At 65.3% G+C, this 57,671-nt stretch carries 43 protein-coding genes, 1 tRNA gene and 1 pseudogene (2 of these 45 running past the window's edge); 15 read left to right on the top strand and 30 right to left on the bottom strand.

The window, feature by feature from the left end:
• The 3 genes from J1N60_RS04050 to J1N60_RS04040 all read right to left on the bottom strand — a co-directional run.
• Positions 1 to 30, bottom strand: the beginning of a protein-coding gene (locus tag J1N60_RS04050) for a MarR family transcriptional regulator (RefSeq protein WP_312910895.1). Its footprint begins 321 nt before the window's first position; the window shows 30 of its 351 coding nt (coding positions 1-30); it begins with the start codon at positions 28 to 30; its stop codon lies off the left edge, out of view.
• 287 nt (positions 31 to 317) lie between these two features.
• Complete coding sequence (locus tag J1N60_RS04045) at positions 318 to 3,584, bottom strand: FAD-binding and (Fe-S)-binding domain-containing protein (RefSeq protein ID WP_312910894.1); 3,267 nt, start codon at positions 3,582 to 3,584, stop codon at positions 318 to 320.
• Positions 3,585 to 3,591: 7 nt separating this feature from the next.
• A complete protein-coding gene (locus tag J1N60_RS04040) occupies positions 3,592 to 4,563 on the bottom strand; it encodes a D-2-hydroxyacid dehydrogenase (protein ID WP_312910893.1) in 972 nt (323 codons plus the stop codon).
• A 146-nt stretch (positions 4,564 to 4,709) separates the two neighbouring features.
• On the opposite strand from J1N60_RS04040, the gene J1N60_RS04035 reads away from it, so the two are divergent.
• Both J1N60_RS04035 and ilvA read left to right on the top strand, forming a co-directional pair.
• On the top strand, positions 4,710 to 6,017 hold the full coding sequence (locus tag J1N60_RS04035) for an amidohydrolase (RefSeq protein WP_312910891.1): 1,308 nt from the start codon (positions 4,710 to 4,712) through the stop codon (positions 6,015 to 6,017).
• Positions 6,014 to 7,240 carry a threonine ammonia-lyase gene (ilvA, locus tag J1N60_RS04030; protein WP_312910889.1) on the top strand — a complete coding sequence of 409 codons (1,227 nt, stop codon included), beginning with the start codon at positions 6,014 to 6,016 and terminating at the stop codon, positions 7,238 to 7,240. Before J1N60_RS04035 ends, ilvA begins: the two co-directional genes overlap by 4 nt.
• Before the next feature lie 390 nt (positions 7,241 to 7,630).
• Here ilvA and J1N60_RS04025 read toward each other — a convergent pair whose 3' ends face one another.
• The 6 genes from J1N60_RS04025 to J1N60_RS04000 form a co-directional block, all read right to left on the bottom strand.
• Positions 7,631 to 8,992 carry an aminotransferase class III-fold pyridoxal phosphate-dependent enzyme gene (locus J1N60_RS04025; RefSeq protein WP_312910887.1) on the bottom strand — a complete coding sequence of 454 codons (1,362 nt, stop codon included), beginning with the start codon at positions 8,990 to 8,992 and terminating at the stop codon, positions 7,631 to 7,633.
• 149 nt (positions 8,993 to 9,141) lie between these two features.
• Positions 9,142 to 10,854, bottom strand: a complete 1,713-nt coding sequence (locus tag J1N60_RS04020; protein WP_312910885.1) for a BCCT family transporter — start codon at positions 10,852 to 10,854, stop codon at positions 9,142 to 9,144.
• A 390-nt stretch (positions 10,855 to 11,244) separates the two neighbouring features.
• The gene (locus J1N60_RS04015) at positions 11,245 to 11,892 is read right to left on the bottom strand and encodes a DUF8102 family protein (RefSeq protein WP_312910884.1); all 648 of its coding nucleotides are present in this window, start codon (positions 11,890 to 11,892) and stop codon (positions 11,245 to 11,247) included.
• An 87-nt stretch (positions 11,893 to 11,979) separates the two neighbouring features.
• On the bottom strand, positions 11,980 to 13,260 hold the full coding sequence (locus tag J1N60_RS04010) for an amidohydrolase (protein ID WP_312910883.1): 1,281 nt from the start codon (positions 13,258 to 13,260) through the stop codon (positions 11,980 to 11,982).
• A 118-nt stretch (positions 13,261 to 13,378) separates the two neighbouring features.
• Positions 13,379 to 13,768 (bottom strand): Rid family detoxifying hydrolase, encoded by a 390-nt coding sequence (locus J1N60_RS04005; protein ID WP_312910882.1) that lies wholly within the window; start codon positions 13,766 to 13,768, stop codon positions 13,379 to 13,381.
• Between the two features lie 15 nt (positions 13,769 to 13,783).
• Positions 13,784 to 15,166 (bottom strand): aspartate aminotransferase family protein, encoded by a 1,383-nt coding sequence (locus J1N60_RS04000; RefSeq protein ID WP_312910880.1) that lies wholly within the window; start codon positions 15,164 to 15,166, stop codon positions 13,784 to 13,786.
• A gap of 311 nt (positions 15,167 to 15,477) precedes the next feature.
• On the opposite strand from J1N60_RS04000, the gene J1N60_RS03995 reads away from it, so the two are divergent.
• Together J1N60_RS03995 and ligA are read left to right on the top strand one after the other, a co-directional pair.
• A complete protein-coding gene (locus J1N60_RS03995; RefSeq protein WP_312910879.1) occupies positions 15,478 to 15,924 on the top strand; it encodes a DUF2391 family protein in 447 nt (148 codons plus the stop codon).
• A gap of 49 nt (positions 15,925 to 15,973) precedes the next feature.
• Positions 15,974 to 18,085: an NAD-dependent DNA ligase LigA gene (gene ligA, locus J1N60_RS03990; protein ID WP_312910877.1), complete on the top strand. Its 2,112-nt coding sequence runs from the start codon at positions 15,974 to 15,976 to the stop codon at positions 18,083 to 18,085.
• 67 nt (positions 18,086 to 18,152) lie between these two features.
• Here the strand turns inward: ligA and J1N60_RS03985 are convergent, their stop codons facing one another.
• Both J1N60_RS03985 and J1N60_RS03980 read right to left on the bottom strand, forming a co-directional pair.
• Complete coding sequence (locus J1N60_RS03985) at positions 18,153 to 19,019, bottom strand: ABC transporter permease subunit (protein ID WP_312910875.1); 867 nt, start codon at positions 19,017 to 19,019, stop codon at positions 18,153 to 18,155.
• Positions 19,020 to 19,065: 46 nt separating this feature from the next.
• Positions 19,066 to 19,989, bottom strand: coding sequence for an ABC transporter ATP-binding protein (locus J1N60_RS03980; protein ID WP_312910873.1), 924 nt, complete (start codon positions 19,987 to 19,989; stop codon positions 19,066 to 19,068).
• A 129-nt stretch (positions 19,990 to 20,118) separates the two neighbouring features.
• Here J1N60_RS03980 and J1N60_RS03975 point away from each other — a divergent pair, with 129 nt between their 5' ends.
• Together J1N60_RS03975 and J1N60_RS03970 are read left to right on the top strand one after the other, a co-directional pair.
• Positions 20,119 to 20,787: an AAA family ATPase gene (locus J1N60_RS03975; protein WP_312910872.1), complete on the top strand. Its 669-nt coding sequence runs from the start codon at positions 20,119 to 20,121 to the stop codon at positions 20,785 to 20,787.
• A 1-nt stretch (position 20,788) separates the two neighbouring features.
• Positions 20,789 to 21,205: an RNA-binding domain-containing protein gene (locus J1N60_RS03970; RefSeq protein ID WP_312910870.1), complete on the top strand. Its 417-nt coding sequence runs from the start codon at positions 20,789 to 20,791 to the stop codon at positions 21,203 to 21,205.
• Between the two features lie 113 nt (positions 21,206 to 21,318).
• Here the strand turns inward: J1N60_RS03970 and J1N60_RS03965 are convergent, their stop codons facing one another.
• The 4 genes and pseudogenes from J1N60_RS03965 to J1N60_RS03950 all read right to left on the bottom strand — a co-directional run bounded on the left by J1N60_RS03965 (position 21,319) and on the right by J1N60_RS03950 (position 24,757).
• The gene (locus tag J1N60_RS03965) at positions 21,319 to 22,374 is read right to left on the bottom strand and encodes a hypothetical protein (protein WP_312910868.1); all 1,056 of its coding nucleotides are present in this window, start codon (positions 22,372 to 22,374) and stop codon (positions 21,319 to 21,321) included.
• Between the two features lie 93 nt (positions 22,375 to 22,467).
• On the bottom strand, positions 22,468 to 23,115 hold the full coding sequence (locus J1N60_RS03960; RefSeq protein WP_312910867.1) for an HAD family hydrolase: 648 nt from the start codon (positions 23,113 to 23,115) through the stop codon (positions 22,468 to 22,470).
• Between the two features lie 79 nt (positions 23,116 to 23,194).
• Positions 23,195 to 24,589 (bottom strand): annotated as a pseudogene (locus tag J1N60_RS03955) (oxidoreductase).
• A gap of 80 nt (positions 24,590 to 24,669) precedes the next feature.
• A tRNA-OTHER gene (locus tag J1N60_RS03950) sits at positions 24,670 to 24,757 on the bottom strand.
• Positions 24,758 to 24,917: 160 nt separating this feature from the next.
• Between J1N60_RS03950 and J1N60_RS03945 the strand changes: the two genes are divergently transcribed.
• Positions 24,918 to 26,828 (top strand): ATP-dependent DNA helicase, encoded by a 1,911-nt coding sequence (locus J1N60_RS03945; protein ID WP_312910866.1) that lies wholly within the window; start codon positions 24,918 to 24,920, stop codon positions 26,826 to 26,828.
• A 342-nt stretch (positions 26,829 to 27,170) separates the two neighbouring features.
• Here J1N60_RS03945 and J1N60_RS03940 read toward each other — a convergent pair whose 3' ends face one another.
• The 4 genes from J1N60_RS03940 to J1N60_RS03925 form a co-directional block, all read right to left on the bottom strand.
• Positions 27,171 to 28,358: a hypothetical protein gene (locus J1N60_RS03940; protein WP_312910864.1), complete on the bottom strand. Its 1,188-nt coding sequence runs from the start codon at positions 28,356 to 28,358 to the stop codon at positions 27,171 to 27,173.
• The gene (locus J1N60_RS03935) at positions 28,355 to 34,078 is read right to left on the bottom strand and encodes a hypothetical protein (RefSeq protein WP_312910862.1); all 5,724 of its coding nucleotides are present in this window, start codon (positions 34,076 to 34,078) and stop codon (positions 28,355 to 28,357) included. Before J1N60_RS03935 ends, J1N60_RS03940 begins: the two co-directional genes overlap by 4 nt.
• A gap of 120 nt (positions 34,079 to 34,198) precedes the next feature.
• Positions 34,199 to 35,320, bottom strand: coding sequence for a class I SAM-dependent methyltransferase (locus J1N60_RS03930; protein WP_312912531.1), 1,122 nt, complete (start codon positions 35,318 to 35,320; stop codon positions 34,199 to 34,201).
• Positions 35,321 to 35,453: 133 nt separating this feature from the next.
• Complete coding sequence (locus J1N60_RS03925) at positions 35,454 to 36,575, bottom strand: 60S ribosomal export protein NMD3 (protein WP_312910861.1); 1,122 nt, start codon at positions 36,573 to 36,575, stop codon at positions 35,454 to 35,456.
• A gap of 640 nt (positions 36,576 to 37,215) precedes the next feature.
• Between J1N60_RS03925 and htpX the strand changes: the two genes are divergently transcribed.
• From htpX to J1N60_RS03895, 6 genes are all read left to right on the top strand, one after another.
• Positions 37,216 to 38,106: a zinc metalloprotease HtpX gene (gene htpX, locus J1N60_RS03920; protein WP_312910860.1), complete on the top strand. Its 891-nt coding sequence runs from the start codon at positions 37,216 to 37,218 to the stop codon at positions 38,104 to 38,106.
• A 287-nt stretch (positions 38,107 to 38,393) separates the two neighbouring features.
• On the top strand, positions 38,394 to 39,101 hold the full coding sequence (locus J1N60_RS03915) for a class I SAM-dependent methyltransferase (protein ID WP_312910859.1): 708 nt from the start codon (positions 38,394 to 38,396) through the stop codon (positions 39,099 to 39,101).
• A gap of 52 nt (positions 39,102 to 39,153) precedes the next feature.
• The gene (locus tag J1N60_RS03910) at positions 39,154 to 39,606 is read left to right on the top strand and encodes a RidA family protein (RefSeq protein ID WP_312910858.1); all 453 of its coding nucleotides are present in this window, start codon (positions 39,154 to 39,156) and stop codon (positions 39,604 to 39,606) included.
• The gene (locus J1N60_RS03905) at positions 39,603 to 40,178 is read left to right on the top strand and encodes a hypothetical protein (protein ID WP_312910856.1); all 576 of its coding nucleotides are present in this window, start codon (positions 39,603 to 39,605) and stop codon (positions 40,176 to 40,178) included. Before J1N60_RS03910 ends, J1N60_RS03905 begins: the two co-directional genes overlap by 4 nt.
• A 90-nt stretch (positions 40,179 to 40,268) precedes the next feature.
• Positions 40,269 to 40,874, top strand: a complete 606-nt coding sequence (gene pspAB / locus J1N60_RS03900; protein ID WP_312910855.1) for a PspA-associated protein PspAB — start codon at positions 40,269 to 40,271, stop codon at positions 40,872 to 40,874.
• A 90-nt stretch (positions 40,875 to 40,964) separates the two neighbouring features.
• The gene (locus tag J1N60_RS03895) at positions 40,965 to 42,989 is read left to right on the top strand and encodes a MutS-related protein (protein WP_312912530.1); all 2,025 of its coding nucleotides are present in this window, start codon (positions 40,965 to 40,967) and stop codon (positions 42,987 to 42,989) included.
• 66 nt (positions 42,990 to 43,055) lie between these two features.
• Here J1N60_RS03895 and J1N60_RS03890 read toward each other — a convergent pair whose 3' ends face one another.
• A complete protein-coding gene (locus tag J1N60_RS03890) occupies positions 43,056 to 43,502 on the bottom strand; it encodes a hypothetical protein (RefSeq protein WP_312910854.1) in 447 nt (148 codons plus the stop codon).
• Positions 43,503 to 43,661: 159 nt separating this feature from the next.
• On the opposite strand from J1N60_RS03890, the gene J1N60_RS03885 reads away from it, so the two are divergent.
• Positions 43,662 to 44,792, top strand: coding sequence for an ORC1-type DNA replication protein (locus J1N60_RS03885; RefSeq protein WP_312910853.1), 1,131 nt, complete (start codon positions 43,662 to 43,664; stop codon positions 44,790 to 44,792).
• A 125-nt stretch (positions 44,793 to 44,917) separates the two neighbouring features.
• Here J1N60_RS03885 and J1N60_RS03880 read toward each other — a convergent pair whose 3' ends face one another.
• Together J1N60_RS03880 and J1N60_RS03875 are read right to left on the bottom strand one after the other, a co-directional pair.
• On the bottom strand, positions 44,918 to 46,273 hold the full coding sequence (locus tag J1N60_RS03880) for a carboxylate--amine ligase (RefSeq protein ID WP_312910852.1): 1,356 nt from the start codon (positions 46,271 to 46,273) through the stop codon (positions 44,918 to 44,920).
• 105 nt (positions 46,274 to 46,378) lie between these two features.
• Complete coding sequence (locus tag J1N60_RS03875; RefSeq protein WP_312910851.1) at positions 46,379 to 46,660, bottom strand: DUF7553 family protein; 282 nt, start codon at positions 46,658 to 46,660, stop codon at positions 46,379 to 46,381.
• A 130-nt stretch (positions 46,661 to 46,790) separates the two neighbouring features.
• Between J1N60_RS03875 and uvrB the strand changes: the two genes are divergently transcribed.
• On the top strand, positions 46,791 to 48,845 hold the full coding sequence (uvrB, locus tag J1N60_RS03870) for an excinuclease ABC subunit UvrB (protein ID WP_312910850.1): 2,055 nt from the start codon (positions 46,791 to 46,793) through the stop codon (positions 48,843 to 48,845).
• A 21-nt stretch (positions 48,846 to 48,866) separates the two neighbouring features.
• Here uvrB and J1N60_RS03865 read toward each other — a convergent pair whose 3' ends face one another.
• From J1N60_RS03865 to pdhA, 8 genes are all read right to left on the bottom strand, one after another.
• A complete protein-coding gene (locus J1N60_RS03865) occupies positions 48,867 to 49,118 on the bottom strand; it encodes a hypothetical protein (RefSeq protein WP_312910849.1) in 252 nt (83 codons plus the stop codon).
• A gap of 75 nt (positions 49,119 to 49,193) precedes the next feature.
• Positions 49,194 to 49,868: a helix-turn-helix domain-containing protein gene (locus tag J1N60_RS03860; protein ID WP_312910848.1), complete on the bottom strand. Its 675-nt coding sequence runs from the start codon at positions 49,866 to 49,868 to the stop codon at positions 49,194 to 49,196.
• 125 nt (positions 49,869 to 49,993) lie between these two features.
• The gene (locus tag J1N60_RS03855) at positions 49,994 to 51,085 is read right to left on the bottom strand and encodes a molybdopterin-dependent oxidoreductase (protein WP_312910847.1); all 1,092 of its coding nucleotides are present in this window, start codon (positions 51,083 to 51,085) and stop codon (positions 49,994 to 49,996) included.
• Positions 51,086 to 51,218: 133 nt separating this feature from the next.
• Positions 51,219 to 52,892, bottom strand: a complete 1,674-nt coding sequence (locus J1N60_RS03850; RefSeq protein ID WP_312910845.1) for a Na+/H+ antiporter NhaC family protein — start codon at positions 52,890 to 52,892, stop codon at positions 51,219 to 51,221.
• Between the two features lie 106 nt (positions 52,893 to 52,998).
• Complete coding sequence (locus J1N60_RS03845; protein WP_312910843.1) at positions 52,999 to 54,588, bottom strand: dihydrolipoamide acetyltransferase family protein; 1,590 nt, start codon at positions 54,586 to 54,588, stop codon at positions 52,999 to 53,001.
• Positions 54,589 to 54,740: 152 nt separating this feature from the next.
• On the bottom strand, positions 54,741 to 55,508 hold the full coding sequence (locus J1N60_RS03840; RefSeq protein WP_312910841.1) for a hypothetical protein: 768 nt from the start codon (positions 55,506 to 55,508) through the stop codon (positions 54,741 to 54,743).
• A gap of 265 nt (positions 55,509 to 55,773) precedes the next feature.
• A complete protein-coding gene (locus J1N60_RS03835; protein ID WP_312910839.1) occupies positions 55,774 to 56,760 on the bottom strand; it encodes an alpha-ketoacid dehydrogenase subunit beta in 987 nt (328 codons plus the stop codon).
• A gap of 1 nt (position 56,761) precedes the next feature.
• Positions 56,762 to 57,671 carry the 3' portion of a pyruvate dehydrogenase (acetyl-transferring) E1 component subunit alpha gene (gene pdhA / locus J1N60_RS03830; protein ID WP_312910837.1) on the bottom strand. Its footprint extends 200 nt past the window's final position, so 910 of the gene's 1,110 nt are visible here — the last part of the coding sequence; its start codon lies beyond the right edge, outside the window — the gene reads right to left on this strand; its stop codon occupies positions 56,762 to 56,764.

The raw sequence follows: 57,671 nt of genomic DNA, 5'->3' as shown, positions 1-57,671 counted from the left end.
GTCCTCGAACTCGTCGATATCGATCGACATATACGAACAAACGAGCCATATCGGTAAAAGCGTATCTGACGTATTATCAATACGGGGTGTATGCTTGTATGCTTCCTATCCCACGTATTTTTCCGTTCATCGGCGACTGGCTTTTCCTAGAACGACGTGCGGAACTCGGGGTGTAGCCGTCACGGACTCGACCGACGTTCTCGAGAACGGTGGTGCGACCGTCCCGATTGTGGAGTTTGACGATGTCGGCCACCAGTGACCGCTCGAGCGAGGGTCTCATCCGCTCGTGGCCAAAAATCGAAGACCGACGACTGACCTCACGACCGCTCCGCAAGCGCCGCCGCCACCATTTCGATCGGGTGGGGCGGCTCGTCGCAGCCGTCGTGGGCGGAGAGCTGCGTCCGACAGGACGCACCCGGCGCCACGACCCGATCCCCGTCGCTCGAGTCGACCTGGTTGAGCAGAATCTCGCCGATGGCCCGGCTGAGCGAGTAGTGTTCGGCTTCGTAGCCGAAGGAACCGGCCATACCACAACAGCCCGAATCGAGCGCGTCGACCGCGTAGCCGACGGTCTCGAGGACGGCTGCGGCGTGACCGTCCTTCTTCGTCGCCTTCTGGTGACAGTGGCCGTGGTAGGTCAGGCGCTCCTCGAGACGGCCCGAGCCGGTGGTCGGTAGCTCGTCAGCCAGGTCGAACCGATCGAGGTACTCACAGACGCCGTAGGTGTTCCTTGCGAGGCGTTCCACGTCGGGTCCCGACAGCAGGTCCAGGTAATCCGACTGGAGCATGACCGCGTCGGAGGGCTCGACCAGGACGACCTCCCACCCGTCCTCGAGGAACGGCGTCAGCGCGTCGACGTTAGTCCGGGCGCGTTCGCGGGAGAGGTCGAGGAAGCCCTTCGAGTGGGCCGGACGTCCGGTCGAGGTCACGCCATCGGGAAGTCGAACGTGAACGCCGGCCGTCTCGAGGACCTGCACCGCCGCCTTGCCGGCCCTCGGATGGTTGTAGTTCGTGTACGTATCCGGGAAGAGGAGCACCTTCCGGTCCGCCGCCTGGAGCGGGACCCGGGAGCCGCGCGCGTCGAACCAGTCCTCGAAGCTCCGGCTCGCGAACGTCGGAAGGTCGCGCTCGCGGGCGATTCCGACTGTTTTCTCGGCGACCGTCCCCGATCCCGGTAGCGACGCGGCCCAGTTCGACAGCGGCGCGAGCGCGGAGCCGATGGCGTTGAGCCGGTCGACGTTCGCGAAGAGACGATCCCGGAGGGACGCTCCGTTTCGCTGGTGGGCGGCGTGTTCCACCTCGGCTTTGAGCTTCGCCACGTCCACCTCGCTCGGGCAGTCGCGCTTACAGCCCTTGCAGCCGATACAGAGGTCCACGATCTCGGCCAGGAACTCCTCGTCGGTCGCGTCGGTGTCGAGTTCGCCACTCATCGCCCCCCGGAGCGCGTTCGCACGGCCGCGGGTGCTGAGGCTCTCTTCCTCGGCCGCGCGATAGGTCGGACACATCACGCCGCCGGTCGTCTCCTGACCGCTCCGACAGCCGGCACAGCCGTGACAGAGGTCGACCATCCCCTTGAACCCGTTCTCGACGTCCCAGTTCAGAGCCGGCTCGAGCCCCGGGTCGAACGCGTAGTCGGGGTCGAACCGGAGGTGCTCGGTCATGTCGTGGTCGCCACAGACGGTCCCGGGGTTGAGCAGCCAGTTGGGGTCGAAGGCCGTCTTCAGGTCACGAAAGAGGTCCCACACGTCGTCGCCGTAGAGCTTGTGATTCCACTGCGTGCGGGCGCGACCATCGCCGTGCTCGCCCGACACCGAGCCGCCGTACTCGACGACGAGGTCGGTGACGTCGTCGGCGAGTGACTCGAACGCCTCGAGTCCAGCCGGGCTCTTGGTGTCGACGAGCGGGCGCATGTGCATACAGCCCGGCCCCGCATGGGCATAGAAACTGGCGAACGTGTCGTACTCCTCGAGGACGTCCTGGAAGTCCGCGACGTAGTCCGCCAGGTGCTCGGTCGGGACGGCCGTATCCTCGATGAACGAGATGTGCTTCGCGTCGGACGTTCGCGAGAGAAGGATCGGGGCCGCGCTCTTGCGGAGCTTCCAGAGTTCGGCGATACCCTGTGGGTCGTGAGCTTCGATGGCGTCGAAGGCCCGGACGGGATCGCGTTCCGGGTCGGCCGCGGTGTCCTCGTCTTTCGAATCCGCTTCGTCGGCCCCCGGATCCGGGACGTCGGTGTCCGGCAGCCGGTCGGCCAGTAGCTCCGCGACCTGTTCGCGGCCGTGATCGTCGTCTTCGGCGTAGAACTCGACGAGCAAGGCGGTCTCGGTGCCCGCGGGGAGTCGTTCGGCGACGGCCGCGAACTCCTCGGTTCGCTCGGCGAGGTCGATCAGCACGTCGTCGATCGCCTCGATCGCCGCCGGGTCGTGGGTGCGGACGATCGTATCGACGTCGGCCATCGCCTCGAGCAGGTCGTGGTAGGTCAACAGCGCCACGGACGTGGTTTCGGGCACGGGCTCGAGCGAGACCGTCGCTTCCGTCACAACGCCGAGGGTCCCTTCGCTGCCGGCGAGTACCCGGGCGAGGTTGACCGTCGCGTCGGGGTCGGGTTCGCCGTCGAGCGCGAGCGAGCCGTCGCCCCGCTCGTCGAACGCGTCGGGCCGTCCGAATGCCTCCGCGACCAGCCGGTCCAGATTGTACCCCGAGACGTTGCGCTTCAGTTGCGGGAAAGTCTCGCCAATCGCGCCCGCTTCCTCGTCGATCACGCGGCGCAATGCCTCGTAGATGCGCTCGAGCAGGTCGCCGTCCGGGACCGCAGCGTTTCGGAGGTCGGCGACCGTCACCTCGCCGAAGCGCTCGACGGAGCCGTCGGCGAGGACGACCTCCATCTCCTCGACGTAGGCGTCGGTCTTGCCGTACTGCAGCGAGTGGGCGCCCGTCGAGTTGTTCCCGATGGCGCCGCCAACCGTGCTGCGGTTGCCGGCGGCGGGGTCGGGTGCGAACTTTAGGTCGTGGGTCTCGAGAGCCGCGTTCAGGTCGGCGAGAACAGTTCCCGCCTGCACGGTCGCCCGTCGTTCGTCGGGATCGATAGTGCCGACTGCGTCCATGTGCGCCGTGAAGTCGAGAACGACGGCCTCGTTGACCGCCTGGCCGGCGAGGCTCGTGCCGGCGCCGCGGGGCAAGACGGGGATGCCGTTGTCGGCACAGTAGCTCACGACGCTCGAGACGTCCGCCGTCGACCGCGGCAGCACGACGCCGACGGGCGTCCGCTCGTACGCGCTCGCGTCGGTCGCGTACAGCTGGCGGGTGTACTCGTCGAATCGCACCTCGCCGTCGATTCGCGCGTCCAGGTCCGAGACGAGAGCCGGTCGGTCGACGGTCCCGCCGACGTAGTCGTAGTTCGCTCGTGAATCCGCCGCGGGATCGGCCTCCCGGTCCGCTGACGAATCGGCTCCTCGGCCTGCCGCCGAATCGGCATCCCGGTCCGCCGCCGAGTCGGACTGGTTCGAATCCGGTACTCCCATCGAGTCCGGTGCCCCTGTCCGGTCGGCCCGATCGGTCGTGGACGCCGGGTCGTCGGTGGCCATCACTCGGTCACCCCGACGTCGGCTCGAGGACGGCGTTTTCGAGGGCGTCGCCCGACTCGAGGGCACGGACGTTGTGCGCGACGATGTCGGCCAGCCGGTCCCAGTGTTTCGGCGTGTGGCCGCCCGTGTGGGGCGTGATGAGACAGTTCTCGAGGTCCCACAGCGGGTGGTCGCCGGGCAGTGGCTCGGGATCGGTGACGTCGAGAGCGGCCCCGCGAATCCCGTTGAACTGCAGTGCCGAAACGAGCGCCTCGGTGTCGATGAGCCCTCCTCGAGCGGCATTGACGACGACGGCGTTCGGCGGGAGCGTCGCCAGTTCCGCCTCGCCGACGAGGCCGCGGGTTGCGTCGGTGAGCGGGCACGCGAGGACGACGTAGTCGCTGCGCGAGAACGCTTCGTGGACGTCGTCCGCCTCGAAGCCGAGGACCTCGTCGGTCGGGCCGCCCTTCTCCGGCGTGTACCGGATGCCGATCGTCTCGACGTCGAAGCCCTCGAGCCGTGTGACGATCTGCTGGCCGATCGACCCGAGGCCGACGACTGTCACGGTGCTGTCGGTGAACTCGTGGGACTGGAAGTGACGCCACTCGCCGTTTCGCTTGCGGCGCCACCCCTCGTGGAGGTTTCGCGCGAAGACGAGCATGTTGGCGATCGACTGCTCGGCGATGCCGGGCGCGTGGATGCCGCCCGCGTTGGTCACGGCGACGCCGCGGTCGGCCAGCGCCTCCATCGGCACGTGGTCGGTCCCGGCGAACGTACACGCGAACAACTCGAGGCGGTCAGCGTACTCGAGCATGGCCTCCTCGACCGTGATGCCGGTCACCACTCGCGCCTGCGTAACGAGTTCGCGCTCGGCCGCTGGCGTGCGAGCGAGTGCGACGGTGTGTTCGGGGAGACGCTCGCGAAGCGCTTCAGCGTACGATTCCATCGACAGGCCTTCCGTCCCCTCCCGGAGAACGACGACGTCTGGATTCGTGCTCATGTGGATCATCTCCGTCACAGCGACGGCCCACCGTCCCTGAAACGTTCGTACGCTACGGTTGTCACACGTTCCCTTATCCTTTTTGTGTACCCGACGTTAACACTGATTGTGTATAATTAAGTGCGTGGGGCGCGTCATCGTCTCGCATGAGCGAGCCGATACGGGACCGACTCGTCCCCCTCCGCCGCAGTTTTCACCGGCGACCGGAACCGGCCTGGTGTGAGTTTCAGACGACCGCACGTCTCGTCGAGGAACTCGAGCGGCTCGACGTCGACGACCTCGCCGTCGGGGCGGACGCGTACGATCCCGCCGACCGGATGGCCGTGCCCGACGAGGCGGACCTGGAGCCCTGGCTCGAGCGCGCTCGCGAGGCCGGCGTTCGCGAGGACCTCCTCGAACGGATGGCCGAGGGAACCACCGGTGCCGTGGCGGTCCTCGATCGAGGCGACGGACCGGCCATCGGGCTGCGGGTCGATATCGACGGCCTGTTCATCGAGGAATCGACCGACGCGGATCACGAACCGGCCGCCGAGGGTTTTCGATCCGAACTCGACGGCACGATGCACGCCTGCGGCCACGACGCCCACATGACCTGGGGGCTGGCCACGCTCGAGGCGATCGTGGAGAGCGACTTCGCCGGGCGACTGGTCGTCTTCTTCCAACCAGCCGAGGAGACCGGCGGCGGCGGGTGTCCGATGGCGAAGAGCGAGTTCGCGGCAGGGCTCGACTACCTGCTGGCGATCCACGTCGGCCTCGACCACCCGACGGGGGAGGTCGTCGCGGGTATCGAGAAACCCCTGGCCATGTGCCACGTCGACGCGACGATCGAGGGAACCTCCGCCCACGCGGGAAAGGCGCCCAACGAGGGGGACAACGCCTTACACGCCATGGCCACGGCGATCGAGAACGCCTACGGCATCCCCCGCCACAGCGACGGGATGACCCGCGTGAACGTCGGTCGTGCGGAGGCGGGAACCGCGAGCAACGTCATCGCCGAACGGGCCCACCTCGTCGCCGAAGCCCGCGGCGAGACCACGGCGCTGAAGGAGTACGTAAAGGAGCGACTCGAGCGGACGATCAAATCGGCGGCGACGCTCCACGGCTGTCGAGCGGACGTCGACATCGTCAGCGAATCGCCGCGGGCCGACAGCGACCCCGAACTGCAGGGTCTCGTGAGCGAGGTCGCGGTCGACGTGGCGGGCGTCGAGCACGTGCTCCCCGCGGCCGACTTCGGCGCGAGCGAGGACGCGACGTTCCTGATGGAGCGCGTCCAGGAAAACGGCGGGCTGGCGTCGTACCTCATCGTCGGTACCGACCACCCCACCAGTCACCACACGCCGACGTTCGACGTCGACGAGCGAAGCCTCGAACACGGCGTCGACGTACTCGTCGAGACGATTCGTGAACTCGAGCGACGACACCCGGTGGCTCGTCGCGACGAGAGCGAGGCATGAGCGAGAGTCGCGTTACCCTCGAGGACGTCGAAACGGCCCAGGAGCGAATCGACGACGTCGTCCACCGCACCCCGCTCGACACGTCTCGCACCTTCGCCGAGATGAGCGGCGCGGCGTCGGTCGGGCTCAAACTCGAGAACGCCCAGCGAACGGGCTCGTTCAAGATTCGGGGGGCGTACAACCGGATGGCCCAGCTCTCGGATCTGGAGCGTGAAGCGGGAGTCGTCTCCTCGAGTGCGGGGAATCACGCCCAGGGCGTCGCGCTGGCCGGCCAGTTGCTCGACATCGAGACGACCATCGTCGTCCCCGAGGTAACTCCCGCCGCGAAGATCGAGGCCACGCGCGGCTACGGCGCCGAGGTGGTCGTCGAGGGCGACATCTACGAGCGATCCTACCAGCACGCCCTCGAGCGGGCCGACGAGACCGGCGAGACGTTCGTCCACCCCTTCGACGACGAGGAGATCGTCGCCGGCCAGGGAACGATCGGCCTCGAATTGCTCGAGCAGTACCCCGAGATCGACACCGTCCTCGTCGCCATCGGTGGCGGCGGTCTGATTTCAGGTATCGGGACGGTGCTGAGGGCCCACGATCCCGAGATCCGCGTGATCGGAGTCCAGCCGGAGGGGGCCGCTCACGCGAAGCCCTCGCTCGAGGCGGGCGAAATTCGGGAACTTGAGACTGTCGACACTGTCGCGGAGGGCATCGCCGATACCCGGATGCTGGAGACTACCTTCGCCATCGCCCGGGAGGTCGTCGACGACGTGGTCAGCGTCACCGACCGGGAGATCGCCGCCGCGGTGACGTTGCTGGCCGAACGGGCGAAGACCGTTGTCGAGAGCGCGGGTGCGACGCCGCTGGCGGCCGCGCTCTCGGATTCGGTCGAACTGGACCTCGAGGGAGCACACGTCAGCGTGATCATCTCCGGGGGCAACGTCGGCCTCACCGAACACGCCGAACTGACGCGAACCGGCCTCCACGAACTCGGGCGCTACGTCGAGGCGAGGCTGGCCATCGAGGGGTGGCCCTCGGTCGTCGGAGACGTCGCGGAGACCGTCGAAGCCGAGGGCGCCGAACTGGACGTCCTCGAGCGCGCGCGACGAGGCGCCGTCGACGAACCGAATCGGGTTCCGGTGACTGTTGGCCTCGAGGGCAGCGGACGGGAGCACCTCGAAGGCGTGCTCGAGGCGCTAGATTCGCTCGGTGGAGTTTCTGTCGTCGAGTAACTCGCTCGAATAGCACCTTCGAATAGCTCCCTCGATCCCACTGCTGGCGCGCTGAACCGCGACTTTGTCGCGGTTCGAATGCCGCGAGGGATGAGTGAGCGAGCGAAGCGAGTGAGCGAATCGGCTGGGGAGGGCGTGGAAATCCTGGTGTCCACGATCGAGGAGTGGTGACGGCACGGTACAGCCGTCGCAACGAAACAGTGCGTCCTTACACTGGCAACGAGAGATTCCACGTCCTCCCCGGCCAATTCGTGCGCTTCTTACAGTCGCTCACCGCGTCCCATCGCGTGCCATCGCATGCGGACGGCCCGACCAGTACATGCGCGGTCCGAATGCTGAGTCTCGAGTCGTAGCGTTAGAATTAGAATCAGAATCGAAAACGGAAACCGATCACGCCACTTTCGCACTCGGGCCGACCGCCTCGATCGCCTCGAGGAAGATACCGATACCCAGGTCGATCTCGCGCTCGCTCGAGTCGAGCGGCGGGAGCAGCCGGATCGTCTTCTTACCACAGCCGAGGGTCAGGAGGCCGCGCTCGAGGGCGGCCTCGACTACGGCGCTCCGGCGCTCGGGGGTATCGAACTCGACGGCCAGCATCAGCCCCTTGCCGCGGACGTCCTCGACGTACTCCGGGGCGTCGTCGCGCAGAATCTCTTTCGCCTGCTCGCCTCGCTCGGTGGCGTTGTCGAGCAGATCGTATTCCTCGATGGCCTCGAGGGTAAGCGCGCCCATCATCGAACCGAGCAGGTCGCCGCCGCCGAAGGTCGAGCCGAGCCGGTTCTTCTCGTCGGGGAAGACCGCCGAGCGCGAGATCGTCGCGCCGACGCGCAGGGCCTTCGCGCTCGCGATGACGTCAGGTTCGATCGGGTAGTGATCAGAAGCCCAGATCTCGCCGGTGCGACCGACGCCGGCCTGGATCTCGTCGACGACCAGCGGGATGTCGTACTCGTCGGTGACGTCCGCCACCTCCTGCATGAACGCCTCGCTGGGGAAGCGGTAGCCGCCGACGCCCTGAATGGGCTCGAGCGCGAGGAAGGCGATTTCGTCGGGATCAACGTGGCCGCCCTCGGGCGCGAGCATACTGCGGAGCTGGGAGTCGCCGCCGGCGAAGAAGCCGCAGTCACAGCTGTCGGTGTCACAGCCGCGGTCGGCACAGAACGGCACCGTCTCGATCCCGCTGATCTGGGGGTAGTGGCGCGTGTAGACCTCTTTGGACTTCGTGATCGAGAGAGTCCCCAGGGTCCGACCGTGAAAGCTGCCGGCGAATGCGACGCCGTACTTCGCCGGGGCGCGGTGATCGTTCGTGATCTTCATCGCGTTCTCCATCGCCTCCGCGCCGGAGTTCGAGAGGAAGACGGTGTCCATCCCGTACTGGCTCGAGACCTCGACCAGCTTCTCCATGAGGTGACTCGAGCCCGGTACCGCCGACTCCTCGGGAGTCGGTCCGGCGCCGAAGTACAGGTCCTGGCCGGCGATCTTCATCGGCTCGACGAGGTCGAACGCCTCGAGTTTGTCGAGAATCTTCTCGTTATTGTAGCCGAGGGGCGCAGCACCGATGTGGCAGGTGAAATCGAGCAGAACGTTCCCGTCGACGTCCGTGACGAACGGGCCGTCGGCCTCGCGCGTGATGTCCCAGACGAAGTCGTGGGAGTACTCGCTGGGCGCGGAGTGCGCCTGATGGAAGTCGACCCACCGCTGAGCGTTCGGGCCCGGAAGCGCGTCCGCGTCGGGTTCCGCGGTGTCCCTATCCATACACAGATTATGTGTACCTCGTACATTAAAACTTGTTATAGGATAGCAGGGAACGGATCGATGGCTGCGACCGTCGATCTAGTGTGGGAGAACATCGACACGGGAGCCGAACGAGATGGCAGCCAGCGGGGTGAGGAGGGGCTGGTGGCTCAGTCGTCGTCGGATTCGACGGGTCCACCGGGGCCGGTCGGCGGTGAATCGGTTTCCGAAGGCTTGCTCGAGCCGATGAGGACGGTCTCGTCCTGCAGTAACACGCGGCCGTAGTTCGAGCCGAAGTCCTTGATCAGCGAGAGCATCGCGGCGAAACAGACGAACGCGAAGGGAGTGCCGGTGATGATCGCCGCCTGCTGGAGCGTGTTCGCGCTGCCGGAGCCGCCGAGGATCATCAAGATTGCGGCGGTCATTCCGAGGACGACGCCCCAGAAGACCCGGTTGATGGTCGACGGCCTGGCCTTCCCGCCCGTCGTCATCATCGAGACAGCCAGCGTCGAGGAGTCCGCGGACGTGACGAAGAACGTCGTCACGAGGATCAGGAACAGGTAGATCAGAACCCCGCCGACCGGGATCGCGTACCTGCCGAGTCCGACGGCGGTCAGATCGATCGTGAGTTGCAACGCCTCGAAGAGAATGAAGCCGGAAATCTCCGCACCGGCATCGCCGGAGATCACCGCGCCGAAGTCGGCGACGCCGTTGTGCTGTGCCCAGACCGCCGTCCCGCCGACGAACGTGAACCACGGGATGGTCGCCGCCGACGTCGCGACGATGCCGGTGAAGGCGACCTCGCGGACGGTCCGTCCCTTGGAGATGCGGGCGATGAACAGTCCCGCGAACGGGGACCACGACAGCGCCCACGCCCAGTAGAAGACGGTCCAGGTGTTCATCCACTCGGTGGCCGCCGGATCACCGTTGCCCATCGGACCGGCGCCGGTGAAGAGACTCATCGAGACGAAGTCGGTAATCATGCCGCCGAGGGCCTGAGAACCGAGCAATACCAGGAACAGCGTCGGTCCGACGATGAACGTCGCGAGCATGAGCACGACGAACAGGACCATGTTGAAGTTCGAGAGGCGTCGGATCCCCTTGTCGACGCCGAGAACCATCGAGATCGTAAACAACAGCGTCATCATCGTCACGACGGCGAGAATTCCGATGTTCCCCATGCTGATCCCCCACTGGTAGTCGAGGCCAGTGACGAACTGGCTGCCGATGAACCCTAGCGAGGTCGCCACGCCGCCAATCGTCGCGAAGACGGCGAGGATGTCGATGACCTTGGCCGCCGGTCCGTCGAGGTTCTCCTTCCCGAGAATCGGCGTCAGCGCCGAGGACACGCGCAGCGGGACCGAATCGTAGTTGTACGCGAAGTACCCGATCGCGATTCCCATGATCGTAAACACGGCCAGCTGGGGCAACGCCCAGTGGAACAGTGTCTGCTGGATCGCGATGGGAATCGCTTCGGCCGTCCCACCCTCGACGTTGAAAAGCGGCGAGGGACTATCGTAGTAGAACAGTCCCTCGGTTGGCCCCCAGAACACGACACCCGCAGCGAAGCCGGCCGAGTACAACATCGCGAAGAACGACAGGAAGCTGTACTCGGGATCCTCGTCACCGAGTTTGATCCTCCCCCACGGGCCGACGATCAGGAACAGGAGGAAGACGACGATCAGGAACACGATCACCAGCAGTGCCCAGTTGAACGCACCGAGCATCGAATCGTTTAGCGACCCGATCCCTTCCTCGACGGTTTTGGGGCTGATGAAGAACGCCGCGATTACGCCGACGGTTAGCAACGCCCCGAACGCGAAGACGATGGGATCGATCTCCTCCCGGAACTGCGCGATCGCTCCCCGCTCGGCGTCACTCATCCCCACTCACCCCCCAAACCGAGCGACAGCTCACTGGTCGGTTGAGCCTCCACCCACAATTTGCCATGCTTCGTGTTGGCATACCGCTACCATTTACGCCGTATACAATAAGTGTTTCTCACTCTCACAGCCTATCTACAGATTGCGTTTATTTGACGTTGGCTCGAGCGGCCCCTGGTTCGAGACTATTTTCGCCACAGGCGTTCTGAAAACACCGATCGGTCGAGAAATTGCCCACATTCACGGAAAGCGGCGTTCTGGGAACCTGTAATCTGAATACGCGACGGATCGTCGGTCGAGCGTGGGCTGAACAGAATTCGGGCTGGCGGGTGGTCGTCAGCGGCTGTTAGCGGCCGTCAGTTCGTCGGTTCGTCAGCGGTCGCCAGTTCGTCAATTCGTCAGTTCCTCGAGCGTCCGCTCTCGAGCCTCGGCACTCTCGGCCACTCGCTCGGCGAACTCGTCGACGCGATCCTTGATCTCCTCGCGGGCCGTCTCCGGCGAGAATCCCTCGGACATCGTCAACAGCCGGACGAACGCACGAAGTTCCTCGTCGGTGAGCTGAGCGAACTCCTCGTTCTCGAGTTTCTCGATCACCGCGTCGACGTCGATCTGGCCGACCGGTTCGACGTTGAACTCGACGTTGACCATCCGGTAGTTCGACCCGGCCAGTCGCTGTTCGGCCTTGCCGACACCCTCCGAGAGCATGTCCTTGAACGGCGTGTGATAGCCCATCGTTCCCAGGTGCAAAAAGGCGAGCACGTCGGTGATCCCCTGGGTGTAGGCGTCCCGGTCCTCGTCGTCGGGATCGAACACCGTCTCGAGGTCGCGTTCTTCCAGATAGTCGAAGAGGATGCTGAAGTCGAGAATCGCGTTCCGAACCCGACGGCGGATCCGGTTTCGCTTCTGTTTCCTCGAGTGGTCGGTGTAGTCGGTCTTCCGGCCGAGCAGGAAGTCGCGGTCGGAAGGCGTGAGAATCCCGCGTGGGCGATCCGCGTCTGCCGCCGGTCGGAGGGACTCCGGCACGTCGTCCTGGCTCATACGTGACACACAGGCTGGCCGCGAATTAACGTTTCCGTTCCCGAGAACGTGACGGGAGTCGAACAGCTCCGACGACGAGAGCTACCGTCAGACCCGCCGCTTTGACAGTTCGACAGCCGTCTCGGCTAGCACCGAGACGCCGATCTCGAGGGAGGCGTCGTCGACGTCGAACGTCGGCGTGTGGTGACTGGTGGGGTGGTCGGTGCCGACGACGAGGTACGACGCCAGCCCGCCGTTTTCCTGGACGCGCTCCATCAGGTACGTGACGTCCTCGCTGACGCCGAACTCGGTCGTGGGAACGACGCGTTCGACGCCGTCGACCTCGCGAGCAATGCGCCCGACGAGATCCCGCAACGCCGGATGGCTGTCCGCACACGGCGACTCGCTGATGACCCGCAGCGTGACGTCGCAGTCGTGCATCTCCGCAGCGGCGTAGCAGACGCGCTCGAGTTCCGTCCGCATGTACTCCATCAGGCCCGTCGTCTCGCCGCGGACCTCAGCCTCGATCGTGATCTCTTCGGCGATGACGTTGCTCGCGGTGCCGCCCTCGATGCGGCCGACGTTGACGCGGGTCATGCCGTCGCTGTGGCGGGGAATCGCGTACGCGTTCTGAATCGCCGTCGCCGCCGCCTGCATCGCGTTGCCCCCCTCGTTGGGCGCCTTCCCGGCGTGGGCGCTGGCGCCCTCGAACGTCGCGGTCAGGTGGGCCATCGCCAGGGGTTTCTCGATGCCCGCAACGACCTCCCCCGTCGGGTGGTCGAGGCCGACGTGGATCGCCAGTAGATAGTCGACGTCGTCGAGGTAGCCGCCCTCGGCCATCGCCTTGCCGCCGCCCGAGATCTCCTCGGCGGGCTGGAAGAACACCTTCAGCGTCCCCGAGAAGTCGCTGTCTTTCACCGCTTCGACGGTCCCCAGCGCGATTGCGATGTGGGCGTCGTGCCCGCAGGCGTGCATGTACCCCTCGTGTTCCGAGCGGAACCCGTCCGTGGCGGGGCGATGATCCTCGGCCGACGACTCCGCCATCGAGATGGCGTCGAGATCGACGCGCAAACCGACGGTCGGCCCCTCGCCCCGCTCGAGGGTCGCGACGACGCCGGTGTGCCCGCCCGCGGTGCGCTCGAGGAGGTCCTCGCGAACGCCGGCCTCGCGAGCGCGCTCGAGCCAGGGCTCCAGGTCCGCCTCGTCTGGCACGGCCATCCGGTCGGCAGTCGAGAGCGCCTCGCGACCGACGGCGAGGTCGTCGACGTCGAGCCGCTCGAGTTCGTCGACGACGCGCGCGGTCGTTCGGAACTCGCGCCAGCCGGGTTCCGGATGGCGGTGAAACGCCTGCCGAAGGTCGGCCAGCCTGTGTCGCACGTCGTAGGACATTCGTGCCGGATGTAAGCGCGGGAACTACTTAATCGTGATCGATAATCGTATACTAGTTACGCGTCATCGGTGTAGCCGACTGACGCCGGGCCGGGGAAAAGGGGACGGCCCTTCTACCTCAGCCGAGGAACGCGACCGCGTCCATCTCGATTCGAACGTCGTCTGGCAGTCTCGAGACCTCGACACAGACGCGTGCCGGGGGTTCTTCGCCGAACCGTGCGCCGTAGGCCTCGTTGACCCGGTCGTAGTCCTCGAGGTCGGTCAGGTAAACCGTCACCTTCACGACGTCGTCAAGGCCGTCGCCGCCGGCCGCCTCGACCACGGCAGCGACGTTCTCGAGCACGCGCTCTGTCTGCGCTTCGATGTCGCCGTCTACGACCTCGCCGGTATCCGGGTCGACCGGGCTGTAGCCGGAGACGTACAGGGTGTCGCCGGCCAGAACGCCCTGCGAGTAGGGATTGTTGCTGCTCGGTGCGCCATCGGTCTCGAGTGGGGTGGTGTCGGACATGGTTCGAACGTCGGCTCAGGCCGTCCGTTTCGCCTCCTCAGTCACGTGTTCGGTCGCGTCCACGACGACGTCGAGCGCCGTCTCGGCCAGGTCGTGGGTGAGGACGAGCGGCGGGAGGAACCGCAGGACGTTGCCGTGGCGACCGGCCGTCCAGACGAGGACGCCGCGTTCGAAACAGTAGGTCTGGATCGCATCGACGAGATCGCCGTCCGGCGCGCCGTCCGCGTCGACGAATTCGGCACCGATGAACAGTCCCTTCCCGCGGACGTCGGCCAGTCGATCCGTTTCTGCGGCCGCCTCCAGGAGTCGACCCTGGATGTACTCGCCGAGGTCTCGAGCGTGGGTCAGGAGATCGTGTTCCTGGATGTACTCAATGGCGCGGGTTCCGGCGCGCATTCCCACGACGTGGCCGCGGTAGGTGCCAGCGTGGTCGCCCGATCCCCAGGTGTCGAGGTCCTCGTGGTAGATGGTCGCCGACAGCGGGAATCCCGCCCCGCCGAGGGCTTTGGCGGAAGTCATCGCGTCCGGGGTGACGCCCTCCCAGTCGCAGGCCCACCACTGACCTGTGCGGCCGAGCCCGCTCTGGATCTCGTCGAAGACCAGCACGACGTCGTTGTCGTCGGCAATGTCGCGTACCCCCTGCAGGAACCCCGCCGGCGGCGTGACGATGCCGCCCTCGCCCTGGATCGGCTCGACGATGATCCCGGCCGGGTTGGCCAGTCCCCCGTAGGGGTCCTCGACGATCGCCTGGACCTCCTCAAGCGCGTGGTCGACCGCCTCGTCGGGCGTCTTGTCCTGGCGGAAGGGGTGGGGATACGGCGCGTGGACGACGTCCGCGAGCAGGGGCGTGTAGTGGCCCTTGAACTTCTTGTTCGAGGTGACGCTCATCGCGCCAGTCGTCGCGCCGTGGTACGCCCCACGGAAAGCGATGAGGCCGTCGCCGCCGGTGTTGTACTTCGCGAGTTTGATCGACGCCTCGATGGCGTCGCTCCCCGTCGGACCGCCGAAGACGACCTTGTTCTGGCCCTGCAGGCCGTCCGGGGCGATTTCGTCGAGCTTCTCGATCAACTCGAGTCGGGCCTCGGTCGGGAAGTCGACCGTGTGGACGAATTTGTCGGCCTGCTCGTGCACGGCCTCGAGCACGTAGGGATTGGCGTGGCCGACGTTGAGCACGCCGATCCCCGCGAAGAGATCGATGTACGTGTTGCCGTCGGCGTCGCGGACCGTCGCCCCCTTGCCCTCCTCGAACGCGATCGGAATGTCGTTGGGATACGCGACCGCGCTACTGTCTATTTCCCGCTGTTTCTCGAGCAGGGACCGGGTTTTCGGCCCAGGAACGGAATCAACGTCCGGTGCGTCGTCGAAGTGAAGGTCGGCGATCGGCGGTCCTGCCGTCATACGTGACTCGTTGTGAAACAGCTACTAATAATTTGTCCACAATATCTATGCAAGTCGTACACAGATATTGAATAGGCTACGAGCTCCGCGTTCGTCGCGCCGTCGCCGGCGTCCGCCAGCGCGTCGACGATGGCTTCGGCGTCGAGTGCTCGAGTTCGATATCACTCTCCATCCGGCTGGCAGCTATACACTCCCGTCGAGCCGGCCGAAACGCCCAACCGGTGGATGGTCGCGCTGAAAGGGTCGACCCTCGATAGTCATAGCCGTGCCGAGACCGGGCGATACTTGACGAATCGTCTGTTACTTCGAGTATGCAACTTCATCGTCCTCGTCGACCACCCCAGTTCCGGGTGGCCGACTCCGCCCAGCAGCTCGTCGGCGGATTCCTGCTGGCGGGGCCGTTCGTCGTCACCGAGGAGGTGTGGGTCCTCGCGTCGAATATGAACCTCGGGCAGGCGCTCGCGACGGTCGGCGTCGTCTTCGCGATCGGATACGCGGCACTGTACGCCGCGGATTCAAATCGCGATCCCGACGCGGAGAAGGAAGTCGGCGGAATCCCGCTACGATTCATCTCCCTCATGCTCGTCTCGTTCGGGTCGGTCACCATTCTGGCGTTACTCTTCGACGCTCCCGATACGTTTGTGGAGGAGGCCGAAACCACGGTCCAGACTGCGGTGATCACCGCCAAGGCGATCAGCGTCGGCTCGATCTTCAGCGTCGTCGGGGCGGCGACGGCCGACAGCGTGTTCTCGAAGTAACGACTCGCGAAGCCCACGTTTTAATCGGATCGGGACGAACGCTCGGGTAATGTCTATGCCGACGACGGAAAATCCCTATCTCCGGGACCCGCCGACCGAGTTCGATCCGGTCGAGGACCTCGACCTCGAGGTAGCCGAGGAGCAGGTCGAGCGCCTGCGCGAGGCTATCCGCGAACACGACCGACGGTACTACGTCGAGAACGACCCGATCGTTGCCGATCGGACCTACGACGCCCTCTTCTCCCGACTCAGGGAACTCGAGGGCGAATTCGACCTCGCTCACCCCGACAGCCCCACTCGAGCGGTGGGGGGCGAACCGCTCGAGGCCTTCGAGACGGTCGAACACGTCGCACCGATGCTCTCCATCGATGCCAGCGGCGAGGCCGACGACGTACGGGAGTTCGACGAACGCGTGCGCCGGGAGCTTCGCGACGCGGGCTACGACGGAGACGGCGACGACGAGGTCACCTACGTCTGTGAACCCAAATTCGACGGCGTCTCGATGGAGTTCGTCTACGAGAACGGCTCGCTCGAGCGGGCGGTCACCCGCGGCGACGGCCGCGAGGGAGACGACGTGACGCGAAACGCCCGAACGATCGGCTCCGTCCCCCAGCGATTGCACGACGATCCGCCCGAACACTTCGCCGTCCGCGGGGAAGTGTACATGCCCAAAGACGCCTTCCAGGCACACAACCGCGAGCGCATCGAGCGCGGTGAGGAGCCGTTCGCCAACCCCCGGAACGCGACCGCGGGGACGATTCGCCAGCTCGATCCCGCCGTCGTCGCCGAGCGCCCGCTCGAGGTGTTCTACTTCGACGTGCTATCGGCCAGCGACCTCGCGGACAGTCACCGCGAGGAACTCGAGGACTTTCCTCGATACGGTCTCCGGACCAACGACCGCGTCGAAGTCGTCTCGGATATCGAGGCAGCCATCGACTACCGCGACCACCTGCTCGAGGAACGCGACGACCTCCCCTACGAGATCGACGGCGTCGTGATCAAGGTCGACGACCGCAGGGCCCGCGAGGAACTCGGGCAGACGGCTCGCCACGACCGCTGGGCCTACGCCTACAAGTTCCCCGCCCGCGCAGAGGTGACGCCTATCGTCGACGTCGCGGTCCAGGTCGGGCGCACGGGCCGAGTGACGCCGGTCGCGCTACTCGAGCCGGTCGACGTCGGCGGCGTGACCGTCTCGCGGGCGAGCCTCCACAATCCCGAGGAGATCGCCGCGAAGAACGTCAACGTCGGCGACACCGTCCGGGTCCAGCGCGCCGGCGACGTCATCCCCTACGTCGAGGAGGTCGTCGAGAAGGGGAGCGAGGGCCAGGGCCACTACGAACTGCCCGACGCGTGCCCCGTCTGTGGGAGCGCCATCGAACGCGACGGCCCGCTGGCGTTCTGTACGGGCGGCCTGGCCTGCGGCGCCCAGCGCCGACGCTCGATCGAGTACTACGCGGGCGACGACGGCCTCGACCTCGAGGGCCTCGGCGAGAAGACGGTCCGGCAACTGGTCGACGCGGGGTTGCTCGAGAGCGTCGCCGACCTCTACGAGCTACCGGAAGAACGAGACCGTCTCCGCGACCTCGAGGGGTGGGGTGAGACCAGCGTCGAGAACCTCGTGAACGAAATCGAGGCGAGTCGTGAGCCCCCGCTGGCGGATTTCCTCTCGGCACTCGGCATCCCCCACGTGGGGCCGACGACCGCCCATGAGCTGGCTCGCGAGTTCAGCACCTTCGAGGCCTTCCGCGAAATCGCCGAGGACGACCCCGCGAAACTCGAGGGCGTCGACGACGTGGGCGAAACCGTCGCCGAGACGATCCACGAGTTCTTCGCGAGCGAGGCGAACGCGGCCGTCGTCGACGCCGTCCTCGAGCACGTCTCGCCACAGGAAGCGGATCGAGAGGGCGGTGGCGACGAACTCGAGGGTCTGACGTTTGTCTTCACGGGGAGTCTCGAGGGAATGACCCGGGGTGACGCCCAGGAACTCGTCGAAGCCCACGGCGCGAACGCGACGGGGAGCGTCTCCGGCAACACCGACTACCTCGTCACCGGCGAGAATCCGGGAGCGACGAAGCTCACCGACGCCGAGGAAGAGGGCGTGGACGTGCTCGAAGAAGAGGCATTTCGGGCGTTGCTCGAGGAACGGGGGATCGACGCCTGATTCGGCCGGAGACTCGCGACGAGGGTTCGAGAGGGTGAAAGACGGTCGATGGGTGTCAGGAACGGCGCTACAGGTCGATCTTTTCGAACCGGGCGTACCCGATCGCGAGCGGAACCGCGATCCAGAGCGCGAGGATCACGAACGCGAACCAGTGCTGGAGGTAGAACGGCTGGGAGACCGCATCGACCGCTTCCGGATTCTCGACGATGAGCTGACCGCCGACGAACGACGTGTTCGGGATGTCGTGCTGGAGCGAGAGCAGCGCCATCAGCGAATCCAGGAAGACGACGAACAGGTCGAAGCGCTGGATGAAGAGCAACAGGTCGCCCGAGAACAACTCGAGGCGCCCGTTGACGTACCCGAACAGGCCCTGCCAGAAGTACAGCAGGAAGAAGGCGCCGACGCCGCCGATGGTGGCGCGGGTCTCGGTGCTGGTAAACGCCGACACGCTGAGGCCGATGGCAACGAAGACGACGCCGAAGCAGATCGTCACGAACACCAGTGCGACGTACTCGAAGAACGGCAACTCGCCGGTCTGGGCGAACATGATGATCGCCGCTGGGACGAACCCGGCGAGGATCGCAGCGGTCAGCAGGCCAGCGCGACCGATGAACTTGCCGATAATGACTTCCTGACGGGTGTGAGGCAACGAGAGAAGGATGCGGATGCTCCCGAGTTCCCGTTCGCGAACGATGGATTTGATGCTCACCACGAGGCCGGTCAGCGGTACGAGGAAGACGATTGCGAGGACCACGGAGAGCCCGAGCAACCCGAACAGTGCGACGCCCGAGTCACCCGACTGTCCCTGGAACCCGCGGGTGGCGACGTAAGTGAATCCGCCCATCGAGAGCAAGAACAGCGCCATCAGCGCCCACAGCAGGCGCGAGCGGATGCCGTCCCGGAAGTCCTTCCGGACGATGGCCGTAACGCTCATGCCGTCACCTCCGTTCTGACGACCGTTCTGACGACGGCCGTGACGCTCATGCCGTCACCTCCGTGTACCGCTGGAAGACGTCCTCGAGCGACGCCTCCTCCGTCGAGAAGTCCTCGACGACGATCCCAGCGTCCTCGAGTGCGCCGAGCACCGCCGTCTTCGAGCCCGTCGTCTCGACGGCGACGACCGCTCCGTCCGAACCGGATTCGAGAACCTCGGCGCGTTCGACCCCTTCGAGGGCCCGGACGGCCTCGATGGCGGGTTCGGTGATCCGGTCGGCCTCGATACGCAGCTGGCTGGCCGTCGAGACGGAGTCGCGAAGTCCCTCGACGCTGTCGACGGCGACCATCTCGCCGTTCCGGATGATTCCGACGCGGTCACAGACCGCTTCGACCTGCTCTAAGATGTGACTCGAGAAGAAGATGGTCGTCCCGCGGTCGTTCTCCTCGCGGATGAGCTGGCGCATCTCGCGGGCGCCGTTGGGGTCCAGCCCGGTGGAGGGCTCGTCGAGGATCAGCATGTCCGGGTCGCCGACGAGGGCCATCGCGAACAGGAGTCGCTGGGACATCCCCTTCGAGTAACCGCCGGCCTTGCGGTCGCCTTCCTCCGGAGTGAGGCCGACGCGCTCGAACAACAGGTCCGGTTCCTCGGTCGCGTCCTTGGACTCGATGGCGAACTCGAGGTGCTGACGGCCGGTGAGGCGGTCGTAGGTCGTGAACCCCTCGGGGAGGACGCCGAGGCGCTGTCTGATCGCCTTGCTGTCTTTCTGGGCGTCCATGCCGAGCACGGAGACGGTGCCGTCGGTCGGCCGGATGAAGTCGAGGAGGAGGTTGATCGTCGTCGACTTGCCGGCTCCGTTCGGCCCCAGGAAGCCGAAGATTTCGCCGTCTTCGACGGTCAGCGAGAGGTCGTTCAGGGCGGTAACGTCACCGAATCGCTTCGTGACGTTCGTGACCTCGATTGCGTTCATACGGCCCGCTACTAAATGCAGGGATAAATACCCACCGATAGTATAGGAATGTCAACACGATTGGTCGAAGTGTTCGTCGCCGCTCGCGAGACACAGCCCTTATGCACACGTCGCCTGTACTCGCACCCGATGTACGTTATCGGAACCGTCGGACTCCCGGGAAGCGGCAAGGGCGAGGCCGCGACGGTCGCCCGCGAGCGAGGAATCCCGGTCGTCACGATGGGCGACGTGGTTCGACAGGAAACCGCCGACAGGGGACTCGACCCCAGCAAGGGCCACGGGACGGTCGCCCAAGCACTACGAGAGGAGAACGGCCCCGCCGCCATCGCCGAACGCTCCCTCCCGATGCTCGAAGACCGCCTCGAGGACCACGAAGGCGTCCTCGTCGACGGCATTCGATCCGGGACGGAGGTCGACGTCTTCGAGGAGCGCTTCGGCGAGGCCTTCACGCTCGTGAGCATCGAGGCCCCCTTCGAAATCCGTCGCGAACGCGTCGTCGACCGCGGGCGAGACGCCGACGAGGACGACGGCGGCGAGGGGCTCGAGGCCCGGGACGAGCGCGAACGCGGTTTCGGCATGGACGACGCGATGGCGCGTGCGGACGTCGTCGTCGAGAACACGGAGAGCCTCGAGGCGTTTCGGTCGCAGATTAGCGAGGTGCTCGATGCGGCGGCCGAAGGGAGCAGCGACGAGGCCATCGAGGAACTCGAGGTGGGCGACGCTATCGAAGACGTCGAAAACGCCGAGGACGCCGAAAACGTCGAAGATACCGAACCGACCCTCGAGTCCGAATCCTGATATGAGCACGCTCTACCGCGTCGACGTCGAGATCACCGCCCCCGTCAACGACACAGAGGTCACGAGCCGGGTCGAAGACGCCATCAGGAACCTGTTCCCGAACGCCGAACCCGACGAACGGTTCGGCGAGGTGTCAGCGACGGTCCACTCCATGGAGCACTTCTCCGAACAGCTCCACCGCCAGGAGATTCTGGACACGGCCCGTGGCGAGTTCTTCTCGAGCCGCGAGGGCGACACGTTTCACTTTGCGCTGAAGAAGCAGGCGGCGTTCGAGGGCCGCGTGAACTTCTCGGTCGGCGAACCCGACGAACTCGGCGAAATCGCCGTTCGCGTCCGCGTCGAGGAACCGTCGCTCGAGGCCTATGTCGATCACGTTGCCCCGCGGACCGAGGACGGGCGGCCGGTCGACTCGTCGTAGTCGGTTCCGATACTCGAAAATCGGCGTTCGTTCCGGTGTTCCGGTGTTCGCGACTCCTCGTAGTCGATCCCGACGTTCACAACTCGTCGGAGGTCGTTCCGACGTCGCCCTACTTACGCCCCACACGCTTCCGCCAACCCGAGTTGCTCCTCCGCGTCGGCCTCCCGTTCTTCGGCCGTGCTTCGGTCCCCGTCGTCGGCCGCTTTCGCCGCCTCGTTGAACGCGACCGCCGCCTGCTCGAGGTGGTCGACCTGGCACAGCGCCGTCTCGAAGTACGCGACCAGCCCCTCGGGAGCGTCCTCGTGGCCGTCCTCGAGCGACGCTGCGGTATCCGCGTAAATCGTCGCCGCATCGTCGAACGCCGTACACGCTTCGTCGAACGCTTCTTCGTCGGCCAGATTACCCCCTTCCTCGAGCGCTTCGTGGCCAGCGACGAGGGACACGAGCGACGCCGAGAGGACGACCAGGGAATCGACCACGGACGCGAGCGTCCGGATGCCGTCCTCGACGGCCGCGAGGTCCGTAATCGCGAGGTCGGCGAGTCGGTCGGCATCGAGGGATTCGACGCCCTCGAGCGCAGGCTGGAGGGTCTCCTGTGCGGGGGCGAAGGTGTCGACCAGCGACTCGGCGACCGACCGGGCCGTCACGAGGTCCTCGTCGACGATGGCGTCGTTGACCCGGTCGACCTCCTCCTCGAGGCCGTCGTCGGTGACGACGGCCGTCACCTCGATGGCGGGGCCGAGGACGGCCGCGTAGGCGGTCAGTTCCTCGATGTTGGCGCGTTGTTCCTCGGTCGGCTCGGCATCCTCGGCCGCCTCGAGCGACTCGAGGGATTCGTCGAGAAACGTCTGGGGTTCCTCGGGGTCGTAGTCGGCCGATTCGGGGTCCTCGAGGGAGTCACGGGACTCTCGAAGCGAGGCGCCGGCGCGATTCAGTCGTCCGGCGGCCATTCGAATCTCGCGGTCGGCTTCGTCGCGTCCGGCGCTGCCATCGGTCGTGGCGTCGTCGTTGGTGTCGGTGCCATCGGTCGTGGAGTCGTCGCCGTCGCCGTTCCCGGCCGTCCGATCGGCGTCGCTCCTGGAGGTCGCCTGGAGGTCGTCAAGACAGCCAGCCAATCCGCCTACGGCGAGGCCGGCGGCAACCGTCTCGAGATAGCGACGTCTGTTCATATATCCGTTAGTGACGCTCACGACGTTTGAACGTACTGGCCGGAGTGAGTGTCGGTACCAGCGACCACAGCAGGCTAGTTAGCGAGGGGTACTCTAGACTCTCTCGAGGACTGCCTCACGTATCTCTCGCGGCGTTTCGACGACCGCGTCGGCAGGCGAGTAATCGACGTCGTCGTGAGCGTCGATCTCGTAGGCGATGCAGGTCGTCCCCGCACGGGCCGCCGCGCGGATCCCGTGCTCGGAGTCCTCGAGGACGACGCACTCCCCGGGTTCGACGCCGAGTTCGGCCGCGGCGTACTCGAAGACGTCCGGTTCCGGCTTGCCCGGCCCGTCGATCTCCTCGGCGCTGACGACCGCGTCGAACCGATCCTCGAGGTCGAAGCGCTCGAGGACGACGTCGATCCAGTCGTGGGGCGACGAGGAGACGATCGCTCGCGGGACGTTCCGCTCCTCAAGTTCGTCGAACAGGTCGTGAGTGCCCTCGAGGAGGGCGACGCGGTCGCGGTAGAGGGTCTCGGCGGCGTTTTCGAACAGGTCCAGAAACTCCTCGCGGGAGACCGCGGTCTCGTACTCCGCGTCGAGGTAGTCGTAGATCTCGCGGTAGTTCATTCCGGTGATCTCGGCGACGGCGACGTCCTGGTCGGGGACGACCTGCGGGAGGAGTTCCTCACGCTCGAGGGTGACCCAGTAGTCCTCGGAGTCGACGAGGACGCCGTCCATGTCGAAGAGCACTGCGCGCATGTGACCCGACGTTTCGGGCGGTGGAGCATAGGCGTTCGGCTGGCAGCCGGGGGCCGGGGTCGATGCGGAGGGTGGCAGGTCACTTCCGACCGTCGTAGGCACCCTCGCGCTCGAGTTCGCCCCGCTTTTCGAGCACTGACGGCGTGCGACAGATTCCCGGCGCACCCGTCACCTGTGGAACCGTACAGTTGTTGCAGTTCTCACAGAGGACGCGCGTCTCCGGGGCGAGTTCGCGGTCGGTCGCTCCCGAGGGCGAGGATTGAGACTCGAGCAACCGCGCCCCGAGACGCGGTTCGGCGTAGAAGGGACGGGCCATGCCGACCATGTCGCAGGCGGGTTCCGCGTTCCTGGCCGCCCCATCGTCGGACTCGCTAGCCGCGCCCAGCAACCGATCCATCTGTCCGCGCTCTCGAATCCCGCCTTCGGCGAGCACCGGAATCGACACCCACTCGCGGACGCGACGACAGAAGTCCTCGTTCCAGGCCGGTTCGAAGTCGTAGACCAGCGACTCGAGTCGATTGCCCAGCGCGACGAGTCGCCGCCGCTACGACCCGCCGAAGGCCTCGTCGTACCCCTCGCGAAGGGCCTCGTTCTCCCAGGCCCGTTTCGGATACCGTCCGCGGACGATGCTCATGTCCCAGGCAACCGAGGTCTGGACCGGGACCACGCCGTCGTACCCGATCCGCTCGAGCCGTCGGGCGATCTCGACCCCGTCCTCGAGGGAGAGCTTCCGGCGAACGACCGGCCAGGGCGGGGCCGGCGTCTCGGCGGGTGCCTTGGTGATCAGCGGGACGTCTCCCGCCCGGTCGCGAATCTCGTCGTGGACGGCCTCCAGGAAGGCGAATCGGTTCTCGGGCGTGCCCCCAAATTCGTCGTCCCGGCGGTTGTAAAACGGCGAGAGGAACTGCTGGACGATGCCCATGTTCGCCCCCGAAAGGTGGATGCCGTCGTAGCCCGCGTCGACGCAGTACGCCGCCGAGCGGCCGAAATCCGCGGCCAGTTCGTACACCTCCTCGGTCGTCAGGACGTGCGGGTCGTAGGCCAGAAAGCCCGCCCGGTCGAGCGCGCGAAGCGGTGTCGGAAGGGGCGAAACGGCGAGTTGCTCGAGGTCCGGGTGCTCGCGCCGATAGCCGGCGTGCCAGGTCTCCATGCTCCGGAGGCCCCCGTGCTCGAGTTGCACGAAGATCCGGCACCCGTGGTCGTGGATCCGGTCGGTGAGCCGCGAGAGGCGGGACACGAAACTGGGGTCGTGAACGCGAGTCATCCCTGGGGCCGCACAGCCGCCCTCGCCGCGGACGATGGTCGCCCCCTGGCAGAGCAACCCGACACCGGATTCGGCGGCCGGCTCGAGGTCGTTGATCAGCGTCTCGACGGCATCAGGTCCGTTCCCCGCGCACTCGAGGACCGGCGCGCGGTAGAGGCGGTTTGAGATTTCGACGCCGCCGATCTCGATCGGGTCCTCGAGACGTGCCATAGTTTCTATTTAGGTGCGTCGACAATGAGCGTGGCGCCGGGCTCGCGATTTGGCTATAGAAAGTATAGTAAAGGCAGGAGCGGAAGGGGTGGGATTCGAACGCCACGAGGCCGAACGGCCGCCGCGGGTCAGAGACGCCGCGGTGCTCTTCCGCTGAGCGACCCTTCCGTACGCCGTTCGACGACGGCGGTCCGGATTGTAAACTGTCGCCTACCCTCGCGTAAGCCGGGCGTTCTCTCCGGAAGCCTGCCTCGGATTCGACCGGGAGGGATTCGAGACGCGCGAGACTCCGCAGCCTTTAGGACCACGCCCGCCGGTGACTCGAGTGGTGAATCCCGACCGGATCTTCGAGGCGTTCCCCGCGCCGAGCTACCGGGGCAACCAGGAACAGGCCCTCCGCGACATCCGCGACGCCTTCGAGGCGGGCAACGACGTCGTTCTCGTCCGTGCACCGACGGGCAGCGGCAAGTCCCTGCTGGCTCGCGCGGTCGCCGGCTGTGCCCGTACGGTCGACGAGGCTGACCCGGTGGAGGCGACCGGCGCCTACTACACGACTCCGCAGGTCTCCCAGCTCGACGACGTGGCTGGCGACGACCTGCTCCAGGACCTGAACGTCATCCGCGGGAAGTCGAACTACACCTGCATCCTCCCCGGCGAACTCGACACGCCGGTCAACCAGGCCCCCTGCGTCCGCGAGCGGGGGTACGATTGCTCGGTGCAACACCGCTGTCCGTACTTCTCCGACCGGGCCATCGCCTCCAATCGATCCATCGCGGCGATGACGCTCGCGTACTTCATGCAGACCGCGGGCAGCGAGGTGTTCCGCAAACGCGACGTGGTCGTGATCGACGAGGCCCACGGCCTCTCCGAGTGGGCCGAGATGTACGCGACGATCCAGCTTGGCCCCCGGACGGTCCCGTTCTGGGACGACCTTCGGGTCCCCCAGGTCGACTCCGTCGAAGCAGCCGCTCGCTACGCGGAGGCACTCGGTCGGCGGTGTACCAGTCGCAAGGACGAGTTGCTCGGCCAGGAATCGCTGTCCCCTGGCGAGGTGCGTGAGCGGGACCGCCTCCAGGAACTCATCGGCGAACTCGACTTCTTCGTCGAGGACTACCGCGACCCGCAGAGTCCGACGACGTGGCTGGTCGACCAGGCCGAGGCGGCGGACTCGAGTCGCGACGGAGGGTCGGGCTCGAGCGACGAGGACGAAACCGAGAATCCACAGGGCGGGCCCCTCACCATCAAACCGATGGACCCCGAGCGCTACCTCCGGTACACCGTCTGGGACCGGGGCAACAAATTCGCGCTCCTCTCGGCCACGATCCTCAACAAGGACGCCTTCTGTCGCCACGTCGGCCTCGAGCCCTCGCGGGTCGCCCTCGTCGACGTCGGCCACACCTTCCCCGTCGAGAACCGGCCGCTCTACGACGTCACCCAGGGCAAGATGACCTACGAGCATCGCGAGGAGACCCTGCCGAAGATCGCCCGGACTATCGTCCGCATCATGCAGGCCCACCCCGACGAGAAGGGGCTGATCCACGCCCACTCCTACGCGATCCAGGAGCAACTCGAGTCACTCCTCACCGATTTCGGCGTTGGCGACCGCGTTCGAGCGCACAGCCGGGACGACCGGGACGCCGACCTCGAGGCCTGGAAAGCGTCCTCGGACCCGGACGTCTTCCTCTCGGTGAAGATGGAGGAAGCCCTCGACCTCAAAGGCGACCTCTGTCGCTGGCAGGTGCTCTGCAAGGCGCCGTTCCTGAACACGAGCGACTCGCGGGTGGCTCACCGACTCGAGGAGGGGCAGTGGGCGTGGTACTACCGGGCGGCGCTCCGGACCGTGATCCAGGCTTGCGGACGCGTGATCCGCGCCCCCGACGACCACGGGGCGACCTACGTCGCGGACTCGAGCCTGCTCGATTTATTCGAACGCGCCCGGACGGACATGCCCGACTGGTTCGCGGAGCAGGTCGATCGCCTCTCGGAGCCCGCATTGCCCGAGTTCGAGCCGCGGGCAGCGCTCGAGGCGACGGACGGGGACGGGGGCGGCAGCGGCGGGTACTCGAGAACGTCCTCGCACAGTACGTCGAGTTCCGGGCCGAAAGAAGGGACGGGCTCAGGCGGGAGCGCGAACGAGAGCGATGCTCGAGGCCGATCACAGTCGCGGTCGCGATCACGACGCGGCCGACGCTCCTCGAAGCGAAGCCCGCTCGCGGACGTCTGGGATACCGACGGCTAAGTTAGAAGATAAACGTCGCGCCCCAGGCGACCATCGACGAGATCATCAACAGGGCGAACAGCGCCGCGATGATCTGGTTCAGGTTCATATCGGGATGGTTCGAACCCAAGTCGTATCAAGTTCACGACCGAGCACATCGTCTCGCCGGTGGAGCCAGTATTCGCCGAAAAGTCTGTTCGACTCGAGCCGAAGGTGTCGCCTATAGATTAATTTTGCTCTCCGAGCACGTATTCAAAAGCGGCGGCCCGAGGGCTGCCTTCACTAGGTCGCCAAGGATGCACTCATCGCTTTCGTGCTTTATGCGAACAGTACACGTGCCTGCCCCAGGAAAGAAAACGGCGATTAACGGCGCCGTCCGGCGCCTTTCAGCAGCGTAACGTCGTCGACCGGCAGTTCTGCCAGCGACTCGTCGAACGTGTGTTCGTCGGTCCGATCCTGGACCACGACCAGTTTCCGGCCCACCGTTCCGTCCTCGAACGCGGCTGTCGCGTCGGCTACCAGTTCGTCGTCGTAGGCGTCGCGCCAGGTTGCCTCCTCGAGGGCCGCTGCAACCCACTCGTCGGAGAGTACCCGGCCCGCTTCGCGCTCGGGAACGTCGTCGGCACTCACCGGCTCACCGCCGGGGTGATAGATCCGTCCTGCAATTACGGGTCGATCGTCCTCGTCGCGTTCGAGTTCGAAGAACCCGACGTCGCTCGTGACTTGGAACGCGTCCAGGTCCACGTCAACGTCGAGTTCGGTATCGTCCGCTGGCATGTCTTCTCGCAAGAGCGCCTCCGGGAGCCGACCGGACTTCCGGGAGACCCTCAGGCCGCGTCGACGCGCAAGCACGATGTGTGCACACACGTGATGAAGGACGAACCAGCGAGGGTCGTCCGGATCGGGTTCCTCCGCAGCGTAATAATCGTACAGTTCCGAAAGGCTCGTTTGAGCCGCCGATTCCGAGCCATCTACGAGTGCGCGATAATACACCGGGATCGCCTCCCAATACGGGCTCTTCTCCTCGAATCGTTCGAGGCTCTCCTCGAGGTTGGTGAGCAACGCCCGTACCGACTTATCGTCGATTGCGATTGCGGCCTTAACCTTTGCATTGTAGTATCGCGCCGGCGCGCTGAGAGACGATTCGGTGAAGGCATCGAGATAACTTTCGTCCATCGCGAGCGTGGCGGCTGCGACGTTCGCGAGTAATTCCTCGTCGCGACTCAGGACTGCAGCGTTGACCGCCCGCGCGAACATCTGTGGTTCGTGGTTCCACTTCGCCTGCTCGGTCATATCGCGTCGCAAGCGACACGCTTCGATGTGCGCGAGATAGCACTTGGCGACCTCTCCGAAACACGTTCGGGACTGGTGAACCGCTCCGAGTAGCGCCGCGAGTTTTCCGAGGTACTCGAACTGCCTAGCGACGGCGTAGAGATACGTGGTCGTCCCGTCGGTCGGGACCTCGCCGTTTTCCCACCACCGGATTCGTTTTTTAGTCTCGTCAACCTCGTCTTCGAAGCAGGCACGGATTTCGTCGTCGGTGAATGTCATTCCGTCACACCTCCAGTTCGGACGATACGCACGTCGTCCATACCCAATTCCCGAAGATCCTTGTCGATCGTCCTGGACACTGAGGCGTCCTGTACGACGATCGCCTCTTTCTTGTAATCTTCCGTTTCGATCGCCCGTTCCACCGAACTGTACTCTCCGTCGAGATCCATATCGGCTTCGTCGATATCTTTGGCGAACGAATCCGCGATCCACTCGTCCTCCATCTGATCGACTTTCGTTCCGTCGTCTATCGTCCGCTCCGAGTTAAACCGGCTCTTTTTGATCCGTTTTTCCTCGCCGGTGAATTTGACCTCGGTAATCACGTAGTTGCCATCGGCGTCTTTCGCGATGAGGTCTATGCCCTTATCAGTTCCACCCTTCTGCTTTCCGTACACGACTTCCCACCCCTCTCGTCGTTCGACGAGTTTCGGTGCGATCTCCTCTTCGACGACGTCGGCGCCGATTTGCGAATTCCTCATATCTCGGATTTTGTCGAGCGAATAGTCGCTGTTGCTCGTGTAGAAGGCACCCCCGTCGTCAGGGTACGTCAGTTCGACGTCGATGTCGTGTTTTGCTCCCTCGATCACGAGTTCGCCGTCGACGCGCTTCACCGTCGAAATGGAATCCAGATCGTCAGTGGCCCTCAGCGCCTTCGAATCGACGGCACTGCTTACGAGTCGGGCGAACTCCTCCGAAGATAACCGATCCGCCAGAGAATCACGGATCGACGATTCAACTCGCCACATCGGCGAATCGAAATCTGTCTGAATCGTACAGCTCCGAGCGCGAACCGTGCCCCCCGCATAGAATCGATCGTTACCAGACGGCGCTGCGCCATGGACTCGTAGAGCGAAGCTACTCCTGCAGTAGAACTCCAGTGCGTCGCGGACGCCGTCGGTTTCGAGTCGCGCGGCGCGCTCGGCAGCCGCCGAATTGCCCGAGATCGATTCCGTCAGTTGCGCGCGCCGCGTCGCATCGAGTTCGGCGTATTTGGGTGCGAGTCCGGCTCGCACGGCCGGGTCGACGTCCAGACTCGCGAGGTCGTCCAGCGCATCCTGGTCTATCTTCCGAATCGCCGACTGCCCATCTCTATCCGCGCGAAGCAGCGTCCGACCGAGCCGCACTTTCCGCACGTCGGACAGCGCATCTACGTCCGCATCCATCGTCCGCTGGTGGCGCCAGAGCTTGTACGCCCCGCCAGCAGTGTCGGCCTGACTCAGCATCGCTTCCGCGGCGTCGCCGTCGACCGCGAGCAAGATCCGCGCAGTCGCGCGGGCTTTCGTAGCGTCTTTCGCGTCGCTGGCTCGCGAGAGCGCCCGCGCTGCTTTCGTATCGACGAGCTTCGAACCGACCTGCTGAGCGGTCTTCGTGCTCTTGATCGTGCCCTTAGCAGCGTTTGCGCCGGAGCCGCCGAGTGCGGTCTTCACCAGGAAACCGACGGCATACCCCTCGTACCAGTTGCGCTCGAACGTGTCGTACAACGCCGGGTGCTCCTTCTCGTTGAGCGAACCATACGGGTTGTTCCGCGCTTGCGTCTGCTCGACGTTCTGGGCGTAGGCGTGGACGATCGTCTCGGCTGCTCCGAGTCGTTCGTCTCTCAACAGCGCGAGCAGCGCCTTCGTCCCTTCGACCACCTCGTACGGGTCGTCGATGAACTGCGAGACGTCCTGGAACGCGACGCCGAGGCTCGACGAGAGCCCCGAAACCGTGCCGAACTCACTGGCGACCGCCTGATCGACGACCGTTCCGGTGTACAGGTCACCGGCGACCTCGCTGTAGAAGTTCGCCCGCTGGACGCCGACGACTCGAGCCCCGTTGTCGTTCACGTCGCTGCTCTCTACGTAGACCGTCGATCCGGCCGTTACGTCGCCGACAGATTCGCTGACACTGCCGATCGTCTCCGTGGCCTTCGAACCGAAGGTGACGAACGTCGACTTGACGCTGCTGGTATCGACGTCGGTCTCCGATTCGGCGAACTCCTCGGTGAACTCGAGCGTGTCGTAGACGGTATCTCCGCCGCCGTATGATTCGCTCGTCTCCTCGTTTCCGTCCTTGATCAACGCGGCCCGATCGACGCCCGCTGGGTCGTGAATACGAAGCTGTACCCAGTACGTGGTATCGAGACTCTTCGCCGGAATGTGGTATCCCGAGCGTTCGACCTCGATTTCCGGCGGTTGGGCGTCGTACAGCGTCGGATCGCCGATACCTTCGGCTTCCTCCCGATCGGAAACACCGTCTCGATCGGTGTCGCTTCCGGTCGGGTCCGTCGCGAGTTCCTGCTCGCGAGCGTCGCCGAGACCGTCGCCGTCCGTATCGACGCTCCACGGGTTGCTGGTCGACTCGTACGTCTCGTAGGCGTTCGCTAGCGTCTCGGGGTCCGATCCTCCGAGCGCACGCTCGGTCTCGCTAACGCTGGTCGTGCGAACGACCGTGAGGTCACCCTCCCGTTCGGTCCGGTCGTCGAGACCGTCTCCATCTGAGTCGATGTTCGTCGGATCGCTCGCGGGGTTGAGGTAGACGCCTCTCGTCGAGTTCGTGTCGTAGCCTGCGGCCTCCACCGTTTCGAGGAGAGCTCGAGCCCGCCGTTGCTGGCGCTCCGACGCACCGCTGTCCGGTTCGAGACGTTCGGCGACGTCGCTCAGACTCGTCGGTTCGCCGATCTCTTCCCGGTCACTGAGTCCGTCACCGTCCGTGTCACTGTTGAACGGATCGGTCGTAATCGTCCCCCGCGGGGTCAGGAATCCCTTCCGCTCGGTCGCGTCCGGGATTCCGTCACCGTCGGTGTCGACCGCACTGGTGGTAAGCAATTGCGCTCTGAGGTTGACGCCGTCTGCGCTGAGAGACAGCGTCGCTTCGTCGTCACTGAGGGCGGAAACATCGATCACTTCCTTGACGGTCCCTACCGTCCCGATCGACAGGGATTCGGTGACTGTCGTTCCGTTCGCACCGGTGGCGACGAACGTCGCATTAGGGTCGACGTTCGTCTGTTCGGTTTGATACGCGACTGCAATCTCGTCGGTCCCGTCGCTCAGATCGTAGGTTACGGACGCGTTACCGAAGTCGCCGACGGCTTCTCCTGATTCATTCGTCGCGGGTGCCTCAGGTATACGGACTCGTACCGGTTCGTCCATCTCCAGCGAGTGTGATCGCGGGTCGGTCGCTCGGCCCGTCAGGACCTGCCAGTCCGTCAGTTCACCGTAATCGAGAGGAGATTTTGCCGCTTCGTCGTTGAACGCCGGGTTGATCGTCACCGTTTGATTCGTGAGCCCTCCACGGAACACGCCGCCATCAGTCCTAATCCGATTCCATGCCCAGTCGAAGCGCGTGTCGTGCCGGTAATCACCGGGGTCGTCTTTGACGATCCATCTCCCCTGGTCCGTCGGGAGTTCATCGAAGGTCATCGTAACGGCGCCGCCGGAGCCGTCGCTGGGCTTGTCGTGCAGGAGGACCAGACTTAGACCCTCGGGTCCGGACCAGAAGAAGAGCTGACTCTTGTCGCTCTCGGCGATCGGTAACGGCGAGTTGATCTGGGCGTTTTCGTAATCGTAGAACTCCTCGATTCGCTGTCCGTTGCTCAGTGGGACGACATCGAAGCTGTCGGCTCCCTGTTCGACTGTAATCTTTCGAGCGTTCGGCTCGCCTCCCAACACGAGCGTCGAGTTATCCGTGACCTCGCAAGCGGCGTTACACGAGAAGTTCGAACCGGCCTGGAGCGGGACTTCCTCGCTGGTCTCGTCGAGCAGGGTCGCATCCACCCACCCGTCGGCGTCGAGCACCGTGAAGTACGAGAACGAGTCGACTGTCGCACGTGCAGTTCCGTTCTCGATCGTCGACTCGACCGGAATCCAGGTCTCGTTCGCCGACCCGCTCCATTTGAAGACCGAGAGGTCGTCGTATTCGGACTCCGGAACCGACTCGTCGATCGGGATTTCGATGGTTGCGTTCGTGAAGTCGGTCCGATTGACGACGCGAACGGTGGGTCCGGCACTGACGTCGTCACCCTCGAAGTACGACGGTTTCGGCGTAATCTCGATCTGGGAGGCCACGTCGCCCGATCCGCGCATCGTCAGGGAAACGTTGGTCTCCTCGTCGCGGACGGTCGTCTCGATCGTCTCGTCACCGTCCGCAACCCCGTTGCCGTCCGAGTCCACTTCGAGCGGATCCGTTCCCAGTTCGATTTCTTCACCGTCATCCAGACCATCGTCGTCAGTGTCGGGGTCCGCCGGATCGGTCCCAATCTCCAGTTCGCGGCTATCGTTCAGTTCGTCTCGATCGGCATCTGCACGGAACGGGTCAGTCTCCGCCTCGTACTCGTCGTAGGTGGTCAACCCGTCGTCGTCGGCGTCCCACTCGGCGTCCGTGACGCCGTCGCCGTTGGTGTCCGCGCTCGTCTGGTCGAGTTCCGAGTACTGGATTTCGAAGTAGTCAGGAAGCCTGTCATCGTCGGTGTCAGGGTCGAACGGGTCCGTGTCGAACCGACCTTCGTGATAGTTGCTCACGTCGTCGTCGTCGAAATCCTCGAGGCCGTCGATAACGCCGTTGTCGCCGACATCGCGGTCGACGTTCGGCGTGTCGCTATCGGGATCTTGAGGATCGGTCCCGACAACCTCGATTTCGTACGTATCCGGAAGGCCGTCACCATCGAAGAGAACGACGTCGGTATCTGACTGCGTACTGCCGGGTGGCGCACCGTTGCCGTTGCGATTCTTTCCGTTCTTTCGGTCCGACTTTCCGCGCTTTGTGGTTCGCACCGCGCTGCCGTTTCCGCGGTTCGGGACGTCGTCGACGACCTCGACCTCGACGGACGTGATCCGATCGTCGAGCGTGACGTTCGTCGCGAACGTAGCGTTCATTCGACCGGCGTTAGCCTCGATCGGAACGGTCCTCGTTTCGTCGCCAATCGTGACCGTCGCGTTGGTGAGCGTCTCCGGACGAACGTCGAAGACGGTCCCCCGTATCTCTCCTTCGAGCGGTTCGCTTCCGTTTCGCGGCGGGTCGCCGCGAGTGGCGATCGTCACCTCGGGCGGGATTTCGGCGTCGATTCGCTCGAGTGCCTTCGTTGCTTGCATCCACGCGACCCGGTACTGGCGAATCGCGTCCGCCTGCGCCTCGAAGCCGTCCCCGTCCGCGTCCTCAATTCGTCGCTGTGCGCGATTGAACGCGCGTTCCGCGTTCCGTACGTGGGCGGTCGCACTTCGTTCAGTGCCAGTGTGGAGTTCGTCTCCTGTGTGGTCGAGCGCCCACTTTGCGTCCTCTATTTGCTTCGCGGCGGTTTCGTTGTCGGCAGACACGATCAGATAGGCCGCCAGAATCCGCCGCTCGTCGGTCTCAGAGTTGTCCTGCAAAGATAACGATTCGACGGCCGCAGCGGAGTGGTTGAACGCCGCCGGGTCGGATACTTGTGCCGGGCCAGACGTGTACTCCATCGATTCGTTGAGGTGGTCGAGCGCCGCGGCGTCGGAATCGAGACTCGACTCTACCCCCTGCGTGAGAATAAACCGCGCCCAAACCTTCTGAAGCGTCGGACTTCCCTCCGTCAGGTTGTCGACTTCTTGCCGTTCCAGAATTGCTTCCGGTCGGTCAACGCCGATTTCGGATCGATTCGCTTCGTGCGAAGAGTCGACCGCGATGACTGGCGTAATAGCCCCCGTTACAATTATAATCGAAAGGACGATTGCCAGCAATCCTCCCCTGCACCCTCTTAATCCAACGTGCACCATGGATGTTCGATTCCATATCAATATTTTTATTTAGTATTTTCTATTTTCCAATGTTTGATGGGTGGTTTATAGAGGCGAGAAGGCGCACGCGCTACGTAACGGATACCGAGCCCTTCAGGGTCACTCCACGCGGGCGTCCACGACTACGTGCTCGACACCGGCGCTGTGCGACTTTACGCGTCGCTTCTCGAGCACCTCGAGGTCCCGCCCTGCCTCTTCGACGGCCGCCTCGAGCCGGCCGATCGGTCGTGCCCACAGCTCCGGCTCGGGCGTTGCCTCGTGGTAGTGGACGACGCCGCCTGGCTCGAGGGCCTCGAGGGCCGCCGGCAGGAACGAGACAGCCTCCTCGACGCGACTCCCGTGTCCCGCCTCGTCTTCGCCGCCGCCGACGCCGTAGTAGCCCATGACGACCCGGTCCGCACGGACGTCCCCCGCGAGATCGCGACAGTCGCTGTGGTAGGCGTCGACCCGACTCGAGACGTCGTTGGCCATCGCGTTCTCGAGTAGGTAGCGAAATGCCGTCGGATTCAGCTCTGTCGCGGTCACTCGCGCCCCCGCTCGCGCCATCGGGAGCGTGAAGTAGCCGATACCGGCGAACATGTCGAACACGCGCTCGTCGGGACCGACGACATCGGCCATCCGCCGGCGCTCGGCCTGGTTGCCCGGCGAGAACATGACCCGCGTCGGGTCGAGGGCGTAGCGCGTGCCGTCCTCGACGTGGACCGTCTCGGTGTCGCTCGAGCCCGCGAGCAGTCGCGTTCGGGGTTGGCGGTAGGTGCCGGCGTCGCCTTCGCCTTCGCCCTCGCTCTCGCTCTCGTTCGAGATCCCCTCGTCGGCGAGCACGCTGTCGGCCTCGCCGTGGAGGTCGAGGAGGGCCTCCCCAAGGTCGGTCTCGTCGGGGCAATCGTCGGGAACGCGAACGAGGATCACCGAGCCGATAACGGCCCAGGAACCGGGGGCCGCCTCGAGGTCGTCGTCGCTCCATCCCCGCTCACGGAGATGGTCGGCCAGGTCGCGGGTACGGTAGGCGGGGTCGATTTGACGGACGACCTCGAGGACGGCCGTTTCCGAGGGTGGCTCGAGCACCGGGAGCGCCACGGTCTCGGAGCCGTACTCCCGCACCCGGCGATCGTCGTCGTAGACGCCCTCGGCCCGCAGGGATTCGATCGCTGTCTCCGAGCGCGGTTTCTCGACGACGACCGCGAGCGGGTCGTCTCGCGACTCGAGCGTGGTCGAGGCCATTGCTATAGAATTTGTAGTATTGTCGTCGCTACGCGGGTTCGAATCATTATCCGAACTCGAGGCGTCGTCTCGAGACCCGCCTTCGCCTCGAGACCCGCCTTCGCCTCGAGACCGATCGTCCTCCCCGGAGCCCTCACTCATCGTCCTCTGGCAAAATGTGCAATCCAGCGCGACTCTTCAGTGCCGGCACCTCGTCGGCGTCGGCGTCGACGTACTCGGGACGAGAGATCGTCTTCGCCTGGTAGGTCTCGGGGTCGAGCACCTGGATCGAGCGCTCGTCCTCGACCGTGACGACGGTCGCCTCGACGGCGTCCTGGCGCTCCCCGAGTTTACGGGCCTCGGGAGAGTTCCCCTCCTCGTAACTCGCTTCGTAGCGCTCGCCCGTCCGCAATCGGATCCCCTTGAGGTTGCCGTGGGCGCTGCTGACCAGGACGGGCCCCTCGTCGTCGTCCGCGAGGTCGATCACGTCGCCGGGAACGTACGGCGGGAGCCGGACCGCGAACGTCACGCGGTAGACCCCGTTGCCGTCCTCGTCCTCGGTCACCAGGGTTTCGGCGTCGTTGACGGTGCCGCCGAACTCCTCGACCATCTTGTTCGCGATCTTCTTGCCGATCTTGTTGGTCGAAACCCGCATGTTGAGGCCGTCGTCGGTCTCCGTGGTCTCGGTGATGAAGGCGTTTCGATCCCCGGTCGCCTCCATGTCCGCGACGATGGTCTCGGCGATTTCTCTCGCCCGCTCGAGTTCCTCCGTCGTGGGCGTCCGACCCTCGGCCCTGATCTGGACGATGCTGGCGTAGTAGTCCCCGGCGATGCGGCCACACCGGGTACAGGTCTGGCGAGCGATCTTTACGGGAATCATCACCTGCTCCTCGACGGGCGTTCCGCGAACCGTCCCCGTGAAGTAACAGTGCATCCGGATCGTGTTCGGCCCGACCTCCTCGGGTTCGACCTGCCAGGCGACGTCCTCGACGTCGACGTGGACGGCCAGGGCCTCGCTCACTTCCTCGATGGCGACGTCGGTGTAGTCCTGTGCGCCGACGTCGACCCAGCGACGGCCCCGGTGAACGGCCCCACACTGGGCACAGACGCGCACGTCGATCCGGTCGGGCGCGTCGATGAATTCGAAGTCGTCGAAGTAACAGCTGTCACAGAGGTCGACGTCCGTCCCCGGTCGAAGGGGGTCCGTCGCGTCGCCTTCGCTCCGCTCCGGCACCGGATCGCCACAGCGGGGACAGAACGCACGCGAATCGGTCATGTCCCGTGGTTGGGGACTGAGGGAGTTAAACGACGCGTTCGTCGCCGACGCCGGTCCGTTTCCTCCACCGGAAATAGAGGGGTTCGACGGGCCGTTCGGTCACAGCGTGTGGGAACTCCACCCGAAACCAGGGGTTTGCGAATCGTGTTATCAGGGCACACGGAATTCGTCTCCGGTGAGTGCGCGTTTCGCGCGATACGCCGGATCTCCCCACCTGGTGTCGGTTTCGATCGTGGTGCTATCGATCGTCAAACATGTAGAACGCCATATTTCACGCTCGTCTGACGTTTCCGGTGGAACGCGAAGACCGGACGTCTGACGCGTGGCGTACGCTCGAGCGCCCACACCGGTGGTCGCCTCCACGTGTTCGCCTTTCCAGGGGAAATAGAGGGGTTTGGGAACGCTCGCTCGGTGCTTCGACGTACCCGCTCGAGCACTCGCGACTCATTTGAAAGAGGGAGTGTTGGACGTCGAAGCGTATCGAGGAAGCGATATCGTCGGCAATCTGCGTCGTCGCTGGAGTTCGATGGAGGTGCCCACGAGGCGCGACTCGAGACGAGCGAGCACGGAGCGCCGGGCCCGGCACCCGCTCGAGGCGCGTTCGCGGCGGATTTATCCGCCCCCGGTCCGTTGTTCGTGTATGGACTGGAAACCGGACTGGGGATTGCGGTTTCGGATGTTCCTCACGATGTTCCTGCTGTTCGCCCTGTACATCGTCTTCGCAGGGGTGCTGACGGCGTACATCGCGGGCGGAGCGAACCTGCTGATCTTCGGCCTGCTCTTCGGTGGGATGTCGCTGGTACAGTACTACTTCAGCGATACCCTCACCCTCAAGACGATGGGCGCGAAGACAGTCTCCGCCGAGGAGTACCCACAGCTTCACAGCGCCGTAGAGCGCCTCTCCCAGCAGGCCGACCTCCCGAAGCCGAAAGTCGCCGTCATCGATTCGAAAGTACCGAACGCGTTCGCGACGGGGCGAAACCAGAAGAACGCCGCCGTCGCCGTCACCACAGGACTGATGCGGACGCTCGACCGCGACGAACTCGACGGCGTCCTCGCCCACGAGCTCGCCCACGTCAAGAATCGAGACATGATGGTGATGACCATCGCCTCGTTCCTCTCGACGATCGCGTTCATGATCGTCCGCTGGGGCGCCTTCTTCGGCGGCGGCCACGGTCGCGGCCGCGGCGGTGGTGGTGGCGTGATCGTCGCCATCGTCGTCTCGCTGGTCGTCTGGATCGTGAGTTACCTGCTAATTCGGGCGCTCTCGCGGTACCGCGAGTTCGCCGCCGACCGGGGTGCTGCGACGATCACGGGTAAACCGTCCGCGCTCGCCTCCGCGTTGCTAAAGATTTCGGGCGAGATCGACAAGGTTCCCGACAGGGACATGCGCGAAGAGGCGGAGATGAACGCCTTCTTCATCATCCCGCTGAAATCGGGCATCGTCGGTCGACTCTTCTCGACCCATCCATCGACCGAGCGCCGGGTCGAGAGCCTGCGCCAGCTCGAGCGCGAGATGGAGACGGTCTAGATCCTCGCTCAATCGTCGACCTGCACCGGATTCGACGAGAGTCCGCGACGGACGCCGAAAACTATTTAACCCGCCGCAACAAATTATTACATATAATAAGAGATCGAATTAAAATCGGTGCTTTCTTTTATCACTACCAACACGTGTATCTACAGCGCTCGAGAACCCTGATTTCGGGCGCACTGTAAACCGACGACTCGCCTTCGATCCCATAGCGACGGCTCTCTCCAGGAGTCGACCGCTCCCGCCGACCGACACCCGACCGAACGAATAGCAACTCCTCACGCATGCCAGACGCTCCTTTCGAACAAACCATCGACTGGAACCGCTTCTGGGAGACCGCCGACGCGGACGACCGCGCCGGCGCGACCCCCAGTACCCACCACCTGACCGACCTCCTCGAGGACTTCGTCGCCGCGAAAGGCGTCCCTGATTCGGCCGCGGACGTCGGCTGTGGCCCCGGCGAGGTCGCTTTTACCGTCGCGAAACGCCACCCGAAAACCAGCGTCGTCGGCTACGACGCCGCCGACTCGATCCTCGCGGAGAACCGCGAACGAGCGAACGCGAACAGGATCGCCAACGTGCGCTTCGAGCAGGCCACGCTCCCCGAGTTCGATCCCGACCGGCAGTTCGACCTCGTCTGCTGTTACGCCACGTTGTGTTACGTCGACGACACCGAACGCGCGCTCCGCGCGCTGTACGACGCGGTCACCCCTGGAGGCTACCTCGTCCTCGGCTACATCACCGAGGCCGGACGAGACCACTACGACGGCCGTCTCGAGAATCCCGATGCGTGGCGCGAACACGACCCGGACTTCGATCCCCACGGGTTCGCCAGGCGGTTCCGGCTGGTGCTCGAGGGGGAAAGTACGCTCTCCGAATCGGCAATCGAAGACACCCTCGGCACTCCGCCGCGGCAGTTCTGGGAATTCACCGAGAAACCCGAGGAGCGCTGGGCCTGGGATCACGTTCCGTTGGTCTGGTTGCCGAAATGAGTCCGTTCCAGGAACGCGGCGAATCCAGTCGAGACGCAGACACGAGATACAGATGAAGAAAACCGTCATCGCACCCGGACAGGGCACGATTGAATCGGACGTCATCGACGAACCGCAAATTTCGCTCGCAGTGGCGACGCATCATGACACGCACACGCACGTCGAGATCAACGGCCTCGTCTATCCCGAGGGGGACGTTCGTGAGCAGACTCGACAGATGCTGGGCCTCGTTGAAAAGATACTCGAGGACCTCGAGGGGTCGATGCACGACATCGTGAAGTTTCGATGGTTCGTTCGCGAGGATGTCCTCGACGACGAGACCAGAGGGACGATTCACGAGGTCCGATCGGACTTCATCGACTATCCGCACTACCCGGCTAGTTGCATGGTCGGGGTTGCCAGTCACAACGTCGAGGGGGCCCTCGTAGAACTCGAAGTGCGGGCGACGATTCCCACCGACGGCGAGTGGACAGTCGAACGATTACCGGCGACGAATAACCAATGACGGAGAAATCACCACGATCCGCGACCACCTCGACGCGCACCGACTCCCTGACCGACCTCGAGTCGCTCACCGATCCGGCTCGGTTCCGAGACCACGACGACGTTCGCTACGCGGAACACACCGAGATCCACGCCGACGAGGACCACTGCCGCGCCCACAGCCGCGGGATGGCCGTCGTCGGCGTCACGGCCGCCGACGGCTCGGTTCTGATCGCCACCCACCTTGAGGAGCCCGTCGCCCTGTTGCCGCACGCTCGCCTCGAGGACGAAGACGACGACTGGCTTGCGGCGGCCGATCGAGCGATCGAACGACTCACGGACGAGCCCGTCGACGTCGGCCGTCCAGTTCGCGTTCGATCGGTCGAACACGTCGTCGAGGGCGACGACACGGCCCACACCTCGAGTCACACCGTCGTGTTCGAGGCCTCCCCGGAAGCGGACGGAGCGACGGCGGCCGATCTCACCGCCAGGACGACCTGCGGCTGGGATGCCGGGTGGTACACCTCGTTCCCCGACGGCTGTGACGAAACGCCCGAGCGGCCGGCGGCGGACGTGCGGTTGTTCCTCGAATGATGGCATCGAGTGAAGCCCTCCTCGAGTGAGGAACTACCGCTTGGAGCGAGAAAACGCGAGCTTTCAAACCCTGGCCGTCCAACGAGGGGTATGGGACTGCTCGACGGACTGAGATCCGTGCTCGGCATCCGCGCGGAATCGGACGCCAGCCGAGACGCCGAGCCCGAGGACCTCTTCGGAATGAGCACCGCCTACCTGACGATGGAAGCCGACCTCGGCTACGACTCCGCCGACGCGGGCGCGCTCTGCTTCGCCGGCGTCGACTCGAGCAGCTTTCGCGACGCCGTCGAGAACGTCGAAGCGATCCTCGAGGCCGGCAGCGAAGACACCGGCACCGACTTTCGCGTCACCGAGGACGGCCACGGCTACCACTGGGTCGTCCTCGAGGACAGCGACCCCGAGGACCTGATCACCAGCCTCCACTTCGCGGCGGACACGTTCATCGAGGAAGGGTACGGCTCGCGGCTGCTCGCGGCCGTCTTCGCCTACCGAAACGACAGCGGACCGGCCTACTGGATCTACTCCTTCCGGCGCGGCGCGTACTACCCCTTCGCGCCGCGAGCCGGTCGCGAGCGGGACTCTGGAACCGAGTTCAAACTCGAGTCCGTCCTGGACGGCGAACTCGAGATCGAACCCGACAAGGAGTACTGGTACCCCCTGTGGCCGAGTACGAGCGGGCGTCACCCCTGGGAATAGCCCCGGTCCGATCGGATTCGAGCGTCCGCGAGAGCCGAGAACGGGGCGGGACCTTTTTCTCGTCTCGGCGGGACGTGGCGGTCGATGGCAATGGACCTCGAGTCGATCCCGGGCGTCGGCGCGAAGACCGCCCGTGCACTGGACGAACTCGACGACCCCGAACGGGCCCTCGAGAACGGCGACGTGGCCGCACTCGCCAGCGCACCCGGCGTCACCGTCGGCCGGGCCGCTCGCATCGCCCGCGGGGCGATCCGGCGCGAACACGACGACCCCGGCAGCTTTCTCGCGACCGATCGAGCGCGTGAAATCTACCGACAGGCGCTCTCACTCTGCCAGGACCGGACGGTGACCGACTACGCGGCTCACCGCCTCGAGACCCTGTACCCCAGCCCCAGGCGCTCGCGCATCGAGGAGGTGCAGGAGTTCTCCCGTCGAGCGATCGAACGCGATCCCCATCCCGACGTACTCGAGGCCCTCGAGGGCGTCGAACCGCTCGAGCGCCCCGACGACGTTCGCGTCCGGGACCGCTGTCTGGCGACGACCGACGCCGAGCGCTACGCCGAAGCCCGCGAGACGATTCCCGAGCTCTCCGTCGAAATCGTCGAGGACGCCCAGGGGCTCGCCGAACTGGCGAGAGGCTATTCGACGGTGGTCGCGATCGACGAGTCCTTCGCCGGCGTCGAGGTCGAGGGCGACGTGCAGGTTCGCCCGGACGCGCTCGCAGATCCCGCCGACGTGGTTCCGGAGCGCCCACTCGCGTTCTTCGCCCGCAACCGGAAGCGACTGCGTGCGGCGGTTGCAGTTCACCGGGCGGTCGGCGGTGGTGGTAGTGGCGACGCCAACTCGCAACTGGACGCGACGGTCGACCTCGACGCCCTCGAGAACGGCCTCGAACGCCTCGACGACGACGGCACCGTAGCGGGCGACCCGGAACTCGACCGGCTGACGGTCGCCGTCGACGACCTCGACGCGGTCGCGGGCGTCGCCGAGAGCGTCGCCAACGACCGACTCCGCGAGGCGATCGAGAAACGAGACGTGACCATCGAGGGCGCCGACCTGCTCTCGCTCGTCGAGCGCGGTGCCGGCGTCGACTCGCTGCTCTCCCGGGAACTCGCCGACGAGTTCGACGCAGCCGTCGAGGCCGCCCGCGAGCACCTGATCGACGCCCTCGACCTGGACGTTGGCGAGGCCGAACTCGCCCGTCACGTCTTCGGCGACGAACCGACCTTCCCCGTCGAGCGCGACGAGAACGCCACGGCACGGCTTCGCGAGGAACTCACCGTCGCCCGGGACCGGCGAGCGGCCCAGCTCAAACGCGACCTGGCGGCCGATCTCGCCGCCCAGCGCGAGGGCGCCCAAGACCTGGTTCGCTCGGCACTCGAGCTCGACGTCGAACTCGCCGTCGCCCGCTTCGCGCGGGACTTCGAGTGCACGATGCCCGAGTTCGTCTGGGACGGCGACGACGCCGAAGAAATCGGATTCGCCATCGAAGGCGGCCGCTCGCCCGTCCTCGAGGAGCCCCTCGAGGAAATCGAACCCGTCGACTACGCGGTGTCGGGCACCACCCTGCTCTCGGGGGTCAACAGCGGCGGGAAGACCTCGACGCTCGACCTGGTCGCGAGCGTCGTCGTGCTCGCGCACGTGGGTCTGCCCGTTCCCGCCGAAGGCGTCCGACTGCGCCGCTTCGACGACGTGCACTACCACGCCAAGACCCAGGGGACCCTCGACGCCGGGGCGTTCGAGTCCACCGTCCGGGAGTTCGCGGCCCTCGCCACCGGTGGCGAGGGCTCGCTCGTCCTCGTCGACGAACTCGAGAGCATCACCGAGCCCGGGGCGAGCGCGAAGATTATCGCTGGCATCCTCGAGGCACTCGCCGAGAACGGCGCGACGGCCGTCTTCGTCTCCCACCTGGCTGGGGAAATCCGGGAGATGGCCGCCATCGACGTGGCCGTCGACGGCATCGAGGCCGTCGGCCTGGTCGACGGCAAACTCGAGGTCAACCGGTCGCCGGTCAAGGACCACCTCGCCCGATCGACCCCCGAATTGATCGTCGAGAAGCTTGCCCAGGATGGGAACGCCGCCTTCTACGACCGGTTGCTCGAGAAGTTCGAGTGACCGCGGTCAGAGGGTGATCACGGAATCGGAGAGTGAACATCGTCGGAGAGCGACCACGAGGTCGGGTCATCCGCGAGGCTCGTTCGAGGGTCGAGCCGCGGTCTCGGTGGCGGCCGCCTGCATCCCCCGATACCCCGCGACGGCGACGAGGGCGCTGGCGAAGGCGGCGACGTAGAGGCCGGGTTCCGGCGAGACGGTGACGTAGTGGGCGGGGTAGCCGACGGCGAAGACGTTCTCGAGGGAGGTGTAAATCACGCCCAGCGACAGGAGCGTCAGGACGCCCACGGCCGCGGTCACCTTGGCCCCGAACGCGGTCCACTCGCGCAGGGTTACCAGTCCGAGGGCAACGAAGCCGGCGACTGGAACGGCGTAGCCCATGCCGGTGAATCCGTTCGTCGTCGTCGATATGTCGAACACGTCGATGCTGGCCCAAGGCAGGAACGCGCTGACGACGAGGCATACGCCGCCGAGGGCGGCCAGACGCTCGTTTCCGTCCGCAGGTACGTCGACCATCGATCCGTTCTGGCCCCGGCTTCGTATATAAAGTCGCGGACGCTGTGTCGGCGCTCGCGCACCAATTTCCCGTTTCGGCTGTCTCGAGCGGTGAGGACCCGGCTTCACGCCGAAAACGACCGCAAACAACTAAGTAGCTTCGAGGGCGTGGTGAAAGTGATGACTGGCGACCCCGAGGAGGGGATGTTGTCGTGGGACGAATCCGTGTTCAGGAACGAGCACGTCTTCGAGATCGATTACGTCCCCGAGACGTTCCGCCACCGCGATTCGCAGATGCAGAGTCTCACGTACGCGCTGCGACCCGCGGTCCGGGGCTCGCGCCCGCTCAACGTGATGGTCCGCGGACCGCCGGGAACGGGGAAGACGACGGCGATCCAGAAGCTGTACGACGAGGTCGGCGCCCAGACCCGGGACGTCCAGACGATCCGGGTCAACTGTCAGGTCAACTCGACGCGATACTCGGTCTTCTCGCGGCTGTTCGAGGGCTGTTTCGACTACGAACCCCCGTCGTCGGGCATCTCCTTCAAGAAGCTCTTCGGCCAGATCGCCGAGAAACTCGTCGAGGACGACCGCGTGCTCGTCGTCGCGCTCGACGACGTCAACTACCTCTTCTACGAGAACGAGGCGTCAGATACGCTCTACTCGCTGCTTCGCGCTCACGAGGAACACCCGGGGGCGAAGATCGGCGTCATTGTCGTCTCCTCGGACCCGGCACTCGAGGTGATCGACGCCCTCGACACTCGCGTCCAGAGCGTCTTCCGGCCCGAGGACGTCTACTTCCCGGTGTACGATCAACCGGAAATCGTCGACATCCTCCACGAGCGCGTCACCCGCGGGTTCCACGACGGCGTCGTCGCCACAGATGTCCTGGAGCAGGTCGGCTCGCTCACGGCCAAAAGTGGCGATCTCCGGGTGGGAATCGACCTCCTCAGACGGGCCGGACTCAACGCCGAGATGCGCGCGAGCCGAACCGTCGAACTCGAGGACGTCGAGAAGGCCTACGAGACGTCGAAGTACATCAACCTCTCCAGGAGCCTCAACAGCCTGAGCGAGAACGAGCGAGCCCTCCTCGAGGTACTCGTCGACCACGACGGCGCGCAGGCCGGCGAGGTGTACGAGCGGTTCAGCGAGGAGACCGACCTCGGCTACACCCGCTATTCGGAAATCGTCAACAAGCTCGACCAGCTCGGCCTGATCGACGCCGAGTACGCCGAGATCGACGGACGCGGACGGTCGCGGTCGCTGACGCTCTCGTACGAACCCGAGGCGATTCGGGAGCGACTCGAGTGAGCCGCCGGTCGCCGATTCGTCCACCCCCCACTAGCGTGTGCCACCCACTGCCTCGTCCACTCAAACGGTGAGCCACCCGCTCGGTGCCGATTTATCGTCCGACGCCGAGTAGCAACGACTCGGCGTCAGTTCGTCCGACCGCGCTGGTCCTCGAGCGCCTCGAGGTCGGCCGTCGCCGGCTTCGGCGTGGGCTCTTGCTCGGCGAGCGCTGGCGAGCCGACGGCCGGCGACGATTCGTCGGCTTCACCGCCCGCTCGAACGGCGCTGAGTTGCTCGCGGGCGGCCGAACGGACGAAATTCCAGCCGTCCTGGACGAACGGGACGGGGTCGTCCGCGACGGCGTAGTCGAACCGGGGCTCTCGAACAATCGACGTGGCGACGTCGCTGACGGCGGAGAGAAACGAGGGACGTTCGACCAGCGGGTAGTCCTCGGCCAGGATGCTGTGGAGGTGACAGAGTTCGCCTCGGAGCAGGTGGCCGCCGATGCCGACCTCGTAGTCGGGCTGGCTGATCGGTTCGCCACGCGCGAGTTGCCAGTAGTAGTAGGGGAAGTCGGCCCCAGCACGGACGGAGAACGGGAGCGACGACCAGAACCGCGGGTTGATCTCCATCAGTTCGAACGACCCCGTCTCGGGATTGCGCAGGAACTCGACCATCGCCAGGCCGTGCCACTCGAGTTCGTCCAGCAGCGCGAGACCGGCGGCCTCGAGTTCGGGGATGTCGGTCGACTCTCGGTAGGCACTCGGCCCACCACTGTACTTGTAACCCCGTTTCTGGCAGTGCTGGAAGGTGGCGACCGCCTCCCCCTCGTCGTACAGCGCGAAGAAGCCGTACTCCCGGGAGTCGGGGACGTACTCCTGGACGATGGGGACGTGACCCCACTCGTTGAGCGACGATTCGACCGCGGGCGGGGTGCCGGGTTCGTGGTAGACGGTCGAGCCGATGTCGCTGAGCCCGGCGTCGTGACCGAGGTACTCGGGGGCGGCGACGGTGTAGCGAGGCTTGATGATCGTCTCGCGCGACCAGTCGTCCCACTCGTCGAGCAGGGTCGTCTCGGGCGTCTCGACGCCGGCGCGCTCGGCAGCCGCGAAGAGTTCGACCCGGTCTTGCACCTGCCGCAGGGTCTCGAAGTCCGGCCACGGCGTCGCGACGTACTCGGCGAAGGCGTCCTTATTCGCCGCGAGCGTGTAGATGTCCTCCTCGCGGACGGGAATGATCGTCTCGACGCCGGGGCGTTCGGCGAGCGAGAGGAGGACGTCCCCGTAGGCCTCGAGGTCCGATCTTGGGTCGGGGAGCGTGACGAATCGATCGCAGTGCCTCGAGACGGAGCCGGGCGTCGTCCGATCCTCGGAGCCGACGATGGTGTAGATCCCGCGCGGACCGAGCGACCGCAGGCAGGCGACGGTGCTGGGGGCCGTGATACCGGGGACGATGACGCGTTCTCGCGCCCCGCGTGGATGGTCGTGCGCAGCCGATTGCATACGCGTTGAAGGGGACCACGAGGGTATTGTTATGGGTCCGTTACCCTCGTATGGCTGCCCTACCGTTCCAAAAACCGATCCTCGAGGACCGATTCTCGAGAAGACTCACGCTTGCTCGAGGCGCTGGCGATAGCTCTCGGCGTGTTCGATGGCGTCCTCGAGTCGATCTGCCGTCTCGGCGTCGGACTCGCGTCGTGCCTGCCTGAGCGCGTTGAGGTGCTCGTCGAAGGCGGCGTGGTCGGCCTCGCTCTCGCTGGCGGCGATTTCGGCGAAAGCGGCCGCCGTATCCCGGATTACGTCCCGCACGTCGTCGCCGGCGGTCTCGGTCGCCAGCTCGAGGTCGGCTCGAGCCTGCTGTAAGTCGGCGTCTCCGCTGGAACTGGACATACGCTCTCGACGACGACCGGCGTCAAAGACGTGGGGGCGGCATATGCGCGTCGGCCTCGGTCAGCGGACCAGCCAGCCGTGGCCGTCAGACGAGCGGCTTACGTAGCCCGAGCCCCTGGTCACGGATACGATGAGCGACACTCGAGGCCCCCTCCAGCCGGATCGACCCGAGGCCGCGAAACCGTTCGCGGTCGACGCCCCGTTCGAACCCGCGGGCGACCAGCCCGAGGCGATCGACCAGCTGGCGGCGGGCTTCGCCGACGGCATGGACCGCCAGACGCTGCTCGGCGTGACGGGGTCAGGGAAGACCAACACCGTCTCGTGGGTAATGGAGGAGGTCCAGGAGCCGACGCTGGTCATCGCCCACAACAAGACCCTGGCCGCCCAGCTCTACGAGGAGTTCCGGAACCTGTTCCCCGACAACGCCGTCGAGTACTTCGTCTCCTACTACGACTACTACCAGCCCGAGGCCTACGTCGAGCAGACCGACACCTACATCGACAAGGACGCCTCGATCAACGACGAGATCGACCGCCTCCGTCACTCGGCGACGCGCTCGCTGCTCACACGAGACGACGTGATCGTCGTCGCCTCGGTCTCGGCCATCTACGGCCTCGGTGACCCGCGAAACTACGTCGAGATGGCAATGCGCCTCGAGACGGGCGAGGAGATCGGCCGCGACGAGTTGTTGAAGCGCCTGGTCGACCTGAACTACGAGCGCAACGACGTCGACTTCACCCAGGGCACGTTCCGGGTTCGCGGCGACACCATCGAGATTTTTCCAATGTACGGCCGCTACGCCGTCCGCATCGAGTTCTGGGGCGACGAAATTGACCGCATGCTCAAAGTCGACCCGCTCGAGGGCGAGGTCAAGAGCACCGAACCCGCCGTCCTCGTCCACCCCGCGGAGCACTACTCGATGCCCGAGACGCGCCTCGAGCAGGCCGTCGAAGAGATTCGGGACGACCTGGACTCGCGGATCTCGTACTTCGAGCGGAAGGGCGACCTGCTCGCCGCCCAGCGCATCGAGGAGCGGACTACGTTCGACCTCGAGATGATGGAGGAGACGGGCTACTGCTCGGGCATCGAGAACTATTCGGTGTACCTCGACGACCGCGACCCCGGCGACACGCCCTACACCCTGCTGGATTACTTCCCAGACGACTTCCTCACCGTGGTCGACGAATCCCACGTCACCCTGCCCCAGGTTCGGGGCCAGTACGCCGGCGACAAGTCCCGGAAGGACTCGCTGGTCGAGAACGGCTTTCGGCTCCCGACCGCCTACGACAACCGCCCGCTCACGTTCGAGGAGTTCGAGGAGCGAACCGACAAGACGCTGTACGTCTCCGCGACGCCGGGCGACTACGAGCGCGAGGAGAGCGACCAGATCGTCGAACAGATCGTTCGCCCCACCTACCTCGTCGACCCCGAAGTAGAAGTGGCCCCCGCGACCGGCCAGATCGACGACCTCATGGACCGCATCGACGCCCGCATTGACCGCGACGAGCGCACCCTCGTGACGACGCTGACAAAGCGGATGGCCGAGGACCTGACCGAGTACCTCGAGGAGGCGGGCGTCGACGTCGCCTACATGCACGACGAGACGGATACCCTCGAGCGGCACGAGATCGTCCGCTCCCTCCGCCTCGGGAAGATCGACGTCCTCGTCGGCATCAACCTCCTGCGGGAGGGCCTGGACATTCCCGAGGTCTCCCTCGTGGCGATCCTGGACGCCGACCAGGAGGGGTTCCTCCGATCCGAAACCACGCTCGTCCAGACGATGGGGCGGGCGGCCCGCAACGTCAACGGCGAGGTCGTGCTCTACGCCGACGAAGTCTCGAACGCGATGGAGTCGGCCATCGAGGAGACGCGGCGCCGTCGCGAGATTCAACGCGAGTTCAACGAAGAACACGGCCACGAGCCGATGACCATCGAGAAGGAAGTCGGCGAGACCAACCTGCCCGGGAGCAAGACCGACACCTCGAGCGTCGCCGGGACCGACCTCGAGGACGAAGAGGACGCCGCCCGCTATGTCGCCGAACTTGAGGATCGCATGCAAGAGGCAGCGAGCAATCTCGAGTTCGAGCTCGCGGCGGACATCCGGGATCGGTTGCGGGAGGTTCGCGAAGAGTTCGACCTCGAGGGGAAGGACGAGGGTGTCGCCCCGCCAGCCGAAGAGTTCTAGCGGCTCCACCCTCGCTGCTGCTCACTCGATGACGTCGAACTCTTTGCACCCGCATCGACAGCCCGTTCGCCGGCCGATCGGCTGTACCGTCCCGTCGGGCCACAACTGAGCGGCGTAGACGTTCGAACAGGATTGGCAGGCGGCCGCGACCTTTCGTTTTCCGTTTTCTTTGACGTCGCTTTCGCTCTCGTCCGATCTGTCGACTCCATTCGGCCGCGGTTCGGACTGCGAGGAGGGCTCGACGCTCGTCTTCGACCGTGGCGGCTCGGCCATAGTATACTCCATCACGGGAACGAGGAAAGCCGAACTGCTTTGAGTTAGAAGCTACTTATATACCCGAGGATGGGATCATGATCGCTCGAGGTCCTCCGCCCGCTCCGAGGATACCGTGAGCGTATTTCTGGTGAGGTTGTTCGTCGCCCGACGGAGCCGCTGTGAGACGGCGTTCGTCGAGATGTCGAGGGCGTCCGCCAGTTCGGCGATCTGCGTCTCGCGCGGGACGGCGAAGTAGCCCATCTCGAGCGCGGTGATCATCGCCTCCCGTTGCTGGGGCGTCAGGTCGTACTCGCGTTCCTTCGGGTCCGTCACCTCGTAGAGCCGCTGGAGTTCGAAGGAGTAGCCCCGTTCGTCGAAGTAGTGCTGGAACGACTCGAGTCGCCCCTGCCCGACGAACTGGAGTTTGAGATACCAGGTCCCGTTCGTCGCTGCTGCTTCCTGGACGATTCCGTGTTGGTCGACGACCTGGTCGATCAGTTCCTGGACGCGTTCGGCCCAGTGGACGTTGAAGTAGCCGACGTCGTCGGTACGATTGATCTCATTCAGTTCTGTAACCGAGGAATCGGCCCGTATCGCCGCTTCCGCCGCGTCGAGGTCGTCCGCGGTCGCCCACAGGAACGGCATGACCCACTCGCGGCTGTGGGTGGCGAGTCGCTCGGCCTCGATCGTGAGGTCCGGGACCGTCTCGAGCGCATCCTCGAGGGCGAACGCCTCGGCCGGGAGCGTGAACTCGGTTACGATGCTCATGCGGCGACTGATGGGTCCGACCCGTAAAAGGCGTCGCCAGGAATCCGCCACTGAACCGTCGAGACTGGCGGGCCGGCGGTCCCACTCCCCTCACTCGACACTCGAACCGTCCACTCGAGTACGTCTTACTCGAACCCACTCACCAGCGTCGCGAGCCACTGGACTGGATCGCCGCGGCGACGGACCTCGACTCGCTCGACCCACTTCACCCACTGGAAGCCGCGACGACCGGGCGCCACGAGTCGCATCGGCGCCCCGTGCCCGTGGCTCAACGGTTCGCCGCCAACGTGCGTCGCGAGCAACGCGTCCCGCGCTTCCTCGATCGGGAGCGACCACCGGTAGCCGGTCACCGAGACGAACCGGACGTATCGGGCGTCCGCGTCGACGTCTGCCGCCTCGAGCAGGTCGCCAACGCGAACGCCGTTCCAGCGCTGGACGGTGTACCAGCCACTCGTGCAGTCGAGGAGCGCCTCCTCGTCGCTGTCCGGAACCAGCTCGTCGGTGCCGTACTCGAGGGGCGTTTCGACCTCACCCTGAACGGACAGCGTCCACTCAGCGAGGTCGATCGGGTCTGGATCGTCCGCGGCCCACGAGGTGACCGGGAAGCTCGCGTTCCCGTCGCCGCGTCGCGGCTGTGAGCCGGTGAACCGCCGATCGGCGCCACGAGTCTCGAGGAGTCGGTTGGTGGTCTCCTGGACCCGGTAGGCGGCGGCCCCGCCGAGCAGCAACGCCCCGTAGGTGAGCGTCGTCCGGCGACGGTCGAAGTCGCGCCGGCGCGGGCGGCGAAACCGGGTCGCGAGGTGCCAGGCCATCAGGGGAACGAGCGCGAGACCGAACCCAACGTGAACGCTCAGCAGAGTCCAGTACGCGATGCGGACGTCCGCGCCGAACACCCAGACGACACCCGTGCCGACTGCGCCCGTCACCGCGACCAGGGTGAGTACCGACAGGGCGGTGGAGCGACGCCACAGCCGGCGATCGGTCAGTCGGTGACGAACCCTGGCGAGTTTGAACCCCAGGAAGACGACGAGTGTCAGGCCGAGGATCCGGTGGAGCCAGAAGAGCGGCCACCCCTCCGGCCTGCCGACGGTGAACGAGAGCAGTCCCGAGACCGCCTCGAGCACGACGATGGCGAAGATCGACCAGTCGACGAGGCGCGGCGGTGGCCTGAGGGCGTCGACGGCTGCGCTGAAAACCGCTGGTGGCCCGAAGCCCATGCTTGTGGTACGGGTTCACACGGTAAGAAGGGTGTGACGAACCGTGGTCGTGGCGGGAGTTCACTCGAGTGACCGCCCACTTTGGGGGTGAAAGAGCGAGCCGCAAACTCGTCACTCGAGCGGCCCGGAACCGTCAGTCGTCACCAGGGGCTTCTCGACGCTGGGTTCCGGCGAATGGCTTGGCAGAGATGTTCTTACGGCCGGCGTCGAGTTCCGAGAGGGCGTACACGAGACCGACGAGCAGAATCGCGCCGAGGGGCACCAGGACGAACGGCGAGAGGCCGAACAGACCGTACGCCAGGTAGACGATCAGTGCGACGAAGATCACCGTAACCGCGTAGTACAGCTGGGTCCTGACGTGGTCGATGTGGTCGGCGCCGGCGAACGTCGAGGAGAGGATCGTCGTGTCCGAAATGGGCGAGCAGTGATCGCCGAAGATGGCCCCCGAGAACACGGTTCCGACGGCGAGTGCCAGCACTTCCGGCGAGCCGTTGCCGACCTCGTAGGCCAGCGGGATGGCGACCGGCGTCACGATCCCCATCGTTCCCCACGAGGTGCCGATCGAGAAGGCGATCACGGCGGTCGTCAGCAACACGACAACCGGGAGCAGCGTCGGTGTGATGAATCCAGCGGCGATGTCGGTGACGTACCGGCCAGTCTCGAGCACCTCCGCGACGGTCCCGATCGACCACGCCAGGACGAGGATGCTGACGGCGGTGAGCATGATCCCGAACCCGTCCAGGACGGTCTCCATGGACTCCTCGAGGTCCATCACGCCGTAGTACAGCGACATCGCGACAGCGGTCGCGACCATAGCGAACGAGCCCCAGACGAGCGCGCCCGTGAAGTCGACGTTGTCCACGAGGGTGATGAGCGCGTCGCCGCCAGATGCAGCCTCGGCGGGCGTGACGCCGGCGGCCTGGAAGCCGGTGATCGCCGCCCCTCCCATGACGACGATCACCAGGACCGCGACCGGCACGACGAACGTTCGCACCAGGGGATCCTCGACGACCGGCTCACCGAGGTCCTCCTTCATGCTCTGGAGCGGCGTAGCGTCCTCGCGCGTGACGTTCCCCGTCTCCCTGGCGCGCGTTTCCGCGGTGAGCATCTCTCCGAAGTCTCGGCGGGTGAGGACGACGATCAGGACCATCAACAGGGCCAGCAGGCAGTAGACGTTGAACGGGATCGACCAGAGGAACGTCGCCACGGCCGAGGGCGTCTCGCCGTCGATGTTCTGGTACTCGTTCTGGATGAGGCTGATCTGGAAGGCGACCCAGCTCGAGATGCCGAAGGTCGCCACCGGCGCGGCCGTCGAGTCGAGGATGTAGGCCAGTTTCTCCCGGGACATTCGCATCTCGTCGGCGATGTCCTTGACCGCCGAACCGACGATGGCCGTGTTGGCGTAGTCGTCGAAGAACCACACCAGGCCGAGCAACCAGGCGGCCAGGCCGACCCGCCGGTGGGAGTCGACCCGATCGGTCGCAGCGCGGGCTATAGCGATCGAGCCGCCCATTCGCCACGTGAGAGCGATACCGGCACCCAGCAGGAACGTGAACGTGATGATCTCGGCGTGGAACGTGTCGTCCCCGAACGAGGCGACGATCCAGCCGAACGCTTCGATTACGCCGACGAACGGGACGGCGGCGATGTCGAGGGCGCTCTCTGCGTTGTCCCAGGCGATGAGCACGCCGCCGGACCAGACGCCGAGAAACAGCGAGAGCATGGCCCGGCGGGTGAGGATGGCGAGCATGATCGCCAGCAACGGCGGCAGGAGCGACCACGCGCCGAACGGATGTGGTTGTACCATGTACACACGGAGCACGCTAGTGGTATTTAAACGATGCGTAATCGCAATCTTCGTGTCACTGACAGACTGACAGCTCTACTCTGCGGAGAAAAACGCTCGAGTACGCTTACTCGAGCAACAGGAGTTCGGGGTTCTCGAGGTACTGCATGACCTCGTTGGTGAACGCCGCGCCTTCGGCGCCGTCGATGAGGCGGTGGTCGAACGAGAGCGAGAGCGTCATGACCGAGCGGGGTTCGATCGATTCGTTACCCTCGTCGTCGGTGACGACGCGTGGCTTGCGCTTGATCTCGCCAACCGCGAGGATGCCCGCCTCGGGGTAGTTCAGAATCGGCGTGGCGTACTCGCCGCCGATGCCGCCGATGTTCGTGATGGTGAACGTCGAGCCCCGGAGTTCGTCCGGGCTGATGGTTCGCTCGCGGGCCTTCGTCACCAGTTCGTCCGTCTCCGAGGAGAGCTGGAGCATGCCCTTGTGGTCGGCGTCCTCGACGACCGGTACCATCAACCCAGCGTCGGTCGCGGCCGCGACGCCGATGTTGTAGTAGTTGCGGTGGACGATCTCCTGGTTCTCGTCGTCGATCATCGCATTCATCTCCGGGAACTCCTTGAGCGCCGCGACGACCGCCTTCATGATGAACGGCATGTAGGTCAGCCGGATGCCCTGTTCCTCGGCGGTCGGCTTGAGCCGCTCACGGGTTTCGACGAGTTTCGTCACGTCGACCTCGTCGTGGTGGGTGACGTGCGGTGCCGTGTACTTCGAGCGCTCCATCGCGTTCGCGATGGTCTTGCGGACGCCCTTGAACGGCTCGCGGGTCTCACGCGGGCCGGTCTCGCCGGTCGCGACTGCGGCGGCGTCGGCCTCCTGGGCGCGCTGCTGGGCCTCGGCGTACTCCATCACGGCCTCGGGCGTGACGAACGCCTCGCCGTCGCGCTCTTCGGTCGCGGGGACGGCGTTGATATCGACGCCCTGTTCCTCCGCGACGCGGCGAGTGGCGGGAGCGGCCAGCGTGCGGTCGCGGTCGGCCGATTCGACGGATGGAGCGCTCGAGGCATTCGCCCCAGTTCCTGTTCCTGTTCCTGCTCCCGACTCGGTCTCACCGTGGGCACCCGCGGCGGCGTCGACGCCGCCGGTTCCCTCGGTCGGCTCCGCCGGAGCCGTCTCTGCGGCCTCGGCGGATTCGGCGCCACCGTCGCTCGAGCCACCCGCGGCCGCCTCGACGTCACCCTCGGTGATCCGGTCGCCAGGACCGCTGCCTTGGACTGTCGAGATGTCGACGCCCTGCTCGCGGGCGAGTTTGCGAACCCGCGGCGGGGCGAAGACGCGGCCCTCGGGAACGTCGACGGACTCGGGGTCGGCCGCTGCGTCCGCGGAGTCGGTCGAACTCGAGTCGGCCGTCTCGGCCTGGTCGGCGTCTGCTTCGGTTTCCGTTTCGGCGCTCGCCTCCTCCGCCGCATCCGCCTCGCCCTCGACGTTGAACGTGATAATCACGTCACCGACCGGGACCATTTCACCCTCCTCGGCGCGAAGTTCCGCGACCGTGCCGTTGTACGGCGAGGGAACCTCGACCAGCGCCTTGTCCGTCTCGACCTCGGCGACTGGCTGGTCCTCGCTGACCGTGTCGCCGGGTTCAACCAGCCACGAGACCAGTTCACCCTCGGCCACGCCCTCGCCCACGTCGGGAAGTTTGAATTCGCGCATACGTCGCCTTCACGGTTCGCTCACATACGGTTTTCGTTACCCTTTCGATTCGCACATATATTGCTCGGGACAGAACGGTGGTTCGTCCGTCGATTCGTTCGATCGAACTAGCTGCCGACCCGTGCCCGAACGGATTGTGACGGTGAGCTCGACTACAACCGCCGGCGACGCGCCAACAACCCGGCTATCAGAAGCAGGGCGAAAATCGCCACTGCTGGTGATCGTTCGAGGGAATCGTCACTCTCTGCAGCGACGTCGCCACGGTACAGGACAATCTCGGGCACCGGATCGTCGCCGATTGTCCAGACGTAGATCTGCTGTGCGTGCGTCACAGTGTCGGGCTTATCCCGATTGACGGTCCAGTTCTCCCACCGTTCGGCGGGTACCGCGACCCGGAACTCGTCGCCCGACTCGAGTGCAGCACCGAACCCGGGCCCGATCCGGATTCGATCGTCGTCAGTTGTCGGAATGTCGATCCACTGGACGCTGTAGCGGATCGTTATGGTTTCCGCGTCGTCGCCTCGGGGAACCGAGTAGCCTCTCCTGGGGTGCTCGACCGCGTCGGAATCGAGGTCGTTGGCCGCCATCGCGTCCTGAACGATTTCCTCGCCGCGGAACCACGCTACGTCCAGCGTTTCGTTGCGCGCTCGCTGGAGTTCTGCAGTCGATCTCGCTTCGTAGCTGATCTCAACGCTGACTTGAGCGGCATCCGGTGCTCTCGGGGTGATCTCGACCACGTACGTCGCGTTCTCGGGCGGCTCTCCGTGGATGTCTCCATTTTGACCGTCGACCGCAGGCGATTTATCGGCCGACGCGGCGATGGCATGACCGGACGCGAATCCGAGCACGGTCAGGACAACGACGACCGCACCGATACAGACGAGCGCGTACTCGAGGGGCCCACGGTGTCGATCACTCATTCGTATCGGGCCTCACCTAGTAACTCATCGGTATGATATTGATTTTTGTGACCGTCAGAAGATTTCATCGTGTATGGATTATCTATCGTTCATTTAAGTGTTGTTGACAGATGTCGTCAATTAGATGGAGTACGGTCTAAATCACCCGTAAATAATCGAGCGAAGAGGTGCAAGAAGACGATTGATCAGTCCATAGCCCGCCTCGGAATCAATCCAGACCGACGCAGTCGGCGTTCCTGAACGCACAGGGTCGCTTCCGGCGACCCTAAAAATCCATCGCGTCCCGGATTCCCGTCTCGATACGGGCCGGCTCTGGCAGGTAGTAGTCCTCGAGCGCGTACAGCGGGAACGGCGTGTCGAACCCGCTGATGCGCTGGATCGGCGCCTCCTGGTACATCAGGGCCTCCTCCTGGATGGTCGCGGCGATTTCGGCACCCATGCCGTTCGTCTTCGGCGCTTCGTGGACGACCGCGCCACGGCCGGTCTTCTTGAACGACTCGACGATGGTGTCGATGTCCAGCGGGGAGACCGTACGGAGGTCGACGACCTCGACGTCGATCTCGCCCTCGAGGTTTTCGGCGGCCTCGAGCGTCGGGCGGGTCATCGCGCCGTAGGTGAACACCGAAATATCAGATCCCTCGCGGCGGACGGCCGCCTCGCCGATCGGTACCTCGTAGGGCTCGTTGGGCACCTCCTCACGGAACGCCCGGTAGATGAGCTTGGGCTCGAGGAAGATGACCGGGTCGGGTGAGCGAATCGCGCTCGTGAGCAGCCCCTTCGTGTCGTAAGGCGTCGAGGGGATGACGACCTTGAGACCGGGCTGGTGGACGAACATCGCCTCGCTCGACTCGGAGTGGTGCTCGGGCGCCCGGATCCCACCGCCGTAAGGGGCGCGGATGACCATCGGGCAGGTGAAGCGACCGCGCGAACGCGTTCGCAGGCGCGCGGCGTGGGAGACGATCTGGTCGAAGGCGGGGTAGATGAACCCGAGGAACTGCATCTCGGGGACGGGCCGGAGTCCGTAGGCGGCCATCCCGATGGCCGTCCCGACGATGCCCGACTCGGCGAGCGGCGTGTCGATGACGCGGTCCTCGCCGAACTCGTCGTAGAGCCCTTCCGTCGCCCGGAAGACCCCGCCGTTCTTTCCGACGTCCTCGCCCATGACGACGACGTCTTCGTCCCGTTCCATCTCCTGACGCAGTCCGTCGCGGACCGCCTGTACCAGCGTGAGGTTTTCAGATTCTGCTGCCATGTTAGTCCTCCAGTAGCGCGTCGTCTCCGTACTGTTCGCGAATCCGTTCGAACCACTCGCGTTGCTCCGCGAGTCGTCGCGGCATCTCGGCGTAGACCTGCGAGAAGATTTCCTCGGGGTCCGGCCGCTCGACGGCTTCGGCGGCGTCGATCGCGTCCGCGACCGCGTCGGTGACGCGCTCTTCGATCGCGTCGGCGCGCTCGTCGTCGAGCATCCCGTGTTCGCGCAGGAACGTCTCCATGCGCGGGATCGGATCCTTCTGTTTCCAGCGTTCGACCTCCTCGTCGTCGCGGTAGACCGAGGGGTCGTCCGCGGTGGTGTGGGCCCCGAAACGGTACTGTACCGCCTCGATGAGCGTCGGGCGAAGTTCGCCCTCGCCCGGATTCTTCGCCTTCTGGATGGCATCGCGGGTCACCTTGTAGACGGCCAGCGGGTCCATCCCGTCGACCTGGACGCCCTCGAACCCGTAGGCTTTGGCCTTCTGGGCGATGGTGTCACTCGCGGTCTGGCGCTCTCGAGGCACCGAGATGGCCCACTGGTTGTTGTTACAGAAGAAGACGGCCGGCGCGTCGAAGACGCCCGCGAAGTTCAGCCCTTCGTGGAAGTCGCCCTCGCTCGTGGCGCCGTCGCCGAAGTAACAGAGGAACGCCTTCTCCTCGCCGCGCAGTCGAGAGGCCCAGGCGGCCCCGGTGGCGTGGGGAATCTGGGTCGCGATGGGCACGGCGACCGTGAAGATGTTCTGCTCTTCGGGAACCGCGTTGCCCTCCTCGTGGCCCATCCAGTAGAGCAGCGTCTGTTTCAACGAGAGGCCGCGGACGAGCGCCGCCCCGTGCTCGCGGTAACTCGGGAAGAGCCAGTCCTCGTCGTCCAGGGCGTGGGCGCTTCCGATCTGGGCGCCCTCCTGGCCCGAC

Origin of the sequence: Natronosalvus caseinilyticus, from assembly GCF_017357105.1 — an archaeon.
GTDB lineage: Archaea > Halobacteriota > Halobacteria > Halobacteriales > Natrialbaceae > Natronosalvus > Natronosalvus caseinilyticus.
The sequence above is the reverse complement of the archived record's forward strand: the minus strand, read 5'-3'. Positions and strand labels throughout refer to the sequence as shown.

Excerpts from the sequence above, each read along its gene's own strand:
- J1N60_RS04045 (WP_312910894.1), bottom strand. The coding sequence starts at position 3,584 with ATGGCCACCGACGACCCGGCGTCCACGACCGATCGGGCCGACCGGACA.
- J1N60_RS04040 (WP_312910893.1), bottom strand. The coding sequence starts at position 4,563 with ATGAGCACGAATCCAGACGTCGTCGTTCTCCGGGAGGGGACGGAAGGC.
- J1N60_RS04035 (WP_312910891.1), top strand. The coding sequence starts at position 4,710 with ATGAGCGAGCCGATACGGGACCGACTCGTCCCCCTCCGCCGCAGTTTT.
- ilvA (WP_312910889.1), top strand. The coding sequence starts at position 6,014 with ATGAGCGAGAGTCGCGTTACCCTCGAGGACGTCGAAACGGCCCAGGAG.
- J1N60_RS04025 (WP_312910887.1), bottom strand. The coding sequence starts at position 8,992 with ATGGATAGGGACACCGCGGAACCCGACGCGGACGCGCTTCCGGGCCCG.
- J1N60_RS04020 (WP_312910885.1), bottom strand. The coding sequence starts at position 10,854 with ATGAGTGACGCCGAGCGGGGAGCGATCGCGCAGTTCCGGGAGGAGATC.
- J1N60_RS04015 (WP_312910884.1), bottom strand. The coding sequence starts at position 11,892 with ATGAGCCAGGACGACGTGCCGGAGTCCCTCCGACCGGCGGCAGACGCG.
- J1N60_RS04010 (WP_312910883.1), bottom strand. The coding sequence starts at position 13,260 with ATGTCCTACGACGTGCGACACAGGCTGGCCGACCTTCGGCAGGCGTTT.
- J1N60_RS04005 (WP_312910882.1), bottom strand. The coding sequence starts at position 13,768 with ATGTCCGACACCACCCCACTCGAGACCGATGGCGCACCGAGCAGCAAC.
- J1N60_RS04000 (WP_312910880.1), bottom strand. The coding sequence starts at position 15,166 with ATGACGGCAGGACCGCCGATCGCCGACCTTCACTTCGACGACGCACCG.
- J1N60_RS03995 (WP_312910879.1), top strand. The coding sequence starts at position 15,478 with ATGCAACTTCATCGTCCTCGTCGACCACCCCAGTTCCGGGTGGCCGAC.
- ligA (WP_312910877.1), top strand. The coding sequence starts at position 15,974 with ATGTCTATGCCGACGACGGAAAATCCCTATCTCCGGGACCCGCCGACC.
- J1N60_RS03985 (WP_312910875.1), bottom strand. The coding sequence starts at position 19,019 with ATGAGCGTTACGGCCATCGTCCGGAAGGACTTCCGGGACGGCATCCGC.
- J1N60_RS03980 (WP_312910873.1), bottom strand. The coding sequence starts at position 19,989 with ATGAACGCAATCGAGGTCACGAACGTCACGAAGCGATTCGGTGACGTT.
- J1N60_RS03975 (WP_312910872.1), top strand. The coding sequence starts at position 20,119 with ATGTACGTTATCGGAACCGTCGGACTCCCGGGAAGCGGCAAGGGCGAG.
- J1N60_RS03970 (WP_312910870.1), top strand. The coding sequence starts at position 20,789 with ATGAGCACGCTCTACCGCGTCGACGTCGAGATCACCGCCCCCGTCAAC.
- J1N60_RS03965 (WP_312910868.1), bottom strand. The coding sequence starts at position 22,374 with ATGAACAGACGTCGCTATCTCGAGACGGTTGCCGCCGGCCTCGCCGTA.
- J1N60_RS03960 (WP_312910867.1), bottom strand. The coding sequence starts at position 23,115 with ATGCGCGCAGTGCTCTTCGACATGGACGGCGTCCTCGTCGACTCCGAG.
- J1N60_RS03940 (WP_312910864.1), bottom strand. The coding sequence starts at position 28,358 with ATGACATTCACCGACGACGAAATCCGTGCCTGCTTCGAAGACGAGGTT.
- J1N60_RS03935 (WP_312910862.1), bottom strand. The coding sequence starts at position 34,078 with ATGGTGCACGTTGGATTAAGAGGGTGCAGGGGAGGATTGCTGGCAATC.
- J1N60_RS03930 (WP_312912531.1), bottom strand. The coding sequence starts at position 35,320 with ATGGCCTCGACCACGCTCGAGTCGCGAGACGACCCGCTCGCGGTCGTC.
- J1N60_RS03925 (WP_312910861.1), bottom strand. The coding sequence starts at position 36,575 with ATGACCGATTCGCGTGCGTTCTGTCCCCGCTGTGGCGATCCGGTGCCG.
- htpX (WP_312910860.1), top strand. The coding sequence starts at position 37,216 with ATGGACTGGAAACCGGACTGGGGATTGCGGTTTCGGATGTTCCTCACG.
- J1N60_RS03915 (WP_312910859.1), top strand. The coding sequence starts at position 38,394 with ATGCCAGACGCTCCTTTCGAACAAACCATCGACTGGAACCGCTTCTGG.
- J1N60_RS03910 (WP_312910858.1), top strand. The coding sequence starts at position 39,154 with ATGAAGAAAACCGTCATCGCACCCGGACAGGGCACGATTGAATCGGAC.
- J1N60_RS03905 (WP_312910856.1), top strand. The coding sequence starts at position 39,603 with ATGACGGAGAAATCACCACGATCCGCGACCACCTCGACGCGCACCGAC.
- pspAB (WP_312910855.1), top strand. The coding sequence starts at position 40,269 with ATGGGACTGCTCGACGGACTGAGATCCGTGCTCGGCATCCGCGCGGAA.
- J1N60_RS03895 (WP_312912530.1), top strand. The coding sequence starts at position 40,965 with ATGGACCTCGAGTCGATCCCGGGCGTCGGCGCGAAGACCGCCCGTGCA.
- J1N60_RS03890 (WP_312910854.1), bottom strand. The coding sequence starts at position 43,502 with ATGGTCGACGTACCTGCGGACGGAAACGAGCGTCTGGCCGCCCTCGGC.
- J1N60_RS03885 (WP_312910853.1), top strand. The coding sequence starts at position 43,662 with ATGACTGGCGACCCCGAGGAGGGGATGTTGTCGTGGGACGAATCCGTG.
- J1N60_RS03880 (WP_312910852.1), bottom strand. The coding sequence starts at position 46,273 with ATGCAATCGGCTGCGCACGACCATCCACGCGGGGCGCGAGAACGCGTC.
- J1N60_RS03875 (WP_312910851.1), bottom strand. The coding sequence starts at position 46,660 with ATGTCCAGTTCCAGCGGAGACGCCGACTTACAGCAGGCTCGAGCCGAC.
- uvrB (WP_312910850.1), top strand. The coding sequence starts at position 46,791 with ATGAGCGACACTCGAGGCCCCCTCCAGCCGGATCGACCCGAGGCCGCG.
- J1N60_RS03865 (WP_312910849.1), bottom strand. The coding sequence starts at position 49,118 with ATGGCCGAGCCGCCACGGTCGAAGACGAGCGTCGAGCCCTCCTCGCAG.
- J1N60_RS03860 (WP_312910848.1), bottom strand. The coding sequence starts at position 49,868 with ATGAGCATCGTAACCGAGTTCACGCTCCCGGCCGAGGCGTTCGCCCTC.
- J1N60_RS03855 (WP_312910847.1), bottom strand. The coding sequence starts at position 51,085 with ATGGGCTTCGGGCCACCAGCGGTTTTCAGCGCAGCCGTCGACGCCCTC.
- J1N60_RS03850 (WP_312910845.1), bottom strand. The coding sequence starts at position 52,892 with ATGGTACAACCACATCCGTTCGGCGCGTGGTCGCTCCTGCCGCCGTTG.
- J1N60_RS03845 (WP_312910843.1), bottom strand. The coding sequence starts at position 54,588 with ATGCGCGAATTCAAACTTCCCGACGTGGGCGAGGGCGTGGCCGAGGGT.
- J1N60_RS03840 (WP_312910841.1), bottom strand. The coding sequence starts at position 55,508 with ATGAGTGATCGACACCGTGGGCCCCTCGAGTACGCGCTCGTCTGTATC.
- J1N60_RS03835 (WP_312910839.1), bottom strand. The coding sequence starts at position 56,760 with ATGGCAGCAGAATCTGAAAACCTCACGCTGGTACAGGCGGTCCGCGAC.